The organism is Microbacterium sp. Y356 (assembly GCF_059445355.1).
This window is the reverse complement of the sequence record NZ_JCAIUE010000002.1, coordinates 113,475-168,510: the sequence shown is the minus strand read 5'-3', so window position 1 is coordinate 168,510 and position 55,036 is coordinate 113,475. Positions and strand designations below refer to the sequence as shown.

Below are 55,036 nucleotides of genomic sequence, written 5' to 3'. Positions count from 1 at the left end.
CGGCAAGCGCGCGCAGTCCGTCTTCAGCAATGTCCGTGGCGACCACCGTCGCCCCGGCCCGCGCGAGGATCTGCGTCGTGGCCCAGCCGATCCCTGATCCAGAGCCGGTAACGATGGCTGTAAGGCCGCCAAAGCGGGAAATGGTGTCGTTCATGATGCCCTCCTGAGGTGCGTAAATTCGTTTCTCGTACTGACGTAAACAGTATATGCATGTACTAGTAGTTGGGAACCTGAGAACGATCGACCCACGACCACAGGTGCCGCGCCGATGCATTTCTCGCGGCCGACCCGGGTAGCGTTGTCTCGTGGCGGGATATCGGGACCTTCTTCGCACCCCTGGCGTGGGGCGCATGATCGCAGCTCAACTGACGGCGCGTTTCCCCAGCGGCATGGCATCGCTGGCGATTCTGCTGCACGTCGAACAGCAGACCGGGTCGTACGGTGCCGCTGGCCTCGTGCTCGCAGCGACCTCGGTCGGACAGGCCGTGTCCGGCCCCGTCACGAGTCGCTGGATGGGCGTGTGGGGCATGCGCCGGGTGCTCACCCTCACTGCGGCCGTCTGCACTCTCGCCGTGCTGGCTCTCGGCCTGCTTCCGCTTAATCTGGCCGGCTACATGGCATTCGGCATGATGGTCGGGTTGTCGACTCCGCCTGTTCAGTCGGCGGTGCGCACGATCTACCCCAAGCTGGTCAACTCTTCGCAGCTGACACCACTGTTCTCTCTGGATGCCTCGCTGCAGGAGATCATCTGGATTCTCGCCCCCGTCGTCATCACACTGGTATCCACCCAGATCGGCACCACCGAGGGGCTGATGCTGGTCGCGATCATCCTGGTGCTGGGTTGCGGCTGGTTCATCCTCTCTCCAGAGGTCGGTCGCGTGCGCATCCCGCGCAGTCGTCGCGCCTTCGGCCGTGTGCTGCTCCGCCCTCCGGTGGCGCTTGCGACCGTGATCGGATTCCTCGTGATCGGCGCCTGTTCGGCCGTCGAGGTCGGTGTCGTCGCCACGTTTGAGCACGGCAGCCTCAAAGCCGGAGTCGTGCTCGCAGTCTTCGCTGCCGGCAGCCTCGTCGGCGGGTTGTCGTTCGGGCACATCCCGATCGGGCCGTGGGCGATGGCGCGGCGCCTGGTGCTCGTGACCGTTGGCCTCGCCCTGACCATGGTGATGCTCAATGCCTATTGGCTGGGCGGGGCACTGTTCATTGCCGGACTCGGCATCGCCCCAGCTCTCGCGGTGCTTTTCGCCATCACCACGGCCAGCGTGAAATTCAGCGAGACAGCCGAAGCCTTCGGCTGGGCAGGCACCGGCCAGCTCATCGGCGCGGCATCCGGCTCCGCCATCGCCGGGTTCCTCGTCGACGGCACCGGTGGACCGCAGGGCGCGTACTTGGCAGCCGTGCTGTTCGCTATCGTCGGTGTCATCGTCTCTGTGGTGTTCGTGCGGGCACTCCCCGACCTACGCCATCGAGACCCCAGCCCCTTCCCTGACACCGAACCCGTGGCGGTCACTCCCTCATGAACTCCTCTTCCACACCTGAGATCGTCTGCATCGGCGAGACGATGGCACTGGTGACGCCCACGGATGCTGCGCTCTCCGAGGCGCGCGAGGCATCGCTGGGACTCGCCGGTGCCGAGTCAAACGTCGCCGCGGGGCTTGCCGCTGCCGGGCGACGGACGGCATGGGCCTCGCGGCTCGGCGACGATCCTCTCGGCGTCCGCATCGCCTCTGAACTGCGCAGGCGCGGAGTGGAGCTGTGGGTAGAGCTCGATCCGGCAGCGCCGACCGGCGTCATGTTCAAGGACCCCGGTGCCGAGGGCTCTGCCGTGCACTACTACCGCCGCGGCTCCGCTGCTTCCCGCATGGATGCCAGATACCTCTCGGTCGAACAGCTCTCCGGCACCCGAATCGTGCACACCACCGGCATCACCCCCGCCCTCTCCGCCACCTGCCGCGAGATGGTCGATCAGCTCTTCTCGGATGCACGCGCCGCGGGCGCCCTGGTCTCGTTCGATGTGAATGACCGCCGTGCGCTCTGGTCGCTAGAGGATGCCGCGGCCACTCTCGCTCGTCTCGCCAACGCCGCCGACATTGCTTTCGTGGGGCGCGACGAGGCCGAACGGATCTGGGGCACGGCGACCGCAGAGGATATCCGCGCCTTCCTGCCGGACTGCGCGCTGCTGGTCGTGAAGGACGGCGACATCGGCGCCACCGCATTCGACGGCGACGCCGATCCGGTTTTCGTGGCTGCCCCGGTAGTGGACGTCGTCGAACCGGTCGGCGCCGGCGACGCATTCGCCGCCGGCTTCCTCGCCGCCACGCTGGACGATCTGCCGTTGGCCGAGCGACTGCAGGCGGGGCATGTCGCGGCCGAACGCGTGCTCACGATCGCCGCGGACATGCCACCCATCGGCTGAGCCCGCCGGCTCTAAGCCTCCTAGGCTGGTCCTATGCCTGCACCTGTTCAGCTGCCTCGCCTTTCCTGGGGCGACGTCGATTCGCCCCGGACCGCTCTGCTCGTGCACGGACTTGGATCCTCTGGAGCCCTGATGTGGCGCCTCGGCGATGCCCTCGCGAACGCCGGATGGCACGCGGTTGCCATCGACCTGCGTGGTCACGGGGATGCCCCACGAACCCTGGATTACACGATCGGCGCGTATGCCAGCGACCTCGCAGCGACCGGCCCCGCACGAGGTGGCCCCTGGGACGCCGTTATCGGGCATTCCCTTGGTGGTGCGTCGAGCACGGTGGCCGCAGCATCCGCTTCCTCCTGGACCGACCGGCTGATCCTGATCGATCCCGCGATCTTCGTCGAGGACCACGATGCGTCAATCATCCGGCGCAGCCAGGAGCGAGCCTTCGGGGACAATCGCATCACGGTCGTGCAGGAGGAGCATCCGCACTGGCATCCGCAGGATCATGAGCTCAAGGTCGATGCCGTTACGCGCGCGAGCCGTTGGGCGGTGGAGCAGACCAGCGCCCAGAACCAGCCATGGGATGTGCGAGCGGATGCCGCGCGGCTGACTATTCCCACACACATCATCGGCGCGGACCCGAAGGTCTACAGCCTGTTCACCGGCAGTGACGCCGAGGGTGTGCTCGCATCGAACGCGAACATCTCGATGTCCATCGTCGCCGGCGCCGGACACTCCCTACACCGGGACAAACCGGATGAGACCATCAGCCAGCTCTTGGAGGCACTGTCATGACGTTCGACCCCGTCGCATATCTGCCAGACGATCTACTTGAACGCATCCGTGACCGAGCGCCGATACACGACCGGGAAAACACGTTCCCCACGCAGGATCTCGACGAGCTTCGGGATGCCGGATATCTGAAGATTCTCGTGCCCGTCGAACGCGGCGGCGCTGGGCTCGGCTTGGAGCAGGCCGCGATTCTGCAGCAGCGACTTGCCATGGCTGCGCCAGCCACCGCGCTCGCGATCAATATGCACCAGGTCTGGACAGGCGTCGCCAAGGTGTTCAGCGACCGCGGCGTCACGGGGATGGAGTTCGTGCAAGATGGCGCTGCGCGCGGCGAGGTCTTCGCGTTCGGCATCAGCGAGGGCGGCAATGACCTCGTACTGTTCGGCAGTGACACCTCTGCCACGCCTCAGGACGACGGCTCCTACTCCTTCACCGGCACGAAGATCTTCACCTCACTTGCCCCGGTGTGGGACAAGCTCGGGCTGCACGGCTTGGACACTTCCGATGCGGATGCTCCGAAGCTCGTGTTCGCGTTCATCGACCGCACCGATGCGGTGACGACCAGCGACGATTGGGACACCCTCGGCATGCGTGCGACGCAAAGCCGCACCACCAAGCTCGACGGTGCGGTCGCCACCGCCGAACATGTCGTGCGCCGCATCGATCCTGGCCCGAGCGCTGACCCGATCATCTTCGGAATCTTCAGTGTGTTCGAGCTGCTGCTCGCCTCGGTCTACACCGGCATCGCTCGCCGGGCGCTTGACCTCGCAGCCGAGACCGTGCAGAAGAGGCGCTCCAAAAAGACCGGGCTGGCGTACAGCCAAGACCCGGACATCCGCTGGCGCATCGCCGATATGAGCCTCGCGTATGACGCGTTGCCCCCACAGATCGCTTCCCTCGCCCGTGATGTCGACGAGCAGGGCGATCACGGCGCACGCTGGTTCACACTGCTGTCCGGCACCAAACACCGGGCTGTGGTGATGGCCAAGCATGTGGTGGATCAGGCGATCCTCACGGCAGGCGGCAGTTCGTACTTCTCGTCCAATGAGCTCTCTCGCCTCTATCGCGACGTGATCGCGGGCATGTTCCACCCGTCCGACCCGGAATCGGCGCATGCCACCGCGGCGAGCGCGGTGCTCGGTCCGCTCGAATAGTCCTACTTCTTATCGAAGTCGAACGCCTTCAGTAGTTCACCGACGGCCTGTTCACGTTCGTCCCCACCCTGCTCGAACATGTGGGTGACGTGCGTGCGCAGGTGGTTCTCCAGCAGCAGGCGGTTGAGGGACTCGAGCGAGCGCTGGATGGCGCGGGACTGCGTGATGATGTCCATGCAGTACTCCTCGTTCTCGATCATCCTCGTAACGCCGCGCAGTTGACCCTCGAGGATGCTGGTGCGATGCAGAGCGCGCTTCTTGATGTCTTCGATCACGATCCGAGAGTACCCCGGCCCGCCGATAGCTGAGCGGTTCGAAGCTCCGCGCATGCGAGGATGACGTCATGCCGCGCACCCCGATGGCCCTTCTATCCCCCGCCGATCAAGAGCGCCTGCGCGCGCTTCGCCGCATGAAAGCGATCGCCGTCGGCGCGCTGATATTCATGGCGGTCGTGTTCGTCATCGCGTTCTGGCTGCAGCAGCGGTATCCGTGGCTCGGATACGTCCGTGCAGCGGCGGAAGGCGGAATGGTCGGTGCTCTCGCTGACTGGTTCGCTGTGACTGCACTGTTCCGCAGACCACTGGGGCTACCGATTCCGCACACCGCCATCATCCCGAACCGCAAAGACGAGATCGGACGCACCCTCGGTGAGTTCGTCGAAACGAACTTCCTCGCCGCCGACGTGGTGCGCGCGAAGCTCGCCAGCACAGCCATCGCCCACCGCGCAGGAGAATGGCTGCGTGAGGAGCCGCACGCTGCGCGCGTCGCGACCGAGGGCGCGACGATCGCAACCGCCATCCTCAACGCGCTCAGCGACGATGACGTCCGCGACCTCATCACCGACCTCGCGCGCGAACATCTGGTCGATCCGGAATGGGGCCCGCCCGCAGGCGCGTGGCTTGAGAAAATCGTCGAAGCGGATGCCCACCACGGCGCCGTCGACCTTGCCGCCGACAGCATTTCAACCTGGCTGGCCACCAACGGCGAGGCCTTCGCCGGCCTCATCTCGCGGCGGTTGCCGTCTTGGGTGCCCAAGCTCGCGCACCGCTTCGTCGACGAGACGGTTTATCACGAGGCCGTCAAGTTCGTTCATGCGGTGCAGGCCGATCCGCAGCATCCGGCTCGCCTCGCGATCGATGGCTATCTCGGACGGCTCGCCGACAATCTGCAGAATGATCCGGCGACCCGCGCGAAGTTGGAGAATGCGAAGGCCTCACTGTTCGACAGCCCCCGCGTGGGCGCGTTGGCAGCGGAAGCATGGAACACTGCGAAGGCTGGCCTACTGAAGGCTCTCGCTGACCCTGAGAGTGGTCTGCGCGCACGCGCGGCGCAAGCCGTACAGGAGGTCGGCGAGCGACTGACGACGGATGCCGCGCTGCAGAAGCGCGTGGACACCTGGGTGTCCGACGCCGCGGTGTTCCTCGTCGATCGGTATCGACACGACATCGCCTCGATCATCACCGACACCGTCGAGCGCTGGGATCCGGCCGAGACAACCGAGAAGATCGAGCTGATGGTCGGCCGTGACCTGCAGTACATCCGCCTGAACGGCACGGTGGTGGGTGCGCTGGCAGGCCTGGCGATCTTCACGATCGCACATGCCGTGATTCCGGGGGTCTGAGCCGCGGCGCCTGCCCGCTCAGCGCGCGGCGAGGCCGGCGAGCATTTCCAGCACACACAGCGCCGCAAGGCGCACGGTGCGGCCGTCGGCCGAGTCTGCGGTGGCGTCCACCTCGGCGATGTCTGCGCTGACGACACGGGCATCTGAGGTGAGTGCGCGCACCAGCGCACGCAGTTCGAAAGCGGCGAGCCCACCGGGCACGCTCGCCGGGCACCCGGGCACCGCCGCACGATCGGCCGCGTCGACATCGACATCGAGGTGGATGCGCGCCTCGGCATCCGCTCCGGCGATCTCATGTGCCTCGCTCACCACGTCAGCGAGACCGCGGCGGCGCAACTCGTCAAGCGTGATGACGCGGATGCCCCAGTCCGCTGCGCGCTGCGCATAGGCGGCGGAGTTCGCGTAGTCGGCGATCCCGATCTGCACGATCCGCGTCGGGTCGATGCGCTCCTCGGCCGGGGCATCCTCCACGAGACGGCGGACGGGTGAACCGTTTGAAACACCATCGCGCAGGTCGAAGTGCGCGTCGATCGTGATGAGTCCGGTGCCGGCAGCGCCGCGCGCAACCGGGTAGGTGAGTGAATTGTCGCCGCCGAGCGCGATGACGAGCTCTGCCGCTGCCGACAACTCGGCGACCCGGGCGATCGTGGCAGTGATGCCGGCGTCGCCGTCAGGTTCGGCGATGTCGCCAGCATCCACGATCCGCAACGCGGCGTTCAGATCTAGGACAGGCGGGCCCATCAGCGTGGCACTGTATCGAGGGAAAGCCTCGCGGATCGCGGCAGGTGTCGCGTGCGCTCCGGTCGGCGAGAGCGAAGTCCGCCATGTCGGAACGCCCAGCAGCACGGCATCCGCTCGGTCTCCAGGTTCGAAAGAAGGCCATCCGCCCGCCCTTGGCCAGAGTTCGTCATGCGAGAGAGTCATGCGATAACCTCCCCGTCTTTCCAGACCCGCCGAACCAGCGGCACACCGGGGCGATACGCCAGGTGCACGTACGTCGGGGCGTTCAGCAGCACGAGGTCGGCTCGGGCACCTGGAGCGATCATGCCGATGTCGTCGCGGCGCAGGGCTCGCGCTCCCCCGGCGGTCGCCGCCCACAACGCCTCGGCTGGCGTCATGCCCATGTCTCGCACGGCGATCGCGATGCAGAACGGCATGGACGACGTGAAACTCGACCCGGGGTTGGTGTCGCACGCAAGCGCGACAGTGACGCCGGCGTCGATGAGGCGACGCGCATCTGGGTAGGGCTGCCGTGTGGAGAACTCGACGCCGGGCAGCAGCGTGAGCACCGTGTCGGATGCCGCGAGTGCCGAGACATCGTCATCGGTCAGGTACGTGCCGTGATCGATGGATGCCGCGCCGAGCTCGACAGCGAGCTGCACTCCCCCGCCCGGCCCGAGTTGGCTGGCGTGCACCCGCGGCACAAGGCCACGCGCGATCCCCGCCTCCAGCACTCGACGGGACTGCTCGACCGTGAAGGCGCCCGTCTCGCAGAAGACGTCGATCCACTTCGCGTGCGCAGCGCAGGCATCCAGCATCTCCCCGACCACCAGGTCGACATACTCGTCGGAGCGGTTGGCGTACTCCGCGGGGACGACATGTGCCCCGAGGAACGTCACCTCCGAGGTGACCTCGGCCGCGAGCCGTACCAGTCGCTCCTCTGTCTCCACATCGAGGCCATAGCCGCTCTTGATCTCGACCGTGGTCGTGCCCTGCGCGAGCAGCTCGTGCACGAAGCCGTGCAGCCGCGTGCGCAGTTCGTCTTCTGTCGCTGCTCGCGTCGCCGCGACGGTGGATCGTATGCCGCCTGCGGCATACTTCTCCCCCGCCATGCGCGCCTCGAACTCCGCGGCGCGGTCGCCCGCGAAGACGAGGTGGCTGTGGCTGTCCACGAATCCGGGGATGACGGCGCGCCCTCCGGCATCCACCGTGTCGGCGATCGCAGGGGCTTCAGCGTCCGGACCCACCCATGCGATGCGGCCATCCTCAATGAGCACGGCCGCATCGTCCAGGATGCCGCCGTCAGTGTTCGTGCTCAACTCTCCAATGTTCCTGATCACCACCCGCGAAACTTCACTTGTGTCATCGTTTGGCGGCGAAAACCGTACATTCGTGAAGTCTCGCGGGGCGGGAGAGGGAGTCATAGCATCGGAACCTTCAGGCCGCGGGTGCGAGCGACTTCGCGGGCGTGCTCGTAACCGGCATCCACGTGGCGCATCACGCCGGTGCCTGGATCGTTGGTGAGGACGCGCTCCAGTTGCTCTGCGGCGAGCGCGGAGCCGTCGGCGACGGTGACCTGCCCGGCGTGGATGCTGCGGCCGATGCCGACGCCCCCGCCGTGGTGCAGCGACACCCAGGATGCGCCGGATGCCGTGTTCAGCAGCGCATTCAGCAGTGGCCAATCAGCGATCGCATCCGAGCCGTCCTTCATCGCCTCCGTCTCGCGGTACGGCGACGCGACGGATCCTGCGTCCAGGTGATCGCGGCCGATGACGATCGGCGCTTTCAACTCACCGGAAGCGACCATCTCGTTGAACTTCAGACCCGCGAGGTGACGCTCTTTGTAACCGAGCCAGCAGATGCGGGCAGGGAGTCCCTCGAAGTGCACCTTCTCGGCGGCCTGCTCGAGCCAGCGGTGAAGGGCCGCGTCTTCGGGGAAGAGTTCGGCGATCGCGCGGTCCGTGCGATAGATGTCCTCCGGGTCGCCCGATAGCGCCACCCAGCGGAACGGGCCGCGTCCCTCCTCGAACTGCGGGCGGATGTACGCCGGCACAAAGCCCGGGAAGTCGAACGCGCGGTCGAATCCGCCCAACTCCGCCTCGCGACGGATCGAGTTGCCGTAATCGAAGACGGTGGCTCCGGCGTCCTGGAACGCCACCATCGCCGCCACGTGGGTGGCCATCGATTCGCGGGCACGGCGGGTGAACTCCTCCGGGTCGCGCTCGGCCTGTGCTTTCCAGTCGTCGACGGAGATGCCGATCGGCAGGTAGGCGAGCGGGTCGTGTGCGCTGGTCTGGTCTGTGACGATATCGATGGGGATGCCACGACGCTGCAACTCCGGGAAGACCTCGGCGGCGTTGCCGACGACACCGACCGAGAGCGCCTCACCGGCATCCTTCGCGGCAACGACCCGCGCGACCGCACTATCCAGATCCGTCGTGTACTCGTCGAGGTAGCCGTGCTGGACGCGGCGAGCGAGGCGGGACTCGTCGACGTCGACGATGAGCACCGCTCCCCCGTTCATCGTGACGGCGAGGGGCTGCGCGCCGCCCATGCCGCCCGCCCCGCCGGTGAGCGTCAACGTGCCGGCGAGCGAGTCGCGATCGAGAGATCGGGCGACCGCGGCGAACGTTTCGTATGTGCCCTGCAAAATGCCCTGCGTGCCGATATAGATCCACGACCCTGCGGTCATCTGGCCGTACATGGTCAGCCCGAGTGCTTCCAGCCGGCGAAACTCCGGCCACGTCGCCCAGTCGCCCACGAGATTCGAGTTCGCGATGAGAACGCGCGGCGCCCACTCGTGTGTGCGGAAGACTCCGACCGGCTTTCCTGACTGCACCAGCAGGGTTTCATCCGGCTCGAGTTCATCGAGCGTGCGGACGATCGCGTCGTACGCTTCCCAACTGCGGGCCGCCTTTCCGGTGCCGCCGTACACGACGAGGTCCTCGGGATGCTCGGCCACCTCCGGATCGAGGTTGTTCATCAGCATGCGCTTGGCGGCCTCCGCGCCCCAGCTCTTCGCCGTGCGCTCAGGGCCGCGGGCGGCATGGATATCAGGACGGGACATTTGCGTTCTCCTTCGCAGTACGGGCAACAGCGCCCGAGCGCACAAGTTCGGTGACCGCTTCTATCTCGGGTGAGAGAAAACGATCGGGACCGGGTCCCTCAACCACAGTGCGGACGAGGTCGCGCACGGCTCCGGTGACGGGTCCTGCCTCGAGCGGCGCGCGCAGGTCGAGGGCGCGGGCTCCGGTGAGAACCTCGATCGCGAGGACGCGCGTGAGCCCATCGATCGCCCGTCGGAGCTTGCGCGCCGCAGACCACCCCATCGAGACATGGTCTTCCTGCATCGCGGATGACGGAATCGAATCGACGGATGCCGGAACGGCAAGGCGCTTCAGTTCAGAGACGATACCCGCTGCGGCATATTGCGCGATCATGAGGCCAGAGTCGACACCGACTTCATGCGCGAGAAATGGCGGCAGGCCACGGTTGCGGGCAGGGTCCAGTGCACGGTCGGTGCGACGTTCGGACACGCTCGCTACATCGGCCACCGAGATTGCCAAGAAGTCGAGTACGGCAGCGACCGGAGCCCCGTGGAAGTTGCCGTTCGATTCGATGCGACCGTCCATGGTGATGACCGGGTTGTCGATCACGCTTGCCAGTTCACACGAGGCGATGGTGGCGGCGTGCGCCATGGTGTCGCGCATGACCCCGTGCACCTGTGGTGAGCAGCGCAGCGAGTACGCATCCTGCACTCGACCGTCTTCCGGGCCCTTGTGGCTGGCGAGAATGGGCGACTCCGCCAGAAAGGCGCGCAGATTCGCTGCCGACTTCGCCTGCCCGACCTGCGGGCGCAGCGCCATCAGATCAGCGGCGAACACGGCATCCGTGCCTAGCTGGCTCTCGATCGACATGGACGCTGCGAGGTCTGCGGTGGTAATAAGGGTTTCAAGATCGTGCAGAGCGAGCAGCAACATCCCGAGCATGCCGTCGGTGCCGTTGATGAGGGCGAGTCCCTCCTTCTCTACGAGGACAAGGGGCTCGATCCCCGCGGCGGCAAGCGCCTCGGATGCAGGCAGGAGAATGCCCTCAACCCGTACCTCGCCCTCTCCCATCGCGGCCAGCGCGATGTGTGAGAGCGGCGCGAGGTCGCCGGAGCAGCCCAGCGAGCCGTACTCCCTGACGACGGGGGTGATACCTGCGTTCAGCATGGCGGCATACGTTTCGGCGACGACGGGGCGTACGCCGGTGCGGCCGGATGCCAGGGTCTGCAGCCGCAAAAGTTGCAGCGCCCGCACGACTTCGGTCTCGACCTCAGCACCTGTGCCCGCCGCGTGTGAGCGGATGAGGCTCGCCTGCAGCTGGTGGCGTCGCTCTGGTGCGATGAATGTTGTCGCGAGCGCGCCGAAACCGGTGGAGACGCCGTAGTGCGGGTCCGGGTCGGCCGCGAGGGCGTCAACGATGCCGCGGGTCTCGGCGATCCGGTCGAGGGCGGCGTCATCGAGCACGATTTGCGCACCGTGCCGAGCGATCGCGACGACGCCGGTCGGGCTCAGGACATCGGCGCCTACGCGCACTGCATCACTGAGACGCGCTGCACCGCCGACGAGGATAGGGGGAAACTCTGCCATGACTCGATTCCACACCTCAGCGGTGGCGGGGAACAGAGGCGCATGACATCCTTTGTCTGTGATCCCAGACAATTCAAGTGGTGCGCAGGTTCCCGCTGCCGATCAGACGCTGCGCATCCTGCGTTATCTGGCCGGGCGCCCTGCCTCCGTCGCGGCTTCAGCGATCGCTCGCGAGCTCGCGCTTCCGCGGTCGACCGTTCACCATCTGCTGAACACACTCGCCTCGCACGGGTTCGTGCTGCACCTGCGCGAGGAACGACGCTGGGTGCTGGGCACTGCAGCATCTGAACTCGCCGGCGGATTCGCCCGCCAGCAGCCGTTGGCCCGCCTCGGCCGCCCTCTGGTTGCGGCCCTCGCCGACCGTCTGGGCGAGAGCACGCATCTGGCGGTGCTCAGCGGCAGCGACGTCGTCTACATCGTCGAAGAGCGCGCTCCGCGGCGTCCGGCGCTGGTCACAGATGTGGGTGTGCGGCTGCCAGCGCATCTGACCGCAACCGGCCGCGCGATGCTGGCGACACTCCCCCGGGAGCAGGTGCGTGCGCTGTATCCGAGCGCCGGGGTGTTCTCCACCCGCACCGATCGTGGCCCGACCACACCCGGAGAGCTCCGTGAGCTGCTGCGCAGCATCCGTGCCGTCGGTTTCGCGTCGGAGGACAGCGAAGTGACCGAGGGTATGCGATCGGTGGGAGCGGCGGTGCAAGACGCCTCAGGATGGCCGCTCGCTGCTGTCGCCGTCACGTGGTCGAGTGACACCGGACCAGCCGAAGCGGATGCCGCGACCGCAGTGGCCCAGACGGCAGCAGAACTACAGCGGAGACTGCGTCACTGACGTGTCGCAGAACTGCGACATCGGCGCGACAAGACAGCGACATTGGTTCGATACTCTCAAGGCATGAACACGACCACACGCCGCGCAGTGGCCGCCCTGGGTGCAGCTCTCACCCTCATCACCGCAGCCGGATGCTCGGCTCAGATTCCGGCCGCATCGACCCCGACGGCACCGGCCGCAGCCACGTCTGAGTCTGCGTCTCCGCCTGCGACGAACACGCCTGAGCCCGCTGCAGCCACCGGCCTCCCCACCGTCGCGGGCTACTCGGAGGGTGAATTCCCTCCGGTACCACTGTTCCAACTGCCCGACCTCTCCCTCTTGGACACGAGTGTCTCCTCTTTCGCGATGGAGGTTCGCGATGACTTCGCGACGATTCCCGGCGTGACGATCTCTGCCGCGCAGTGCGATGCCGGTGGCAGCGTGATTGCGGGCAATGGCAGCGCGTATCTGTACGGCGATGGATCGGGCAACTACGCCGGCTCCGACGGCAGCATCCAGAATTATGGAGACGGGTCTGGATCCTTCACTCTCAACGGAGTCACGGTTGAGAACTACGGCGACGGCTCGGGCAACTACGACAATGGCAGCGTCAGTATCCAGAACTACGGTGACGGATCGGGCAACTACGTCGATGCCTCCATGAGTGTGCAGATCTACGGCGACGGCTCCGGCGACTATGCCGCGGGCGCCGTGGTGATCCACAACTACGGTGACGGATCGGGCAACTACGCAGACGGCACCGTCAGCATCGAGAACTACGGCGACGGATCAGGCCTCTACAGCGACGCTGACATCACGATCAACAACTACGGCGACGGCACCGGCGCGATTGATGGCGTGCCGATCGAGGTCGATCCGATCGGTGTCGTGCCGGTGCTCGGAGTCTTTCCGCCCTTGAGCGCACTGCAGCCGATCGAGTCGTGCGGCACCGTCCTCACCTTCCAGGACGGCGTGCTGTTCGACTTCGATCGCAGCGAGGTGCGCGACGATGCCACCGAAACGCTCCAGACTGTCGCCTCGGTGCTGACCGAGTACGACGTCCCCCAGGCGATCGTCTCCGGTCACACCGACGCGATCGGCGCGGATTCCTACAATCAGACGCTCTCTGAAGACCGCGCGGCATCCGTTGTCGCCGCCCTCGACAATGCCGACGTAACGACCGTTCTCACCGCCGAGGGGCTTGGCGAGGCCCGTCCGGTTGCCGCGAACGAGATCGACGGTCAGGACAACCCGGCAGGTCGCCAGCTCAACAGACGCGTTGAAATCTTCATCCCGGCGACCCTTTGAACCACCCTCGCCCACCAGCAACTCTGACCAGCAACGAGGAACACGTCATGCCATTCACACGCACGCTCCCCGTCACTCTCGCCGCGGTCGTCCTGCTCGCGAGCCTCTCCGGATGCGCCGTCGCACTCACCGACCCGGCAGACGCGAAGGCGCCCGCCGCCACCGAATCCGAAGAGACACCTTCCGAAAAGACCAATTCCGACGAGACACCGGACACGCAGGAATCAACGGAACCAGAAGAGACCGCTGAGGATGCCACCGTCACGACCTCGTGGAGCACGGAAGTCGCCGAAGTCCGCGATAACGCGATCGCTCTGACGACACAGACCGCGCGCTGCGACGGCGAGTTGCTTCTCGCCGACACCACCGGCAACGTCATCATGATCGACGGCCCGTGCGAGCACCTCGTGGTGGAGATGGACATCGGTGTCGTGGTCGCTGGCCCGGTCACGACCCTGGAGATAAGGGGGGCGGGGAACGTCGTCTTCGTCGATTCCGTGGCGACCGTGCAGCTTACTGGGACGATCAACGAGGTGTACTGGCTCGGCGCCACTCCGACCGTGGCAGACTCCGGAGCCGGCAACGTCGCAACGTCAGGATGATGTCATGAGCGCCAACCGACCCCTCCTCCTCCTTGTCGACGACGACGAGGCGATCACCGGTGCGCTGAGCGCGTTCCTGGAACGCAGCGGCTATGACGTCCGCATCGCCAGCGATGGCCGGGCAGGTTTGGATGCTGTGGCCGAGGAGGTTCCTGATCTCGTCGTCAGTGACGTCCTGATGCCGCATATGGACGGACGTGAGTTCGTGCGGCGACTCCGCGAGCGCGACCTGTGGCTGCCGGTGATCCTGCTCACACAGGTCGGCGAATCCTGGGAACGCAGCGCGGCGCTGGACGAGGGCGCCGATGACTATCTGAACAAGCCGTTCGATCCTCAGGAACTGCTCTCGCGCATCCGCGCGGTGTTGCGACGGGCCTCACAGGGCTCGGGCGGGCTGCCGGCTGCGACGAAGTTGCGCGCCGAAGAGCTACTCCTGGATCGGACGTCACGTCGAGTGTGGTTGCAGGACCGCGAGCTCACCCTGACACCCAAAGCACTGACCCTGTTGGAGTACATGATGACGCATCCGCAGGAGGCGCTGCCGAGAGAGCGGCTGCTCGCTGCACTGTGGGGCTTCGACTTCGCCACCTCGAGTCGCGCGGTCGATCACCGCATCGCCGAGCTGCGTCGGGTGCTCAGCGATGATCCTGCCGCACCGAGATACATCGACACCGCCCCGGGTCTCGGCTATCGCTTCATCGCCGCGGTGACCGCAGCATGAGCGCCGTGCGTTGGTCACGCGGGAGCGCCGCAAGTCGCTTCGGCTGGAGACCCGCTCACCGCGTCAGACTGGCAGCGGCGGTCATCACCCCGGTCATACTGGGCGCCGCAGCCGGTGGCATTTTGCTCCTGCTCGGCGAGCGCCGCAGCCTGACGATCGCGATGGCGCTTCCCGGTGTCTTCTTGGCCGCAGGCATCCTGATCAGCCTGATCGTGGGGATCGCCCTACTTGTGCGCTCGGGCCGTCGCCATAGCAGGGCGCGTGTCGCCGCCGCCTACACCGAGGGCGAGAAAGTGGGCCAGCGCACAGAGCGTGAGAGTCATCGCATGTTCCTGGCCCGACTCGACCATGAGCTGAAAAACCCGCTGACCGCGATTCTCGCGACGGCCGCAGGCCGGGAATCCGTCGAATGGCAGACGGTCGATGCGCAGGCCAGAAAGCTCGCCGGTCTCGTCCGAGATCTGCGCAAGCTTGCCGAGTTGGAGACGCGAGAACTGGAGCGAGAACAGGTCGACCTCGAGGTCGTGCTCGAGGAAGCCGTCGATGCGATCCGCCAGCGTGACGCCGCCTCGGCGGCCCGCATCCGTGTGGACGTCACGCGAATTCCGTGGACCGTGCCGCCAGTGCCCGCCGACATCGATCTGTTGTCCCTCGCGATCGACAACGTCCTCGGCAACGCGGTGAAGTACTCTGTCGCGGGCCCAATCGAGGTGCGGCTTCGCGAGGAGAGCGGATGGGCCATCATCGAGATTGCCGATGCGGGTCGTGGCATCCCCGCATCCGATCTTCCCATCGTCTTCGATGAGCTGGCGCGCGCACAGAATGCACGCGATGTCCAGGGATCAGGGCTCGGATTAACGCTCGTCTCGACAGTACTTGCCCGACACGGCGGACACGTCGCACTGCGTTCCGTTGAAGGATCCGGCAGCGTGTTCACGCTGAGCCTGCCGCTGCACTAAACCACACCCGACCCCGCGCCAAAAGGTGGAAGGGGCCGCAGGCTCACGCGCCTGCGACCCCCTCTCAGGAACCGGATCTATTCGTCAGATCAGCCAGCCGCGCCCTTGCGGGACTTGATGAAGCTCTCCGGTTCCTGCTTGGCACGCTTGACTGCTCGCTTCTCCTTCAGCGACAGCTTCGCGGTCTTCTTTCCAGTTCGTTCTGTGGGTGTCTTTCCAGACATCGAGACTCGCTTCCCTCTGATTCAGCTGGCGGGTGTAACCATTGACCATAGCCAGTTCCACAGCGAAGTCAAATTTCCCGGTGAGACGGAAAAACGTTCCTGCAGAACCGGCGAGAGCATCCGGAGCCACTACGCTCAGAACGTGCTCGATACACTCACCGGATTCGCCGTCGTCGGGCTCGCGATCGCCGTCGGATACATCATCGGACGCATCGATCTGCTCGGCCCGCACGCCCGCCATGTACTCGGACGCTTGACGTTCTTCGTGCTGTCACCTTTCCTGCTCTTCACCGTGCTCTCGCAGGCGGATGCATCGATGCTGTTCTCGTCGCTACTGCCGGTGTCGGCCATCGCTGCGGTTGCTGTGATCGGCGGCTACGCGCTGGTGGCCAAGTACGTCTGGAAGCGCAGCATCGGTGAAACCGTGATCGGTGCGCTGTCGGCCGGACAGGTCAACTCGAACAACATCGGCATTCCGCTCTCGCTGTATCTGCTGGGCAGCGCCGCCTACCCGGCGCCGGTGATCCTGTTGCAGTTGCTGGTGTTCACGCCGATCTCGCTGACGATCCTCGATGCCGTCACGAGCGGGCGCACCTCACCCTGGCGCACCTTCGTTCGTACGGCGACGAACCCGATCATCCTCGGCTCAGCCCTCGGAACTCTCGTCTCTGTACTCGATATCGAGCTGCCACCGATTGTGATGGAGCCGGCCGTTCTGCTGGCGAACGCCTGCGTGCCGGTGCTGCTGATCAGCTACGGCATCTCGCTCTACGGCCAGAAGGTGCTCGGCACGTCGGGGCACCGTCGGGATGTGTTGCTTGCGAGCACGCTGAAGCTGCTGGTCATGCCGCTCATCGCCTGGGCGGTCGCACAGTTCGTGTTCGGCCTCTCCGCGCATGAAGTCCTGATCGTCGTCGTTCTCGCGGCTCTACCGACCGCACAGAACGTCTTCAACTACTCACAGCGCTACGACATCGGCGAGTCCATCTCTCGCGATACGGTCTTCATCACGACGATTGGTTGCGTGCCCGTGCTGCTGATCGCGACCGTACTCCTGGGCTGAGCACCGCTGATCTGGAAGAGTGTCACCATGAGCGCTCTTCGCATCCTGCATCTCAGCGACACGCACTTCTCCGGAGACAACGGCCGGCACTACGGCGTCGTCGACACCGCCGAGCACCTGAGCAGAGCGTTGGCGCATGTGGAGCATCTCCCGTTCGACCTCGTCGTCGTATCCGGTGACGTCAGTGATGACGGCTCTGCCGAGTCGTACCGACAGGTCAGGGATGCCGTCGCACCCTGGGCACGTGAGCGCGGAGCACGTGTGGTGTTGGCGATGGGTAACCATGACCGCCGCGAAGCGTTCCGTGCATTGTTGGGCGGCGGACAACCGGATGCCGATGAGCAACAGCTACCCGGCATCGACCTGGACCGCCCTGTGGCCTCTGTCGTCGACCAGGACGGCTGGCGGGTCATCGTGCTCGACAGCTCAGTTCCAGGCTCCGGCCACGGCACCCTCGAGGCCGAGCAGAAGCAGTTCCTGCGGGAGGTTCTCAGGGCTCCGGCTGCGCACGGCACGGTCGTTATCGTGCATCATCCGCCGATCAGGGCGCAGACCGATCTGCTGCAGGCCCTGGCCCTCGACGAGCGTGACGGGCAGGAGTTGATCGACATCGTGCGCGGCACTGATGTGCGCGTCATCCTGGCGGGGCATTACCACCTGCCGATCACCGAGTTCGTCGGTGGCATCCCCGTGACCGTGGCTCCGGGCGTGACCAACGTCTCCCACGCTTTCGCCGACCCCGCCGAGGAATCGGCGATCGACGCTTTCGGTGGCTCAGTCGTCACGATCGATGGTCACAGCGTGCGCATCGTGCCATTCATCGAGCGGCTGACGCCCGATGACGTGGTCTTCCACTTCGATGCGGATGTCGTGGCGCAGATCGTTCAGGATGCCGGTCGGCCGGACTGATCGTCCGAGAAAACGAAGAAGCCCCGCCTGAGCGGGGCTTCTTCTTACTGTCTCAACACAGTGTGGACCTAAGGGGATTCGAACCCCTGACCTCCTCGATGCGAACGAGGCGCGCTACCAACTGCGCCATAGGCCCATGAACCTCAGCTAGATTATCACGCCAGAAAGGTTCGCTGCGCCGCGCAGAAACTCAACCGACAGCACGGCGCTGCAGCAGCTGACGCACGTGCTCTTCGATCTCCGCGTCATCCACGAAACCCATCTTCGCGTAGGGCGATGCGGGAGCCTTGGCTGCGGGCAAAGTGACCGGTGCAGGCAGCGCCATCTCCTCCGCACGCTCACGCAGTCGCGCGACACGCTCGGCGCGACGCAGTTCTTGCTTCGCGTCGATCTCTGCCCTGGCAGTTTGCGCCAGCGAACCGCTGACGGTTACCAGCGGTGCCGGCAGTGGCCGGGGAGTCCATGTCGCACGACCCTGATCGTGCAATGGCGGCGCAACCCGCACAGCAGCACTCTCGACGAACACCTCCGCCGGGCGACGAGCCGCACGAAGCGAGACAGACGCCATCTTCTGCAGCGTGACCACGGCGACGACGGCGAGCGCGCCGCCGATCCAAATCAGCAACTGCACACCACCGGTCATCATCTGCCAGATGCCCAGCCCCGCGGTCGCGAGGCCGGCGAACAGCAGCACCGTCGCCACCATGCGCACGTTGCGGCGTGCGCGCGCCTGCCGCATGACCGGATCGGCGCGGGTCGCGGCGAGCTCGGCTCGAAGTCGCACCAGCTCGGATGCTTCCTTCTCCGATTGCAGACGCTTCACAAGCTTCTGTTGCGCAAGCACGGTGCGCGCATTGAGTTCGAGATGCACCTCATCGGGTGTCTCGCTCGTTTCTGCCAGCACACGCAGCGTCTGGTTCAGACGCACGGCGTTGCGCTCCGCAGCGTTGTACTGATACCTACCTCGCCATGAGGGCAGCAGGTACAGCATCCACAGCAGCACCGAAACAAGGACGATGACGCCCCCACTCAGTACCGGCCCATTCATAGGGATAACGGTATGCGACCGTGGCCGACATCGGCCTCAGTCAGGGCGCGTGTCGCTCGCGCAAGATGAGAATCTTAGATCGAAAGTCGATCCGATGGAGGAATGGCGGCCGCATCCTGCGGAACGTTACCGTTCACCCAGCGCGCCAACACGCCATTCGGAACGTCCTCACGAGTGAGCGCGAAAGCGTAGTGATCGCGCCAGTCGCCGTCGATGTGGATGTAACGTCGGCGCAGCCCCTCGTAGCGGAAGCCGAGCTTCTGCACGACTCGCAGGCTTGCCACATTCTCCGGGCGGATGCAGATCTCCATCCGGTGCAACCCGAACTCGCCGAAGGCCGCGTCCGTGGCGAGCGCCACTGCCGTGGGTGTGATTCCCCGGCCGGCGAATCGCTCGCTCACCCAATAGCCGATGGTCGCTGAGCACAACGAACCGCGGGAGACTCCCCACACGTTCAGCTGACCGGCGACCTCACCGTCGTACTCCAGGACGAACGGGTATCCGCCGCCATCGCGGTACTGCTGCAGCAGGCGCCGAATACCGAGTCGCATGTCGAACGATGCAACACCGTTCGGGATGGTCGCTTCCCAGCGCTGCAACCAGGCACGGTTCTGAAGCAGCTCGTTCTGGAGCACACGTGCGTCACGGGTGCGAACAAGCCTCAGCTCGACCGGTCCATGACGGTGCCCCAGCACGAAATCCATCCGATCCTCAACCCCGAGCGCCTACAGGCTCTCGCCGAATTCCTTCAACCACGGGCGAAGCTCCGGGCCGAGGTCATCACGATCCGCAGCGAGCTGCACGATCGCCTTGATGTAATCGACGCGATCGCCGGTGTCATAGCGACGGCCACGGAAGATGACGCCGACGACGCCGGGGCCATCGGTATCTGCTGCGAGCTCCTGCAGCGCATCCGTGAGCTGAATCTCGCCGCCCTTGCCAGGAGCTGTGTGCTCAAGAACCGGGAACACAGACGCGGGCAGCACGTAGCGACCGATGATGGCGAGGTTGGACGGTGCGTCTTCCCTGGCCGGCTTCTCGACGAGGCCCGTGATGCGGACGACGTCGTCGGCATCCGTGGTCTCGATCGCGGCAGCGCCGTACATGTGAATGTTGGCAGGCTCGACCTCCATGAGAGCGACGACCGCCGCACCCGTGCGCTCGTGCTCCGCGATCATCGTCGTGATGAGTTCGTCACGCTCGTCGATGAGGTCGTCACCGAGCATGACGACGAAAGAGCTGTCGCCGACGTGAGTCTTGGCGCGCAACACCGCGTGCCCCAGCCCCTTCGGCTCACCCTGACGAAGGTAATGAATGTCGGCCAGATCACTGGACTTCATCACCCGCTCCAGGCGCTCGATGTCGCCCTTCTCAGTGAGCTTGACCTCAAGCTCCGGGACGGAGTCAAAGTGGTTGGAGATAGCGTTCTTGTTTCGGCCGATGATCACGAGAATGTCATCGATGCCCGCAGCAACAGCTTCTTCGACCACATACTGAATAGCCGGCTTGTCGACCACCGGAAGCATCTCTTTCGGCATGGCCTTGGTGGCTGGCAGGAAACGCGTACCCAGACCCGCTGCCGGAATTACTGCCTTCATTGACTGTTTTCCCATTGGGCTAGCTTAGCGGGGAGCGGCCTGCGGCCTGACATTGCGGCCTGACACGTAGACTCAAAGGATGTCGACTGACATCGAGCAGGAGAAGCGCGCACTGCGTGCGGAGTTGCGCGAGCGCCGACAGCTGCTCTCCGATGCACAGCGTGAAGCCGCAGCATCCGGTATCGGCGAGCAATTAGATGCACTCCTCGAGAACCACGGCGCACGGTCGATCTCCTGCTTCCTGTCCACGACCACAGAGCCCGGCACGCGCGACTTCGTCACCAGAGCAGTGCAGCGAGGCATCCGTGTGTTGCTGCCAATCACCCGGGCCGACGGCCTGCTGGACTGGGCCGTCGCCAACGACACCGACGATGTAGCCGAGGGGCTCTTCGGCCTTCCGGAGCCGACCGGTGAAGTCCTCGGCCCCATCGCCGTCAATGACGTCGACCTCATGATCATCCCCGCAGCCGCAATCGACGCCACGGGCATGCGCCTCGGCTGGGGTCGTGGCTACTTCGACAAGACCATCGGCTCAATGGAGAAATACCCTCCTGTATACGCCGTGATCTATGATTCCGAGGTACTTGATTCCCTTCCGCGAGAGGTGCACGACCAGCCGGTGACCGGCATCGTGACCCCCACGCGGACTCTCACCCTGTCGCCTGCGCGACACTGAACCAACTGAAACGAACATGCCCACCTACGCCTATGCCTGCACGTCGTGCGATCACCGCTTCGACGCCGTCCAGAGTTTCTCCGAGGATGCCCTCAGCATCTGCCCCGAATGCGGTGGCGCACTGCGCAAGCAGTATGGATCGATCGGCGTGACCTTCAACGGTTCTGGCTTCTATCGCACCGATTCTCGGAGTGGCGGTGGCGGAAAGTCGAATTCATCGGCATCATCGAAGTCAGATTCGTCGACGAGCGCCACTCCGGCGCCCGCGTCGTCTCCAGCCTCGACCTGAGGTTCGATTCAACGGGGGTTCCCATGATCCAGGGATTCAAGGAATTCATCACGAAGGGCAATGTCATCGACCTTGCCGTGGCCGTGGTCATCGGCGGTGCGTTCACGGCGATCGTGACCGCGGTGGTCGACAGCATCATCACTCCACTCGTCTCACTGTTCTACACAGCGGACGCGGCGGGGAACATCGGTCCGACGATCTTCGGAATCTATGGCCAGCCGGTCACGTTCCCGCTGGGCAACCTCATCACGGCGCTCATCAGTTTCCTGGCCGTCGCGCTCGTCGTGTACTTCGTGTTCGTCGTGCCGATGAACAGGTACAAGGAACGCCAGGCCCGACTGAACCCCGCGGTAGAGGAGGAGACCCTGCCGAACGAGCAGGAGCTGCTCATCGAGATTCGCGATCTGCTCCGCAAGAACAGCGTGAGCTGAAACTCAGCATCAGCACAAGCCCTCGTCTCCTTCGGGAGGCGGGGGCTTTCTTGATGCCGCGCTCAGTAGTGCGGGGGGACGTCGCCCAGCATCCGGTCGTCGTTCGGACCGCGCCCTTTGACCGATTCCTTCGCGGGTGGCTGGTTCGTCACCACGTCAGGTGACGTATCGGTGCCGGGCGCCGGCGTCAGGCGTGCGCGACGGCTGCCGGGGACCCGGACGACGCGTTGGCGCTCGGACTCCGAAGAGTGATCGTCACGCATCGTCAGAGAAATTGAGCGGCTGCGTGTCGTTGTCGGCCTTCACTGCGTCCGCTGCGATTCCGAGTACCGCGGCGATGCGGGACGCCGTGGTCACCGGGTCGCTGTAGAGGTCGAAAGCGTGCACGCGCACATAGTGCCAGCCGAGGCGACGCAGCACGTGCGGACGCAGTCGCAGAGTCTCACGCAGCGACTCTCCGCGCGTCTCGGGGTCAGACTCGATGATGACGGCCTTGCCCTTGTGCTGCGCGACCAGTGGCAGCAGGCCGCGATAGTCGACGTCGACGGATGCGCCGAGGCGTCGCAGTTCCCTGGCCAGGGCGAGGGTGAGCGGGTCGGCAAGGTCTTCCAGGCGCGATTCGCGGCTGCGTGTCGCCAACCCCCCGAGGATCGACATGAGCGTGGATGCCCCATGCGCAAGGCGTCCGTCATCGAATGACGAAGGACGGATAGAGGAGACCAGCACCATCGAGCGACGTGCCCTGGTCATGCTGACGGTGAGCAGCCGCTCGCCGTCAGGTGTGGACAGGTCGCCGAAATCACTGAGCACTCGGCCATGCTTGGTGAGTCCGTAGCCCAGCGAGAAGATCACTCGATCGCGGCTCTCCGCCACGGACTCTTCCAGCGTGAGCACGGCGAACGGCTCTGCGGTATAGCGACCGACGAAGTCTGCAACGTCTGAGCGTCCGGCGAAGGCCGTCGTCACCGCGGCACGAACACGCTCTGCGTGGCGGGCGCTCGCGGTGATCACCATGAGCGACTCGGTCGGACGGTGCACGGCGTGCTCGACCACCAGCGTCACAACACGCGAGACCTCGGCGTCAGGGCTCTCCACGGCGCCGGAGATCGGGTCGGGTGTGCCGACACCACCCTCGACGTAATCGACGGTGAGGCTGCCGCGCCCGAGGTAGGAACCGGCCCAGGGCAGCGAGATGATCTCGCCGCCATAGAAGGCATCGTTGATGAGCTCGGCGAGGTCTTCGCCACCGGCACGGTAGCTGCGGGTCAGCGTCATCACCGGCAGCAGCTCTGCAAGCCGCTCGAATACCGAGGTCTCATCGTATGGGACCTCAGCTTCCCATTCGGTGTCAGCATCCACTGCCATGGTGAACGGTGACGGTCGCTGCGTCACCGGGTCGCCAAAGGCAACTACCTGGCGTGCACGACGAATTGCGGGGGCTGCCTCGGCAAGGTTGATAGCCGCAGCATCCACCAGCAGAACCGTGTCGAACTCGACCGATTCCGGAATCTCGGGCACCTGATACGGAGAGGAGATCCAGGCTGGCGCCAGCACGTTCATCAGTGTGGGCGCTGCGGATACGATCTCTGCCGTTGATGGGGTGCCCTGGGTGAGCGCACGTCGCAGGTGCTGCGACTCAGTGGGCTCATCGACGATGCCGATCCGCCATTGATTTGCGAGTTGCCAGGCCAGCAGCGGCCCCGCCATCGCGGCGTGAGCCTCATCGACGAGGCGGAAGTCTCGCTCCAGACGGTCGACGACCGCGGTATTCGCTCCCAGCAGGGCACGGTTGTCCTGCAACGCTCGCTCCAGCAGCGACTGCCACCAGGCGAACTCGAGCTCTTCGGCGACCTGATCTTCCGCGACATGCCGCACCGAGAGCTCGGCGAGCAGCGGTTCCAGCCCGAGAGTCGCCAGCTTGTCGCGAATGGTGGCGCGTTCGACGAGGTTGTCGAACACGTCCGAGCGTGCGGCAAGCCCTGCCAGGGTGCGCACGAGTCGTTCGACGGGTAGCGCCTCGAGCGGCTCGCGACGGCCGAGAGCGGTGTCGAGCTCGGCCAGCTCAGCGCTCACCCGCTGCCAGGATCCGAGCACCTCGGACAGACCGAGCGGAACCTCAGGGGCGACACCTGCATCGACGAATCGTTGCCACTGCGTGCGCTGCTGCTGAATGCGCAACAGAGCTTCGTGCATCTCGGTGATGTGCACGCCGGGGCGCACATATTCCTTGGCAAGGCGACGCAGCCGGCGACGGTTCGCACCCGACAGCCCCGGAGCATCGCGTCGAGAGCCGTGCGCCTGAATCAGCTCGCCAAGCGGACGCTCGAAGACCGTCGGGCTGAAGCGGTCGAGCGAGTCACGGATGCCTTCGAGCAGGTGCAGGTACTCACCCAGCTCGTCGATCGTCGCGAAAGGCCGCATGTGTGTCTGAGAAATGAGCTCGTAGCCGCGCTCCATCAGAGCGGGCACGCTGGAAGCGTGCAGCCGGCCGGCGAGTTCGTGCGCCGAGCGCGCTGCTTCGGTGCTATTGAAGCTCACGCCGTACCAGGGAGAGTCATCTGGTCCGAAGCGGAACTCCCCCAGACGCGCAGCCTGCACGAGCGCAGCGGCGGCGTCGGCGCGATTGTCGGTGAGTCGGCGGAGCGTTTCTGTGCTCAGCCGCGCGGTCGTCGACGGCGGCACCGGCAGCGATGCCAGGCGGGTGAGCTGCCTGGTGGAATCCAGTACGGATGCGTTGATGCCGGCGACCGGAGCAGTCAGTGCCGTGCGGTAGTCGAGCAAGACGGCACGCAGGCGCACCAGCGCATCATCTACGTCGCTGACCTTGGGCGCGGTCGCCTTCTCGTTGCGTCCGATCGCGCGAACGAGGTCACGCCGGATGCTTGCAGGGGAAACCGCGAAGCTGTCCAGCCCGATACCTGTCAGACGATGACGAACGCCGTCGAGGGTGGAACGTCGTGCAGACACGACAAGCACACGCTTGCCTGCGCGCACGAGTTCACCAAGTGCGTTGATGACGGTCTGGGTGCCGCCGGTGCCTGGCAACGTGGAGACGACGAGCGAATGACCAGCGGAGATTCGAGCCAACACCGATTCCTGCTCAGCGTCAGCGTCGAGCAGGAGCGTGTCGGATGCCGGAGCACGGTCATCCGGACTGGTGATGTGCGGTTGCGGACGCGCAGAGGTCACCTGCTCACGGTCGGCGACGTGACCTGCCAGAGCGTTCAGCAGCTGATGATCGAGTGCGCGGCTGTCGCGTGCCATCGCGGAGGCGACGTCGGCGAAGGTCGACACGACCAGTCGCGGCAGCACAGTGAACGTGTCGATCGACTGGGTCGCAACGCGCAGGCTGTCGATGACCGGTTGTGGCTTGAAGATGCCACCGTCATACGCCAGCGATGCCAGTGTCTCCGCATCGATCGTGATCCCGAAGTGCTCGCGCGCAGCGCTCACCAGTTCGGGATTGACGACGAACGCACCCTGCAGCTTCAGCTCGAAGTCGGTGTGATGCCGGCGGATGGCAAGTGGACGCAGCAGCACGGGAGCAGCGAAGTCAGCTCCCCCGATGCGCCAGCTGGCGAGACCGACAGCCAGGTGAACGGCCTCGATGCCGCGAACCGTGCGCAGCTCAGTGTGCTTGGCGGTGATCCGCTCAGCGGCCAGGCGTGCAGTGCGCAGTCCAACCTCATCGCGGAAGAGGTTGGACAGCAGCGTGGATTTTCCGGTGATGAACTGCGGCAGGCTCCCCGGGTGAGCCTTGGAGATATCGATTCCACCCTCGACGGAGTCGCGGTAGTTGACAAGCGGCGATGGCCCACCGAGATCGGCGGCTTCAGCCCGCAGCCGGGTGCGTTCGGCGTCAGCGATGTGAGCGACCGCGATTACGGTCTGGTCGTCCTGTTGGCTGCCGAGCGTCATCGCAGATTCCGCAGCCTTCTCTTCACGTCGCCACACATAGGACACACTAGGCTCCGTAGGTGCTCGATCCCTGTATTCTGGCCGGGTTTCACCGGATTGGGCCACTTTTTCTGCACACCCGAGCACCTACGCCTGGTTCTCCCCCACCCATGTGATCAGCGCCTTCTGAAGTCCGCGACGCACGTCAGGATGGTGTCATGACATTCCGCTACGACTTCGCACCCACACCGTTCGGTGATGCGCTGGTGGTGTTCTCAGACGAGGGAATCGTACGTTTCGACCTTTCCGAGTCGGCAGATCCCTCGGTGCCATGGCTGCTCGAGAACATCTCTGCACGTCTCCACGACGTGCCCGCCCCCGATCCAGGCGCAGCCGACGAGCTTGCGCATCTGCTCGATGACTACTTCGCCGGCACCCCGGTGCGATTCCACGAGCACCTGCGCTTCGACTGGCGATTGGTCGATGGCTTCCACCGCGCGGCGCTTCAGACGATCAACACGATCGAATGGGGCGAGACCATGAGCTACGGCGAAGTCGCAGCTTCCGCTGGTAGCCCCGGCGCTGCCCGTGCAGTCGGTACCGCGTGCCGGCTGACTCCATTCTCGATCATCGTGCCGGTGCACCGTGTGGTGCGCTCCGATGGCAGTCCGGGTCAGTATGGCGCGCATCCTGAGCACAAGCGCTTCCTGCTCGATCTGGAGCAATAAACGTCAGGAACCCCCGACGTGTGGGCCGTCGGGGGTTCCTGTTCGATCAATGATTCTGTTGACGCAGGCGGCTAGTGATCCACCGCCTTCTCTGCGCCGAAGCCGGTCAACGATCGCACTTCCATCTCCGCAGCAAGCTGAGGAGATTCGATCGTGCGGCTCGTGACCGTGCCGAGCCAGCCCAGGAAGAACCCGAGCGGTATCGAGACGATGCCCGGGTTGTTGAGCGGCCAGATGGCGATGTCGATACTTGGAATCATCGCGGTCTCCGAACCGGAGAACACCGGCGAGAGGACGATCAAGATGATCGCAGACGCCAGACCGCCGTACATGCTCCACACCGCACCACGAGTGTTGAAGCGCCGCCAGAACAGCGAGTAAAGGATCGTCGGCAGGTTCGCGGACGCCGCAACAGCGAAGGCAAGGGCGACGAGGAAGGCAATGTTCTGCCCCTGTGCACCGATACCACCGAGGATCGCGAGGATGCCGATGACGATCACCGTGCGACGAGCAACCTTCACTTCCGCGTTCGGGTCAGCGTCGACCGGCGTTCCATCCGCCTTCTTGCGGCCCTTCTGGATGACGTTCGCATAGATGTCGTGTGCAAACGACGCAGCCGCCGTGATGGTGAGTCCTGCCACGACCGCAAGGATCGTCGCGAACGCGACGGCGGAGATGAAACCGAGCAGGAGTGGGCCACCGAGGTACTGCGCGAGCAACGGTGCTGCGGAGTTCACGCCGCCGGGGGCGGCCTTGATCACATCAGCGCCGACGAGCGCGCCTGCACCGTATCCGAGCACCAGCGTCAGCAGGTAGAACCCACCGATCAGCCAGATGGCCCACACGACTGAACGTCGCGCTTCCTTGGCCGTCGGAACGGTGTAGAAGCGCATCAGCACGTGTGGAAGCCCTGCGGTGCCCAGCACCAGGGCAAGTCCGAGCGAGATGAAGTCCAAGGGATTGGCGCCGTACTGAAGCCCCGGTGCAAGGATCGCATCGCCGTTCGGCGAGTTCGCGACTGCGGTTTCGAGCAGCGTGTTCAGGTTGAAGCCGTGCAGTGCGAGCACCCAGATGGTCATCGCCAAAGCGCCGGCGATGAGCAGCACAGCCTTGACGATCTGCACCCAGGTGGTGCCCTTCATACCGCCGATGAGGACGTAGACGATCATCAGAAGGCCGACGACGGCGATGACGATCGATTGGCCGACCTTGCCGTCGATGCCCATCAGTAGCGAGACCAGACCACCGGCACCGGCCATCTGGGCGAGCAGATAGAAGAAGCACACCACCAGCGTGGTGATCGCGGCTGCCATCCGCACTGGACGCTGCTTGAGGCGGAACGAGAGCACATCGGCCATCGTGAATTTACCGGTGTTGCGCATCATCTCGGCGACAAGCAGCAACGCCACCAGCCAAGCGACGAGGAATCCGATGGAATACAAGAATCCGTCATACCCATTTACGGCGATCGCGCCGCAGATGCCGAGGAAGGATGCGGCAGACAGATAATCACCGGCAATGGCGAAGCCATTCTGAGGTCCGGTGAAGGAACGGCCAGCCGCGTAGTAATCGGCGGCCGTTTTGTTGTTCTTACTGGCACGAATGACGATGAAAAGGGTCACCGCGACGAATGCGGCAAAGATGGAGATATTGAGGACGGGGTTATTCTCACCGGCGGGCGCGGCAGCCAAATGGACGATGTTCATGCCTGCGCCTCAACCTTCTCCAGCTCTTCACGGATTTCTTCCGCTTTCGGATCGAGCTTTCGGTTGGCGAAGGAGACGTATCCCATCGTGATGGCGAAAGTCGTGACGAACTGTGCGAGTCCGAGCAGCAGCCCGACGGTGATATCGCCCCACACCCGCTGTCCCATGAATTCCGTCGCATATGCACCCAACAGCACGTAGGTGAAGTACCAGATCAGAAAGAGCGCCGCCAACGGAAAGATGAAGGACCGTTGCGTTCTCTTCAGTGTTTGGAATCCTGGTGACTGCTGAACGGCGATGTAGTCGATTCCATCTACCCGTTCAGCGTCGGTTCGATCGGTCATGAGGCCTCCTTGCCACACGTATGGGAGCTCGCAAGGCGGTACCCTGCGAGTGGTAGGGTCGACGCTACGAAACGGGGAACAGCGTCGTCACCCCCGAAAGTAGGTACTCGATGAACACCATCACCCTGGACCCAGACACCGACATCGTCGCGCAGGCAGTGCGCGAGCTGGCTCAACGCACCCGCTTCCCCGTCGCTTTCGGCGGCCTGATCGAAGACGGCGTCGTTTCGGTCACCAGCATCGTCGGGACCCGCACCCACAGTCTCGAGGGGCTCAAGGTTCGTTCCGAGCGCGGCCTTGGCGGTCGCGCGATGATGGAACTCCGGCCCCGGATGACCAGCAATTACGGCTCCTCTCAGCACATAACCCACGACTACGACGGTTTCGTTCTCGGCGAAGGCCTGCGCACTCTCCTGGCACTTCCCATCGTCGTGAACGGGCGCTCACGCGGCGTTCTCTATGCCGGAGCGTGGGGTGAAACACCCATCGGCGGCATCACGACAGCGCCGGCGATGGCGGTCGCCGATTCTGTGGCATCCGAGCTGCGAGTGCGCGACGAGGTCGATCGGCGACTGCGCTCGTTGGCACCGCGTAGCCCCACCTTCACCGCCCTCCATCGCGAAGAATTGCGTGAGAGCTTTGCAGAGTTGCGCGGACTGTCTGGAAGTATCAGTGACCCCCTTCTGCGCGAAAGCCTCGCACGTCTCGAGCAGAGGCTGCTCACTGTCGCTGGCGATGAAGCTCCAGCCACGACCGGATCGATTCCCACAGTCCATCTGTCGCCGCGCGAGACTGATGTGCTCGCGTGCGCTGCACTCGGCTACACGAATGCCGAGATCGCCGCAGAGCTCGGACTACGCGAAGGAACTGTGAAGGCCTATCTCAGCACGGCGATGTCCAAATTGGATGCTTCAACTCGACATGCTGCCGTCGCGCGGGCGCGCCGGGCCGGTCTGCTCCCATAAACGTAAAGAATCATTCTCGAATCACGACAGAATCGTTGTAGCCGCCATTCTTTTCTGCGTACACTGAACAAATGGCCCGACGTATTGTGCACCAGCTAGTAGACGACATCGATGGAACGATCCTCGGAATCGGTGAGGGCGAGACTGTTCTTTTCTCGCTCAACAACACCGCTTATGAAATCGATCTGACCACCGAGAATGCGGATGCTTTGCGAGAAGCACTGGAACCATTTGTTTCGGCTGCACGGCGCTCTTCGGCATCCGCTTCCCGAGGCTCGACACGCACGCGCGCGGCGTCCTCTCCCGAGACCGCCGTAATCCGTGAATGGGCGAACGCCAACGGTCACCCGGTTTCCGAACGCGGCCGCATCCCCCAGACAGTGGTCGAGGCATACCGCGCCGCGCACTAGACACTGATCAATCTTCTGCGGAGGTTGCCCACGGTTCATCGTCGAGGGCAATCTCCGTTGTCATGTCCGTGAGGAATCGTGTGACGATCTCACGCTCCGTGTGCGACAGACGTGCGGCCGCAATGAATCTGCGGGCATGCAGACGTCCCACCGTCTCAACTGCCGATTTCCGTGTCTCCGGCGTGATGGCGATCGCCAAGGCACGGCGATCAGAGGGATGCGGCGAACGAGTGATGTGTTCGCCGCGCTCGAGTCGATCAAGCAGCTTGGTGGTGGATGCGGTCGAGATGCGCAGGTGCGCGGAGATTGCGCCGGGGGTCGCGACGACTCCACTGTTCTCGCAGGCGATCAAAAAATGCAGCGCACGCATATCGGTCTGGTTGAGCTTCATGTAGCGCAGCGAGGCCTCTGACAGTTTCTGCTCGGCGTCTCGGAGCCCACCCAGCGCACGCATGACTCCGCTGATCTGACGGATGTCGTCTTCGGACATTCCCGCACGATCGATCAGTTCTCCCTTTGGATCGCTGACTTCGACGTCATAGATCGCCGAGCCGAATGCGAAAGCACTCGACTCGGTGGGTTCGGGAGGGACGGGGGGCATCTCCTGATGCTAGCGCCTAGAATGTTTCATGCTAGGTTTTAATCTAGCCTGGCTAGCAAAGGGGATGACATGATCGACGACACCAACACCACCACGCGCGTTCGCGTGCGCCGTCGCTCATTGGCGCGAGTAGTCATCCCGGCGGTGCTGATTCTCGTCTGGCTTGTGGGAGCCGGACTCGGCGGCCCACTGTTTGGAAAGGTCAGCGAGGTCTCCTCTAACGATCAGACCAGCTACCTGCCTTCGAATGCTGACGCCACCAAGGTGCAAGCACTGCTCAGCGAGTTCAACGACTCCGATGCGATCCCCGCAATCGCGGTGTTCGTCGGCGACAGCGAACTTGACGAAGACCAGCTTGCTGCGATCAACGAAGCCATCGCGAGCGCGCCAGACATCGAGGGTGTGGCGGACGAGGTCTCCCCCGGCATTCCCTCCGAGGACGGCAAGGCTGTTCAGGCGTTCATCCCGATCTCCAGCGATGCCGAGCTCGGCGACGCAGTGTCAGCCCTGGGCGACGAGCTGCGTGCGGCGACGCCGGACGACGTGGCTGTTTACATCACCGGGCCTGCCGGCTTTTCCGCAGACCTCGTAGCCGGATTTGCGGGCATTGACGGACTGCTGCTGGGCGTCGCTTTGCTTGCCGTATTCCTGATCCTGATCCTCGTGTACCGCTCTGCGCTGCTGCCGATCGTCGTGCTCTCCACCAGCTTGTTCGGTCTGTGCGTGGCGCTGCTGGTGGTGTGGTGGCTCGCGAAGTGGGAGATCCTGCTGCTCAGCGGCCAGACGCAGGGCATCCTATTCATCCTGGTGATCGGTGCGGCGACCGACTACTCGTTGCTCTTCGTCGCGAGATTCCGTGAAGAACTGCGCCACACGAAAGACAAGGGCGCGGCGACCATCGCTGCGTGGAAGGGATCGCTTGAGCCGATAGCCGCCTCCGGTGGCACGGTGATCGCGGGGCTTCTCTGCCTGCTGCTGAGCGATCTGAAGTCCAACAGCACGCTCGGACCTGTCGCTGCCATCGGCATTGTGTTCGCCATGCTCTCCGCGCTCACGCTCCTGCCCGCGCTGCTGTTCACGTTCGGGCGGGCAGTGTTCTGGCCGCGTCGCCCGGCATTCGAACCTGAAGTCGTGGCAGCGGAGACAGGCATCGCCACCAAGGGCCTGTGGGCGTTTCTTGCCCGCGGCATCCAGAAGCGTCCGCGCCTGATCTGGATCGTGACGACGCTCGTGCTCATCGCTGGGGCGACCGGATTCACTCAGCTCAACGCTTCGGGGATTCCGCAGTCCGAACTGGTGCTGGGCGCATCGGAAGCCCGAGACGGCCAGGTCGCGCTCGGCGAGCACTTCCCCGGCGGCTCAGGGAGCCCTGCCTACGTGGTCGTCGCCGAAGATTCGCTGCAAGAGGTCGCAGATCTGCTGCTGGCGCACGAAGGCGTCGATGCGGTCTCCGTCAATGCATCCGATTCCCCCAGCGGCACAGCCAGCGTCACTGAGGACGGCATCACGGCGTTCGGTCCTCCCGGAACGCCTGCTCCGGAGCCGACCGTCGTCGACGGTGACGTGATGCTGCAGGCGACGCTGAGCGACGCTGCAGATTCGGATGCCGCGGCATCCACGGTCCGCGACCTCCGCACAGAACTTTCCGAGCACGACGCGATCGTGGGTGGGGTGACAGCCACGTCGATCGACACGAATGACACGTCGATTCACGATCGAAATCTGATCATCCCGCTGATCTTGATCGTGATCTTGATCATCCTGATGCTGCTGCTGCGTTCGATCCTGGCACCGGTGCTGCTGATCCTCACCACCGTGTTGTCGTTCGGCACCGCGATGGGTGTGGCGGCGTGGGTATTCAACGGGATCTTCGACTTCCCCGGTGCAGACCCAGCCGTGCCGCTCTATGGTTTCGTGTTCCTTGTGGCGCTCGGAATCGACTACAACATTTTCCTGATGACGCGGGTGCGCGAAGAATCCATCAAGCACGGCACCCGAGAGGGCGTCCTGCGCGGGCTGTCCGTCACCGGTGGCGTGATCACCTCGGCCGGTCTTGTGCTAGCGGCGACGTTCGCTGCGCTATCGGTGATTCCGATCCTGTTCCTGGTGCAGTTGGCGTTTATCGTCGCGTTCGGCGTGCTGCTGGACACCTTCATCGTGCGGTCGCTGCTGGTTCCGGCCCTGGCGTACGACATCGGGCGTTCGATCTGGTGGCCGTCGAAACTGCACCGCGGGAAGAAGTAGTCCGCATCCAACGCCGGCCGGCAGTCCTGTGCCGGCAACGTGCCGGAAACACATCCGACCCCGTCGCGCAAAGCTGACGACGCAGGATGTGATCATGCCTTCCCCGCGTCACCACGTCGCTGTCGTTCATATTAGGAACTCGCGCCCGTCCAATCCGCGCTACCAGGACGCGCTCGACATGTTGAACGCGTCGACGCTGCAGACGATCCAGGCGATGAACTGGACCGCGGAACTCATCGCCACCGCAGAGCAATCGACAACGGAAACGTTGATGGCTGCGAGGAAAGCCGACATGATCGTGCTCATGGGCGGAGAGGATGTCGCCCCATCGCTCTACAGCGACAACGAGCGCTATCCCGGCTCAGGGCAGCACGAGTCACGCGCGGACCGCGCGCAGATTGCGGTCGTCCTGGAGGCGATTCAGCAACGCACACCGCTGTTGGGCATCTGCCGCGGCATCCAACTCATCAACGTCGCTCTCGGCGGCACGCTCGTGCAACACCTCACCGCGGAGAAGCATCGCGCGCGAACGCCTTCCGCCGATACCTTCGTCCACACACGGCTGCGCCTGGACCCCGCTGTGGATCTGCACCTTGACATCGATGCGACTCGGGCCGTGCTCTGCACCCACCATCAGGCGCTCGACCAGCTGGGTAAAGAACTCCGTGTTGGCGCCCGCTCATCCGACGGTGTGATCGAGGCAGTCACCCACGAGTCGGCACCGATCACAGCCGTGCAATGGCATCCAGAGCATCCGCAGACGGCATCCACACAGCTGTCCGCACTGTTACGCCGCCTGGAGCGTCAGCGTTCGACGGCGCCTGCGCTGGCCTGATCTCAGACGAAGGCGGGGATGAACGAGACGATGAGTCCGATCGCGCCGATGGCGGTGAAGACCGTACCCAGCGTCAGGAAGAAGTGCCGCAGCATCGGCGGATGCGTCCGCACATGACTCGGGTTCCGCGCGCTCACAAATCCTCGATGCCAGTCGTCCTCCACGTGCTCGCGTGAGGTGAGTGGGCGTTCGTGAAACTCCCCACCGGCGAACCATCGCGCGATCAGGACGCCGTCGCGATCGATCACCGCCATGTCGACGCGTTCCCAGCGTCCTTCGGCGAGCGCGATCATTCCGGCGATCACGAGGAGCGGGATGCCGATACCGAGGCCGATCCACGACAGCACCTCACCAACTACGGCGAGGGTGTCGATTGGCTGCACATGTTCATATTAGGAGAGAAGTGGTGACGTGTAGATCCAGGCATGCACGCTGGTGACGGTAAACGACCGCCGCAGCTCATCGCGTCTTTCCTTGCCGCTCGGATTCACGACCCGTAGATTGGGCCGGATGAACGACGAGAAGAACCCGGCCGCATTGATCGAGCACCAGGCGGAGTGGGCACAGCGCGCGTCGCGACTGCTATCGGGCGTCTGGAACGCTGTAGGTGGGCTTGACGGCGCGGAGGCTGCAGAGCTAGATCACATCGGCTCGACATCGGTGCCGGGTCTCGCCGCAAAGCCGTTCGTAGACCTGCAACTGCGCATCTCTCCGCTCCCCTCGGAGGTCGAACTCATCACCAGGCTCGCACCGCTCGGCTACGTGCGAGCGCGCGGTTCGCGCCCCGATTCCCCCGGCGTTGATCGCGATCTACCGAGGGGGTCGATCGTGGCCGATCCCCTCGTTTGGGAGAAACGGCTGTTCTGGCACGAAGACGACCAAGCGATACTTCACGTCCGGCGCGCGGATTCACCGTGGGGTCTGTACACGGTCTGGTTCCGCAACTGGCTTCGAGCGAACGACGACGCCCGCCAGCGCTATGAGGACGTAAAACGAACGCTCAGCGCACAGCAGATCGGCAAAGCTGATTACGACGACTACACCCTGGCCAAGACGGCGTTCTTTGATCAGGTCCAGTCCGAGTTCGAGGCGTGGGCGGCGAGAGGCCGCTGAGGTTGCGGCGATCGGGCCGGAACCGCTTTCCTCGTATCGAACTGATTTCGTGGTGCCCCTGGAGGGAGTCGAACCCCCAACCCTTTCCTTAGGACGGAACTGCTCTTCCATTGAGCTACAGAGGCTGGCCCGACCAGTCTAGTCAATCAAGCGAGCTCGGTTCGCTCATCAGCAGCCTCGATCAGGTGCTGGTCATGGGATGCGACGAGCACGGCGATGCCGTCGTCGAGCAACCCGCGCAGCAGGGTGATGAGCTGATCAGCCGTGGCGCGATCGAGGCTCGCAGTCGGCTCATCCGCCATCACCACTGCAGGGCTCAGCAGCAGCGCCCGCGCGAAGGCCACACGTTGACGCTCGCCGCCGGACAGCCGCTCCGGGAAGTAGGTCGCCCGATCCCCCACGCCCAGCCGGTGCAGCAGATCTCGTGCACGACGCGAGAGTGCACGCGTACGCCGGTCGGGAACGGCGGGCAGCAGCACATTCTCGAGGGCGGTGAGTCCTGGCACCAGGCTCCCCCGCTGATCCAGGTACCCAACATGTCCGCGGCGGCGTTCCGTGACCACGTCATCAGCGAGGCCCGTCACTTCCAGACCCTCCCACAGCACGGCTCCGCTGGACGGAGGCACGAGCCCCGCCGCGACACGCAGGATGCTGGTCTTCCCCGATCCGCTGCGTCCGGCGAGGCAGTGCATACGCCCGCGTTCCAGCGTCAGATCGTAGTCGCGCACGATCGACAGCGGGTCATCGCCAGGGCGCTCGAACTGAATCGTGATGTCCCGCATCTCGATCGCCGGGCCACCGTAGTCTGTAGCCCCCGTCGATGCCGTCGCGGTGTCCTCGGAAATCGTCACAGCGCGGTTCCTCTCGTCCTCGTCGTGAAACTCAACAGTGCACTCAACACCCCGGCGGCGAGCGCAATTGTGACATGCAGCCACGGATCGGCGGCCCATCCGATCCACAGCGCGCCCACTCCAGCGGCCGCGGCGGTGAGAAGCAGCGCCGGTCCCACGATCGCCATACCCTCCGCACGCTGCGCGCGAGCGACCTGCCCACTTGTCCATCCCGCCGCCCGCAGCGTCGCCCATTGCTCCGAACGCCGCGCAAGATCCAGTCGGCGTACCAGCCGGGCCAGCAGCACCCCGCCGATCACGCCGACCGCGCCGAGAACAAGCTGAGGGATCAGCATCTGCGTCGCCACGAGCTGCGCGAGACTGCTCGCCCCCGCTGCTTCCCTGCTTTCCTGAATCGCCTGCGTCAGCGCTGCCGCTGCCAGCCCCACGATGATGATCGCCGCCGCATGCACAACGCTCGTCACCGGATGTATCAGCGCCTGTCGCAGGCCAAATGACGTCACCGAGCGCGCCCCTCGGCGCCGCGAGCGGTTGTCTCGCACTCGGGCCTGTTGTGTCTGAGACGACGAGAGAATCGTGAATGCGGATGCTGCGACCAGCGCAGCGACCGCGACTCCCGCAGCTACCGCCGCAACTGCGGTCTGCCCGGACAACAGCCACGCTGCCCCCGCGATCACGGTGACGATGACCAGCGACGGAATCTCCTCCGCGGCGAACCACCGCGCCCGGCGTGTTCGCGGAAAACCGAGCTCGCGCATCACGATGGCCTGTTGCCTCCGTTCAGGTATGGATGCCACTTGCGTGGCTCCAAGCAGCAGAACACCCGCGGCGAGCGCGACGGCCAGCATCACCCAGGTACCCGTCGAGACAGACAGATTCACCCGGGCCGCAGCGCCCAGCTCAGACCAGCGCTGCGTCACGGTGCCGAGCGGTCCAACCACCTGTGGGGTGGCGACATCGTCCGTCCCGAATGCATAGTCATTCACGCGGACATCGGCATCGGTGGGCGATGAGCCTGCGACGATTGCCGCATTGAATCCGAAGTCTTCAATCGACTGCGCAACCTGAATGACACGGTCACGCCCTCCGGCGGTATAGCCGTCAATGCCACTGACGCGCACCCGGATCGACGAGATCGGTCGATCTTCTCCCCAGATTCCCGCACTGTGGATCGAACCGATCGCGACCGTCCGCGAAGCAACGAGCCCGAGTCCGGTGAGGCTGGGTTCCATGGTCGTGCCGGCATACTCACCAGCGCTCACCGTCGTGCCAATGGGAGCATACGCGCCGAGCGGCACGTAGTTCGCAACATTTTCGTCAACTGCGATCTCGGCGGGATCGAACGTTCCGATCGGCACCGCCGCAGAGGATCCGAACTCACTGCGGGTCAAATCCTTCAGTATCCTCGGCGTGAGAAAGGCAGACTCCGCCCCCACAGCGGTTCCGTCTTTGATCAGCCGAATCCCTTCCATGGCGAAGTCATCGTTGATCGTCTCAGCGAAACCGTCCGCGTTCAGCTCAACCCCGTCATCCACTACCGAATATCCCATCGGCGACCCGGATGCCGCAGTCATGATCTGCTGCGCGAAATATGGGTTCGAACCAGCGCCTGCCGTCGCATCCGTTCCCGGCCACCCCACGCCCACGGTGCTGTCGTTGAACGGGTTAAGAATCTCGGAGACATCGCCGACCGCCGTGCCGATGTACTCGCCAGCGACTCCGTCCGTGATGGCTTGAGGCACTTCGTAGCCGAAGTCCTCCCGCTTCGAGGTTGACCCGAAAGACTCCACGTCCACCCGCATCGTCAACCCCGCGACGTCGACATCGCTGATGAGCAGCGGCATGGCACCAGATCCGGACAGCGCGGCTGCCACTCCGGCATCGAAGTCATCGCCATTCTCCGCGAAGAGGGCGCGCAGATCTGCCAGCACATCATCCGGGTAACCCGACAGCGACTCATCGGCGTACCTCAGCATCGCGTCGGCGATCTTCTCCGCTCGCGGTCCGTCAGCAGATTCGGCCCAGGCGCGCAGCTCCTCGATGCCTGTGTCCGCATCCGCGGCAATCGAGACCAGCGGATCAAGGAAGCTGCCGCGGTCGCCCAGCAGCGCGCGCTCGGATTCCGGATCCACAAGATCGATCCGCGTGACGGGGTTCGGTGCGGTGAAACCGGCCTCAATACTGGATTCGCCCGGATCCGCAGTCGAACCGCTCCAGCCATCCCCGATGGCCATGTTCACGCTGGCTCCACTCATACCCCGAGCCCCTGAGCAGACGTACCTCATGAGTGCCTGATGTCGTTCCGGATCGATCGTGTAGGCGGCACCCCCGCTGGAGCCGAAACTCGACACAGTGCTGCTCATGCACGCCTGCAGCTCTTCCTCGGTCGACCCAGGATTCCCCACTGGGTCGAAGATCAGCGGCGTGCTCTCCCGCTGCACGATCCGCTCCCCCAGACCGTCGTCGGTCGTGAACGTCGTCGTCACACGGAACGCCTGCGGCCCTTCCTCGGGGGATGTCAGATCGACCGGGAGCACCAACTGCGCGGTCGAGAACTTCAACCCCGGAACCAATACGTTTCCGAGCGGCGCCGCTACCCCGACACCGTCGACTGCCTGTACATCTTCCCAGTCCTCGAGGCTGAGCCCCTCGCCACCGCTGCCGAGCGCATTCGGCGGCAAGAGGCTCCCGATCGCACCGATCTCATCGCCCACCGTGACGAGAATGTCGTAGTCCCCGCGCCATTCATCGTCAATAGTCGCCTGCAACATCAACCCCGCTGAGGACTGCACCCCCGCGGCGGCCAGGCCGGTCATGCACAGCAGCACGACCGCCCCGAGCCGCTGTGGTTGCCTCAACAGCCGGGTGAACGGCCCTGGAACCCGCCGGCGTCCGCTTTTCACTGCCAGCCCTCCGCGCACTGCGCCTGCGACGCATTCCCATCGGCGACGAATACGACGACAGCACGCGACTCGGAGACGCAGGTGCGTACATCCGGCAACGGCATTGCAGAGACTGTGCCGAATGATGCCTCACTCACGCGCACCGCATCATCGCTGGGCGAGGTCTGCAGAATCCGTTCGGCGATTGACACGAGTTCTTCCGGGCTCGAGGAAGCGAGAACGCCGTCGTCCGCGGCAATCATCGCTCTCGCCTGTTCGCACACCATCGCCACGTCGAGCGTCGTTTCTGCCGAAAGTCGATAGTCGGCAGTGAAGAACCCAGTCTGCGCAGCATCGGTATCTTCCACACACCGCAGGTGGGCAGGCTCCGACATCGAGACCGGAACGCGATCTGCTTCCGACTCGGGAGCCCCGAACGCCCCCGTCACCGCGGCTGCCGCCAACGATCCACTGAGCACTGTCACCGCTGCCAGCGCAGACACTCCCATGCGAGTGCGCCGCCGACGCCGCCGGCCGATCTCATCAATGCGCTCAGCCACCTGCTCGCCGATCACTCCGAGCGCTGCGTCAAGGTAAATGCCTTCCTTTGGCCGCTCGTTCATGATTCACCCCGCAATGAAAGCCGCAGCACGGCCTTCGCCCGTTGCAACCGCTTGGCAAGCGCGGCGGTCGACACACCGAGATGCTCTGCAGCCTCGTCGTAGGAGTATCCCTCGACCAGACACAGGTGGATGATGCGCTGATCGATGCCACCGAGCTTCTCAATGGCCTGCCGCACCCAGCTGACCTCCTCGACCCGCTCTTGACGCGTCGCATCCGCAGGCAGCAGCGTCTCGTCCAAGGACAGCGCAGACCGACGGCGGCGCAACTGATTTCGTGACAGGTTCCTCGCCGTCACAAGCATCCATGGCAGTGCGGAGCTCTCCACGACGCGGATGTGTCGCAGACGCCGCCAGGCGACTACGAAGACATCCTGGGTGATGTCATCGGCGTCTGAATCATCGCGCAGCATGCTCCACGAGTAGAGGTACACCGCCTTCGCGTGACGCTCGAACAACGTCGCGAAGGCACCCCGGTCACCTCGTCGGGCGAGCCTGATCAGCTCGGCGTCGGCGTCTTCGATGTACATGGATCCTCGCGGGTCGGAAAACTTCTCTCACCCTGTAGTGTCTGGACCCAGCAAATCATGACATCCGATTTCCGGAGATATCACACCTACGCCGCCAGGGCGAGATACGGCTCCCAGCAGGGATCGCTGCGCTCAGTGCCTCGAACGGTCCAGGAAGTTCCTCGCGGTGGGCGCGGACTAAATCGCAGCTGCCACTGCATCTCCTGCGGCGTGCGGTCACTCTTGACGTTGTTGCACCGCAGACAGCAGGCGACGAGGTTCTCCCAGGAATCCGCTCCGCCGCGTGAGCGCGGAAGGACGTGATCGATCGTGGATGCTGACTTGCCGCAGTACCCACATCTATGGTCGTCCCGCCTCAACACACCACGTCTGGTCACGGGGACGCGCCGGCTTCTCGGTAAGCGGACGTATCTTGCTAGGACGATGACGGCGGGACGATCGTAGGCACCACCTGCCGCCCAGACAGGATCATCCTCCACACGTTCCACCACGGTGGCCTTCTGATTCATGACGAGCACCAGGGCTCGTTTGAAGGACACCACCGCAAGCGGTTCATACCCGGCGTTCAGAACAAGTGTGCGCATCGTCTTCCTCTCGATCCGCCGGGACGGCTTCCCGGCACTCTCGACTCACACGACGCCACTCGGACGACAGAGGAAAGTACGCAGGAACCAAAAAAGGCGCCGTCTTTACAGACAGCGCCTTTCGCACACGACAAGCTCAGTGCATCCCTGCGGGCAATGCCGAAGAACGTAACGACCGAGTGCATCCATGGTGCGGATGCTCGGTATTCGTTCCATCGGCTTTCTCCCATCCGTGCGACGACGGGTACAGGCTAACCCATCGTGCCGACAGATGACGAAACAGCAGGTGAACGCTCAGACGCGTGTTGCGCCGGAGCCCACTGGAAAAAGATCAGCCAGCGTTGGCTGCGAGCCAGGCATACGGCTCTACGAGTGAGCCTCCGTACCAGACTTCGAAGTGCAGGTGATTCGCCGTCGAGCGGCCCGTGCTACCGACGAATCCGATGAGCTGACCGGCAACGACGCTCTGTCCGGTCTGAACCTGACGGGAACCGTATGTCATGTGACCGTAAGTCGTGCCAACGCTCTGCCCACCGATGACGTGATCGATCATGATCGATACGCCGTAGCCGCCGATGCTCTCGGCCGAGGCGCGGACCACGCCGGCTGCCGCCGCGTAGATGGGCGTGCCCTGGGGCGCGAGCATGTCAACGCCGTTGTGCCCGCCGCCAACGCTGCGTCCCTGACTGTAGGAGCCCCCCGGAAGCGGGTAGCGCACCTCGCCTGAGCCCGGCGCAACGAGAGCGTAATCGCCCGGGTTGAAGTTGTTGTTCGGAATGGAAGCCACGGATGCGGCGGCTGCGGCTGCGGCACGAGCGGCAGCTGCTTCCTCTTCCTTCTTCGCCGTGATCTCCTCAGGAGTCGTGGCGGTGTATGTGCCCCGGTCAAGGGGCGCTGCGGTGGCTTGAGAGGCAACCACAAGCGACTGCGCATCGTCGAAAGCTACCTGCTGAAGAGTCGCGGTGGCGTCAACCGGATCTGCGGAAGACGCGAATGACGGAAGCGCGATTCCGGCAACCAATACACCGACGGCGCCGAAGATAGCGATCGAGCGCACCGGCTTGATCATCTTGCGTGCGGCGTCACGAGGGGCGACAGTCCGCTTTCGCTTCAGGGCTTTTTCGGGTGTATTCGTGATTGGTTCAATATCTAAGGCCAAAAGGTGATCCTCCTGCGCCTCGCGCTCGGGTAGCGCTGGCTCGTCGGCACTCTGCTTCTCGTGGCATCTGCTCGGGGCACTTTATGCGATCTGTCCGCAGAGATGACGAGCCGGTGAGGCAATCTTCACGGGTTTACCACCAGCGGGCTTTCGCTGGCGACTTGTCCGAGGTTACCGGATGATAACGATTCTGTCACCCTGAGCTGCTGATAATCGTCCGAGAGCGGATGCCGACGCACCCACCCGGCACGACTTATCAGGCTGGATCGCCCACCAGGAAGATGTGCGAAGCGAGCTCGACCGGAAGCTCAAGGCCCTCATCATTGCCATCCATCTGGATCAGCACGTAGCCCTCGTTGAAGCGATAGTTGCCGTGGGAGCCGGGCATGACACCAGCATCGCGCAGCTGCTCAAGCAGCTCGGGGTCAACCTGCGCCGGCTCAGCGAGACGGCGTACCGTTCCTTCGATCGGCCCCCCAGCAGCATTGAGTTTCTGCACGAGCCCGATGACGCCCTCATTGAAAGTGTGCGCGGAAATATCGCCCAGCTGGTCAAGGCCGGGAATCGGATTTCCATAAGGCGACTCGGTCGGGTGACCCAGCAGCTCTACGAGGCGGCGTTCGACCTGCTCACTCATCACGTGCTCCCAGCGGCACGCTTCCTCGTGCACGTAGGCCCAGTCCAAGCCGATCACATCCGCCAGCAACCGCTCTGCCAGGCGGTGCTTACGCATCACGTCGACAGACTTACGACGGCCAGACGCGGTCAATTCGAGGGTGCGGTCCTCGGAAACAACCACGAGTCCGTCCCGCTCCATGCGCCCCACCGTCTGCGAGACGGTCGGGCCAGAGTGTCCGAGCCGCTCAGAGATGCGTGCGCGCAGCGGCACGATGTTCTCTTCTTCGAGTTCGAGGATGGTGCGGAGATACATCTCCGTGGTATCGATCAAATCCGTCATCTGGCCCTCCGGGGTCTTGTTAGGCAAGCCTACCTTCCCGCGCGCACGTCAGAGTTGGACACAGTGAAAGTGGTCGCATCTTCGCGCGCCTAGAATCAACGCATGGCGATCGAGATTCCCAGTGACCTCCTGCCCGTTGACGGCCGCTTCGGCTGCGGACCCTCGAAGGTGCGCCCGGCGCAGCTGGAAGCGCTACTTGCATCCGGCGCCAGCATCCTGGGCACTTCACATCGCCAGGCACCAGTGAAGAATCTCGTCGGCAGCGTCCGCGAGCAGTTCGCGAGCCTCCTCCGCATTCCCGAGGGTTACGAGATCCTGCTCGGCAATGGCGGATCGACCGCGTTCTGGGATGCTGCGGCATTCGGCCTGATCGAGCGCCGCAGCCAGAACCTCACCTTCGGGGAGTTCGGCGGCAAGTTCGCCAAGGCCGCAGGCGCCCCGTGGCTGGAGTCACCCGATGTGCGCACAGCAGAGCCCGGTTCGCGTGTCGCGGCGGAGATCGTCGAAGGTGTCGACGTGTACGCGTGGCCGCACAACGAGACTTCGACCGGTGTGTCGGCGCCCATCGAGCGCGTGGCCGCAGACGGCGCCCTCACTGTTATTGACGCGACCAGCGCCGCGGGTGGCATCGATTTCGACGTGAGCCAGGCTGATGTCTACTACTTCGCACCGCAGAAGAACCTCGGCTCCGACGGTGGCCTGTGGTTCGCGGCGGTGTCGCCGGCCGCCATCGAGCGGATCGAGCAGATCGCAGCATCCGGTCGCTACATCCCTGAGTTCCTGAGCCTGAAGAACGCCGTCGATAATTCACGTCTGAACCAGACGCTGAACACGCCGGCACTCACGACCCTGCATCTGCTCGACAGCCAGCTGAAGTGGATCAACGACAACGGCGGACTCGCATGGGCAGGCGCGCGCACAGCAGAGTCGTCACAGGCGCTGTACGACTGGGCAGAGGCATCGGCCGTCGCAACACCCTTCGTGACGAATCCGGAGCACCGCTCCCCCGTCGTCGTCACTATTGACTTCGACGACAGCATCGACGCGGCAGCGATCGCAAAGACGTTGCGCGCCAACGGCATCGTCGACACTGAGCCGTACCGCAAGCTCGGCCGTAATCAACTGCGCGTCGCGACCTTCGTCTCAATCGAGCCGGACGACGTGCGCCAGCTCATCCGCTCGATCGACTACGTGCTCGCGAATACCGCCGGCTGACTCAAGCAACGAAAAAGGGCTGGCATCATGCCAGCCCTTTTTCGTATGCAAGTTGGGAGGATCACTCCTCTTCGTCGGACTCCGACTCGTCGTCGAAAGCGACTACGGACTCATCGTCGAAAGCAACTACAGATTCGTCGTCAGCATCCGGTTGGTCGATCGCCGACTCATCGAGTTCGTCAATGTCCACGCCGTCGAGGTCGCCGGCGTGGAGCACGCGCGATTCCGAAGCGTCAACCTCGTCATCATCGTCGTCGTCGTCGTCCTCGTCGTCCTCGTCGAGGACATCGTCGGACTCGTCGTCATCGGAATCCTCATCGGAATCCTCGGTCGACTCGCCCGCCTCAGCCGCAGCAACGGCTGCCTGCTCAGCAAGCTCCACCTGGTGCGCGCGATATTCAGCAAGCCGCTCGTCCCACGGCACCCACTCCGGCGCGAGCAACGCACCCTCGTTGGGCATCAGTTCGACTTCGAGCACGGTCGGCTCGGCGCCTTCAACGCGCGCCACAGTGACCGTCCAGTACCAGCCTGGGTATCCAGGCAGACGGTTCTCGAAGCGCAGCGATACAGAGCCATCGTCCTCGGCCAGGTAGCCCGCAGGCGGGCCAACCGTCGAGGCAGGGGTGATCTCGTGCAACGCTGCGAGCGCGACGTCGTGCGCACCGATCAGGTGCGCGTCGGGCTCAGGCATCGAGGTCATCAGCGACCTTTCGCAGGACTGCTGCAATCTTGTGACTCTGGGGGCCTGCCGGATAACGTCCGCGGCGCAGATCGCCGCCGATGCTGTCGAGAAGCTTCACGAGATCCTCAACGATGATCGCCATGTCGTCGGCGGGCTTGCGCTTGGCCTTCGAGAGGCTGACGGGAGCTTCGAGCACACGCACGGACAGTGCCTGCAGACCGCGCTTGCCGTCGGCGACGCCGAACTCCACTCGAGCGCCTGCCTTGACGGTGGCGTCGGTGGGCAGGGCGGAGGCGTGCAGGAAGACGTCCTGGCCATCATCGCTGGCGATGAAGCCGAACCCCTTCTCGTCGTCGTAGAACCTGACCTTGCCGGTGGGCATGGGAAAACCTCGCTGTGTGATGGTGCCGAAAAGAAACGTCGCGTCCATGCGCGACCACCCATCAGCCTACCGGTGTTCCAGGGACTAGGCTGAGACGGATGAGCACCCAGAATTCCGGACCGGAGGTTTCCGTCCGCAGATTGGATCGCACCCTCGCTTTTACAGCGCTGACGCTCGCCGCGCTCTCGGTCATCTGCTTCTTCGCCATCATCATCGGCAGCGCGGTCGGAATGGATCAAAATTCCTTCGGTAGCGGCCTCTGGCCTATCGTCGCGGGCATCCCGCTGTATGGCCTACCCATCGCGTTCGTGATGATCATCACGCTGCTCGTGATGAGTTTCATACGGAAAGGCCGCGCCGCCAAGCGCTCCTGACCATGAGCACGCATGCACGCCCGCTCGCTGTTTGGCTGGCTGCTGCGCGCGATTCACAGCTAGCCACACTCTTCGAAGCACGCGGGGTGCGCACCGATGTCGCATGGCTCGACTTCTTCGACGCAGCAGAAGCTCTGCTGGAACCCGCATCCATCGAGCGGATGCTCCCGCGCCTGACGCTCACGGAAGCCACAGCATTGCATCGCGCAGTCGGTGGCGAAGGCGCTGGCGCTGAGACCGAGACACTTCTGGCATTGGCACTGCTGCGCCCAGACGGCACGCCTGCTCCTCCCGTCGCCGACGCGGTGGGCTCTCGAGACCGTCCGCTCGCTGCCGAGACCGCTGCGACGCACCCTGCCTCCGAGGAAGCGAATGCCCATGCGGCCGAGCGTGCATTCACGAGCGTTGCGGCGCTTGCCGACGTGCTACTGCTGGCCAGGGAGTCGCCGCTCGCCCTGCTGACCAGCGGAATCCTCGCCGCCGGAGAAAAACGACGCATGGCGGATGCCGGTCTTCCCGTTGACGTTGTTGATGACCTCATAGCACTTGCCGAAGGTGCCGATCTGATCACGACGAGTGAGCGTCAGGTGCGCCTGACATCGGTCGGCGAGGCATGGCTGCGGCTCGCCGCCGCCGAGCGCTGGGCTCAGCTCGCAGATGCATTCCGGGCAAAGCTCCCCCGCGGGCTGCGCACGACGGGCGACGGTTGGCTGCCTGTGTCTCTGTGGGATCGTCAGCATCCATGGGATTCGTCCTGGGGCGAGCGCAGCTCAATTCTCAGCGAACGCGCGCGCCTGCTCGGGCTGATCGCCGATGGCGGGACCGAGCCTGTCTGGGCTTCGCCATTGCGCGAAGGCTCCCCAGCGGACGCCGCCGCACTGCAACGGATGCTGCCCACCGAAGTCGACCGCATCTTCTTGCAGAATGACCTGTCCGCGATCGCACCTGGCCCGCTCGCGTCGGGGCTGGATGTGCGACTTCGAAGCATCGCCGCCAGAGAATCCGCGGCCCAGGCCTCCTCGTATCGCTTCACAGCCGAGTCGGTCTCGCACGCCCTGGCCGCTGGCGAAACGGCATCATCCATCCTCGAGTTCCTCGGCGAGTTGTCCCTGACCGGCATCCCACAACCACTCGAGTACCTCGTCACCCAGACCGCGCAGCGGCACGGTCTCGTGCGCGTCTTCACGGATGCCGAGACTGGCCGCACCCGCGTCACCAGCGTCGATGCCACACTTCTTGATTCCGTAGGAGTCGACCAAGCGCTGCGTCCGCTGGGGCTTGCTCGGGATGCCGGTGGGCTCAGCTCTCGCGTCGGGCGCGACACCGTCTACTGGGCCCTGACCGATGCCCGCTATCCGGCGACCATTGTCGGCTCTGACGGTCGCCCACAGGTCGTTGACCGCAACCCGGCTCCGCCACAGGAGCCCGTTGCGGCAGCATCCTACGATTCGCTCATTGCACGACTGCGCGCGCAGCAGGGCCCCGATGCGGATGCCGCGTGGCTGGATCGCGAGCTGGAAGCGGCGGTGCGCGCCAAGGCTGTGCTGCTGATCGAGATCGCGATGCCCGATGGCTCCACACGCGAACTGCAGCTCGAGGCGAGCGGTCTGGGTGGCGGACGACTGCGCGGTCGTGACCGTGCAGCCGATGTGGAGCGCACTCTTCCGGTCAAGAGCATTCGTTCCGCGAAACTGGTCGGCCCTTCGACGGGCTCAGGGACCAGCAGGTGAATTTCAGGTGCCGCAGGTTGAGTCCTGTGTCGCCTCGGCGCGGTAGACTAGCCTGCTATGTCTGATGGCCCACTGATTGTCCAGAGCGACCGCACCGTCCTGCTCGAAGTCGCACACGCGGATGCCGAGAGCGCCCGCCACGAGCTGGCGATCTTCGCCGAGCTGGAGCGCGCCCCCGAGCACATCCACACCTACCGGATCACCCGTCTCGGACTGTGGAATGCGCGCGCCGCCGGCCACACCGCCGAAGACATGTTGGAGACGCTTGACCGCTGGTCACGTTTCCCGGTGCCGCCGTCGGTGTCCGTCGATCTCCGTGAGACGGTGAACCGCTACGGACGACTGGTGATCGAGCGCGACGACGAGGGCACTCTGATACTCCGCTCGAGCGAGCCGGCCGTGCTCACCCAGGTCGCGAACAACAAGCGCATCCAGCCGCTGCTGGTCGGGCATCCCTCCCCGGACACCTATGTCGTCGATGCGTGGGCGCGTGGCCAGATCAAGCAGGAACTGCTGAAGATCGGCTGGCCTGCCGAGGACCTCGCCGGGTATACCCCTGGAACTCCGCACGAGATCGATCTGGCCGAGGACGGCTGGCACATCCGGCCCTACCAGCAGGATGCTGTCAACGCCTTCTCCAAGGACGGCTCAGGTGTTGTGGTGCTCCCCTGTGGCGCAGGAAAGACGATCGTCGGAGCAGGCGCTATGGCTGCAACGAAAACGACAACGCTAATCCTCGTGACGAACACAGTCTCGGCGCGGCAATGGCGCGATGAGCTGCTCAAGCGCACATCGCTCACCGCCGAGGAGATCGGCGAATACTCCGGACAGGTCAAGGAGGTCAAGCCAGTCACGATCGCGACTTACCAGATCCTCACGGCGAAGCGGAAGGGCGAGTATGCCCATCTGTCGCTGCTCGATCAGATGGACTGGGGCCTCATCATCTATGACGAGGTGCACCTGCTGCCGGCACCGGTGTTCAAGCTGACCGCTGATCTGCAGGCCCGCCGTCGCATCGGCTTGACGGCCACTCTCGTGCGCGAAGACGGTCGCGAAGGCGATGTGTTCAGCCTCATCGGCCCCAAGCGCTTCGATGCCCCGTGGAAGCAGATCGAGGCGCAGGGGTTCATCTCCCCCGCGGCCTGCTACGAGGTTCGCGTGGATCTGCCGCCGGATGACCGGATGGAGTACGCCGCTGCGACGGATGAGGACCGCTATCGGCTCGCGGCATCGTCACCAGTCAAGATCGACGTCGTACGCGAGTTGATTGCAAAGCACCCCGGTGAACGCATCCTCGTGATCGGCCAGTATCTCGACCAGCTCGACACACTCTCCGACGCGCTGAACGCACCGCAGATCACCGGCGCCACACCGATCGACGATCGTGAGAAGTTGTACAACCAGTTCCGCGAGGGTGAGATCGAGCTGCTCGTCGTATCGAAGGTCGCGAACTTCTCAATCGATCTACCAGAGGCATCCGTCGCGATCCAGGTATCAGGGTCATTCGGCTCCCGTCAGGAAGAGGCCCAGCGTCTGGGGCGTCTGCTGCGCCCGAAGGAGTCCGGTCACACGGCGAGCTTCTACACGCTTATCGCTCGCGACACGGTCGACCAGGATTACGCGCAGAATCGCCAGCGTTTCCTCGCTGAGCAGGGCTACAGCTACACCATCCTTGACGCCGACGCGCTGGAAGCGGCGTAACCGGTCACTCTGAATCGTCAGCAGGGCTGGCGCCACAGCGCCAGCACGGGCTGACGCGATCGGCCAGCATTGCGCCACACTCAGGGCACACCTGGGCGAGCCAGCAGGCGGAATCTCCGCCTACTTCGTCATCGTTCATGCCGTCAGGCTACTCCGAGAATTCGGGCTCTCCGAAAGATAGTCAGCCTTCGCATCGCTGAAGTCACCATAATGGGGAGATGACTGATGCGCGCATCCTGGTCGTCGATGACGAGCCGAACATCCGTGACCTACTCTCCACAGGCCTGAGCTTCGCCGGATTTCAGGTGAAGACGGTCGCAAACGGTGCAGCCACGATCTCGGCTGTCCTCGAGGAAGAACCAGACCTCATCATCCTCGACGTCATGCTCCCCGACATGAACGGGTTCAGCGTGACCAAGCGTCTGCGTGGCGCGGGCTTCACAGCCCCGATCCTCTTCCTCACGGCGAAGGATGACACGCAGGACAAGATCGAGGGTCTGAACGCCGGCGGTGACGACTACGTCACCAAGCCGTTTGCCCTCGACGAGATCGTCGCTCGCGCCCAGGCGATCCTCCGCCGCACGATGCAGGCCGACGAAGAGTCGATCATTCGTGCCGGCGAGCTGTCGATGGATCAGGACACACATGACGTGTTCGTAGGCAAAGAGCCAATTGAGCTCAGCCCAACCGAATTCAAGCTGCTGCGCTACCTGATGCTCAACCCCAACCGTGTGCTGTCGAAGGCGCAGATCCTCGACCACGTGTGGGAGTACGATTTCAACGGCGATGCAGGCATCGTCGAGAGCTACATCTCGTATCTGCGCCGCAAGATCGATCCGCACACCGAAGAATCCGTCATCCAGACCAAGCGCGGTTTCGGCTACATGCTGAAGGTGGGAAAGTAGCCCACGAAGGGAAGCCGCATGGGGCCTCAGCCTGACGCCGTCACCGGCTGGTGGCGGCGCATCAGCCTTCGCGCGAAGGTCACCGGTGTCACCGTTGCAGTCCTCGCGCTCGGCCTCCTCGTCGCCGGCATCGGGACGGTGCCATTGCTGCGCAATTCCCTCGTCAACAACATCAGCGCGCAACTGCCGTCACTGGTCACAAGCGACCTCGCCAACCGCTGGTTCGACATTCAGGCGACCGACGGCAACCTGACGTTCATCGAGTCGGAAACTGCTCCACGTTCAGCCGAGTACTTCTTCGCGATCTATGCCGCCGATGGCACCTTCCTCGCACAGGCGGGAGGCACACCGGATGCGCAACCGCCAATGTTCCCAGAGACGTTCACTCTGGAGCAGGCGCACGCCCAGGAAGACAAGATTCTCGCCCTGGAGAGTGCAGACGGCAAAGCATTCACTGCGTCCGTCGCCGGTCGCAGTGGCCCAGCCGCCACCCTGTATGTGCAGTATGTGGCTTTGCCCCTGGAAGAGGCAGACCGCATCATCGGCCAGTACTTCGCCGTCTATACGACGGTCGCCCTTGTCACGACGCTGGTCGCGGCGCTCCTCATCCGCGGCCTCGTCACCCTCACGTTCCGTCGCCTCGGGCAGGTCGAATCCACTGCAATGCTGATCGCCTCCGGCGACTTCAGCCAACGACTCACCGACATTGAGCCCAGCACCGAGGTGGGCAGGCTAAATCTCGCGATCAACACGATGCTTGAACGCATCGATGAGTCAATCGCGCAGCGTGACCGGACAGTGCGGCATATGCGTCGCTTTATCGGCGATGCCAGCCACGAGCTGCGCACTCCGCTGGTGAGCGTGCGCGGTTATGCGGAGCTTTACCGGATGGGGGCGATTCGCGGCGAAGAGGACACCGCCAGGGCGATGGAGCGCATCGAGAAGGAAGCGATCCGGATGGGGGTGCTCGTCGAGGATCTGCTCGCTCTCGCGCGGCTTGATGAAGAGCCTGAACTGCAGATCGTGCCACTTGATCTGCGGCCGATCGCCCGTGACGCCGCGCTCGATCTACGTGCCACTGCCCCGCGGCGAACGATCACCGTCGTCGATAAGACCGTGGATGCTGTGCCCACCGCTTCGGTGCGGACACACCCGCCGCTGCCGGAGACAAGCAGCACACCCACCACCCGAGCACGCGCGGGTGCGCTCGCCCGGCTGCGCCGCAAGCCTCGCAACACCGGGCCGGCGATGCCAGAGATCGACTTCACCGAAGCGGAAGACACTCCGGTGCGCACTCCGCCGATCATCCTCGGCGAAGAGAACAAGGTGCGCCAGGTGGTGGCGAACCTGCTGGGCAACGCGCGTCGATTCTCTGCGGAGGACAGCCCGATCGAACTCGTCGTCGATACGGATCGAGCGGCCGGCACCGGCAGCATCTCGATCGTCGATCATGGTGAAGGCATCCCGCCGCAGATCCGCGAGCAGATCTTCGAGCGCTTCTGGCGCGCTGACACGTCCAGGGCCCGAGAGACCGGCGGTTCCGGCCTCGGCCTCGCTATCGTTTCTTCGATCGTGTCTGCGCTGCACGGCAGCGTGCGCGTCGACGAGACGCCGAACGGAGGGGCCACATTCACCGTGACCTTCCCGCTCGCGCCAGCTCAGGCGACTCCCGCGCACCTGCTGGAAGACACCCAACCGCTGGAGCGACTGGACCTTGAGAACCTCTGAGACACGCACAGCTGACTCGTTCTGCACGCATTTGTGAGGGTGTCCGGCATCCACGGAACGTGGCTTCTCCCGCCACGCGCAGATCGGCGTTCTCGTAACGTATGAGCTCCGACGAGAGGAGTTCCCATGTCCGTATATACCGTCGACACCGAGGCAGTCTTTGCAGCCAACGGTGCCGCGAGAGCCACGATGGAACGGCTGCGCAGCGAGTCGCTTGCGCTGAAAGCACAGCTCACCCAGTTGCAGTCCTCATGGACAGGCGCCGCATCCGTGGCGTTCCAGGGCTGCAGCGATCAGTGGAGTGCCGCCCAGATGCATGTCGAGCAGGTGCTGGATTCGATCGGCGTTGCGCTGGGGTCTGCGGCGACGCAGTACTCCGACGCCGATCAGTATTCGGCGAGCCTGTTCCGCTGACCCCGGTTGGCCCGACACCGGCGAAATGCAGAAACGCCCCGGCCGAGGCCGGGGCGTTTCTGTCTAAGCGTGTGGACTTAGAAGTCCATGCCACCCGTGGGGTCGCCAGCCGGAGCTGCGGCCCGCTCAGGCTTGTCGGCGACAACAACCTCAGTGGTGAGGAAGAGGCCGGCGATCGAGGCTGCGTTCTGCAGCGCCGAGCGCGTCACCTTGGCGGGGTCGATGATGCCAGCGGCGAACATCTCCACGTACTCACCGGTTGCGGCGTTGAGGCCGTGACCGCTGGGAAGCTCGGAGACCTTGTGAGCGACAACACCGGGCTCGAGACCGGCGTTGAGCGCGATCTGCTTGAGCGGAGCGGAGATGGCGACGCGAACGATGTTCGCACCCGTTGCCTCGTCACCCGTGAGCTCGAGAGCATCGAGAGCCTTCGTACCGGCCTGGATGAGCGCGACGCCACCGCCGGGGACGATGCCCTCTTCGACGGCTGCCTTCGCGTTGCGAACGGCGTCCTCGATGCGGTGCTTGCGCTCCTTGAGCTCGACCTCGGTTGCAGCTCCTGCCTTGATGACCGCGACGCCACCAGCGAGCTTGGCGAGACGCTCCTGGAGCTTCTCACGGTCGTAGTCGCTGTCGGTGTTCTCGATCTCGCGGCGGATCTGGGTCACGCGACCCTCGATCTGCTCGGTCTCGCCAGCACCCTCGACGATGGTGGTCTCGTCCTTGGTGATGATGACCTTGCGCGCACGGCCCAGCAGGTCGAGGGTCGTGTTCTCGAGCTTGAGACCGACCTCTTCGCTGATGACCTGAGCACCCGTGAGGATCGCGATGTCCTGCAGCTGAGCCTTGCGACGGTCGCCGAAGCCGGGAGCCTTGACGGCAGCCGACTTGAAGATGCCGCGGATCTTGTTCAGCACCAGAGTCGCAAGAGCTTCGCCCTCGACGTCCTCGGCGATGATGACGAGTTCCTTGCCGTCCTGGATCACCTTGTCGACGACCGGGAGAAGATCCTTGATGTTCGAGATCTTCGAGTTCACGATGAGGATGTAAGGCTCCTCGAACACGGCCTCCTGGCGGTCTGCATCCGTCACGAAGTACGGGTTCAGGTAGCCCTTGTCGAAGCGCATGCCCTCGGTGAGCTCAAGCTCGGTACCGAAGGTCTGCGACTCCTCGACGGTGACGACGCCTTCCTTGCCGACCTTGTCGATCGCCTCGGCGATGAGCTCGCCGATCTCGGTGTCGGCGGCGGAGATGGATGCCGTGGCGGCAATCTGCTCCTTGGAGTCGATCTCCTTCGCGCTGGCAAGCAGCTCAGCGGTGATCGCTGCAACGGCCTTCTCGATGCCGCGCTTGAGCGAGATCGGGTCGGCGCCGGCTGCGACGTTGCGCAGGCCTTCACGGACGAGTGCCTGAGCGAGGACGGTCGCGGTGGTGGTTCCATCACCTGCGACGTCGTCGGTCTTCTTGGCGACCTCCTTGACGAGCTCCGCACCGATCTTCTCGTACGGGTCGTCCAGCTCGATCTCCTTGGCGATCGACACACCGTCGTTAGTGATCGTGGGAGCGCCCCACTTCTTCTCAAGCACGACGTTGCGGCCGCGCGGGCCGAGGGTCACCTTGACAGCGTCGGCGAGGATGTTGAGGCCGCGCTCGAGACCGCGACGGGCCTCCTCATCGAAAGCGATGATCTTTGCCATGAGTTTTGTCGTCCCTCCTGGACGTAGACGTTCTGGTTAGCACTCACAGTACGAGAGTGCTAACGCCCATTCTGGCACTCGACCCCATCGAGTGCAAGCTACGGAGGCGACTATTCCGCGGGAGTCTCCGCAGACTCGGGAGCGGCGGCCGTACGGTCGAGGCCGATGACGACAACGAGTTGCTTCTGCTCCGGGTCATTCGGGTTCGCGTAGAAATCGCTCTGCTCGACCTGAGCCCCACCGATCACATCGGCAAGTCCGATCGCTGCGAGCTGATCAGCGTCTGCCACGTAGTAGACGGTGGTGTCAGCGAAGTCCTGCGAATCGGCCGGTCCGTTACTCACAGCTTCTGCGGGCCAGCCGGCATTGATGATGGCGTCCCGCATCAGCACGTCCAGACTCTCTTCCGGCGTGGCGTTGTACACAAGTACCGAGTAGGACGTGTCAATGATGCCCTCGACATCGGGCGCGGGCGCTCCGGAGGAATCCGCACCGGGGAACAGAGTGATGCGTCCCATCAGCATCAACGCGACGAAGATGCCGACGACGACGATCACGAGTGCGGCAACAAAAGACCACAGCAGCACGACCCAGCCGTTCATTCCAGGGGCTTCGGCTCGATGCGCTCCTACGCGTCCAGAGGAACGGGGAACATCATCGAAGCGATCTTTGACGGGCTGAGGCACTCGTCGATGTTATCTGGCGGGGCCTTGGAATCCACACATAGTGCGCAGTCGGCGTCGCTCAGCCCGCGAATCCACGCATTCGCGCCACGCGCTTATCCGTTCTACTCTCGCGCAGCCGACGCAATCGTCGCACCAGCAGAGGGTCATGATCGAGCGCCTGCTCTGTGTCGATCAGCCGTCCGAGCAGTTGGTAGTAGCGCGCAGGACTCATGCCGAGCTTCGTGCGGATCGCCTCTTCCTTCGCGCCGCCGTGCCGCGGCCATGCGGCTTCCAGCGCGAGGATCGCGCGGTCGCGATCCGTGAGGTCTCCGAGCATGCGTCCAGGCTAAGGGCGATTCCCCGGCGAACCAGCGCGCCACTCCCACCAGCGCCCCAATGGGTCGGCGGCCGCACGCACTTCCCCGTCGACTGCGACGACGAATCCCGGCCAGGTGCTGGCATCCACCGGCGGATGCCAGGCGTCATGAAGTTTCGGCGCATCAATGGTGATCCAGCGCGCTGGCAGGTGCTGCAGTTGCGTGATCAGCGACTGCCGCCGCGCCCAGGGAATATGGGCGAGAACGCCGGGCGTTGTGATCACGAGCGTCGCGCCTGGTGGAGCGGATGCAGCGAGCGCCACCACCTGTTCCCCGGCGTCACCGCGCACCATCGTGGGAGGATCTGCCGCAACGATGTCGAGCGCGGCCGTGATCCGCGCCTCCCGACCTGTCTCCCCCGGCCAGACGAGTCCCTGCAGCCAGGCACGATCTCGCGGGTCGCTGGCATCGAGCGGATCAAGGTCGATACCTGCACGCCAGACGATCTGAGGCATCCGCAGCGGCGGGATCTCCCCACGCACCTCGCTGGTGAGCACGACTTCAGAGGGTCCGTCATCCGGATCGAGAGCCGCACGCAGTCTGCCGTCGGCGCCAACGAAGCGATAGGAGTAGCGATCTGGGTAGAGGCAGAGGCCTCCGGACGCGCCGATCTCGAGCAGCGCGATCGGCCCGTCGATCTCGGAGAGCACCGGCAGCAGGGGCGCGAGGCGCAGTGGCTCGTTTGTCTGCACCCGGCGCGCAGAGCATTCCGCGACGATCTCGTCCGCGTGAGCGAGAAGAAACGCCCGCCACGTCTCGAAACCCGCCAGCG

The 55,036-nt window shown here is 64.4% G+C and carries 56 protein-coding genes and 2 tRNA genes (2 of these 58 only partly in view); 28 read left to right on the top strand and 30 right to left on the bottom strand.

The window, feature by feature from the left end; genetic code table 11:
* A protein-coding gene (locus AC1C2Q_RS14485) for an SDR family NAD(P)-dependent oxidoreductase (protein ID WP_495450685.1) crosses the window boundary here: on the bottom strand, window positions 1-154 show its 5' end (the start). It extends 602 nt beyond the left edge of the window; only the first 154 of its 756 coding nucleotides appear in the window; it begins with the start codon at window positions 152-154; its stop codon lies beyond the left edge, outside the window.
* Between the two features lie 151 nt (window positions 155-305).
* Here AC1C2Q_RS14485 and AC1C2Q_RS14480 point away from each other — a divergent pair, with 151 nt between their 5' ends.
* From AC1C2Q_RS14480 to AC1C2Q_RS14465, 4 genes are read left to right on the top strand one after another with little or no spacing between them, the layout of a single operon-like run.
* The gene (locus AC1C2Q_RS14480; RefSeq protein WP_495431934.1) at window positions 306-1,517 is read left to right on the top strand and encodes an MFS transporter; all 1,212 of its coding nucleotides are present in this window, start codon (window positions 306-308) and stop codon (window positions 1,515-1,517) included.
* On the top strand, window positions 1,514-2,413 hold the full coding sequence (locus AC1C2Q_RS14475; protein WP_495450684.1) for a sugar kinase: 900 nt from the start codon (window positions 1,514-1,516) through the stop codon (window positions 2,411-2,413). Before AC1C2Q_RS14480 ends, AC1C2Q_RS14475 begins: the two co-directional genes overlap by 4 nt.
* A 33-nt stretch (window positions 2,414-2,446) precedes the next feature.
* Entirely contained in the window at window positions 2,447-3,205 is a 759-nt protein-coding gene (locus AC1C2Q_RS14470) for an alpha/beta fold hydrolase (RefSeq protein ID WP_495450683.1), read from the top strand.
* Complete coding sequence (locus AC1C2Q_RS14465) at window positions 3,202-4,356, top strand: acyl-CoA dehydrogenase family protein (protein ID WP_495450682.1); 1,155 nt, start codon at window positions 3,202-3,204, stop codon at window positions 4,354-4,356. The genes AC1C2Q_RS14470 and AC1C2Q_RS14465 overlap by 4 nt, the downstream gene beginning before the upstream one ends.
* 2 nt (window positions 4,357-4,358) lie before the next feature.
* Here the strand turns inward: AC1C2Q_RS14465 and AC1C2Q_RS14460 are convergent, their stop codons facing one another.
* Window positions 4,359-4,631: a metal-sensitive transcriptional regulator gene (locus AC1C2Q_RS14460; protein ID WP_495431924.1), complete on the bottom strand. Its 273-nt coding sequence runs from the start codon at window positions 4,629-4,631 to the stop codon at window positions 4,359-4,361.
* A 68-nt stretch (window positions 4,632-4,699) separates the two neighbouring features.
* Here AC1C2Q_RS14460 and AC1C2Q_RS14455 point away from each other — a divergent pair, with 68 nt between their 5' ends.
* Window positions 4,700-5,977 (top strand): DUF445 domain-containing protein, encoded by a 1,278-nt coding sequence (locus tag AC1C2Q_RS14455; protein ID WP_495450681.1) that lies wholly within the window; start codon window positions 4,700-4,702, stop codon window positions 5,975-5,977.
* A gap of 18 nt (window positions 5,978-5,995) precedes the next feature.
* Here AC1C2Q_RS14455 and AC1C2Q_RS14450 read toward each other — a convergent pair whose 3' ends face one another.
* From AC1C2Q_RS14450 to hutH, 4 genes are all read right to left on the bottom strand, one after another.
* Window positions 5,996-6,901, bottom strand: coding sequence for an arginase family protein (locus AC1C2Q_RS14450; protein ID WP_495431922.1), 906 nt, complete (start codon window positions 6,899-6,901; stop codon window positions 5,996-5,998).
* On the bottom strand, window positions 6,898-8,016 hold the full coding sequence (gene hutI, locus AC1C2Q_RS14445; RefSeq protein ID WP_495450680.1) for an imidazolonepropionase: 1,119 nt from the start codon (window positions 8,014-8,016) through the stop codon (window positions 6,898-6,900). The genes AC1C2Q_RS14450 and hutI overlap by 4 nt, the downstream gene beginning before the upstream one ends.
* A gap of 101 nt (window positions 8,017-8,117) precedes the next feature.
* The gene (gene hutU, locus AC1C2Q_RS14440; RefSeq protein ID WP_495450679.1) at window positions 8,118-9,764 is read right to left on the bottom strand and encodes a urocanate hydratase; all 1,647 of its coding nucleotides are present in this window, start codon (window positions 9,762-9,764) and stop codon (window positions 8,118-8,120) included.
* On the bottom strand, window positions 9,751-11,331 hold the full coding sequence (hutH, locus tag AC1C2Q_RS14435) for a histidine ammonia-lyase (protein WP_495450678.1): 1,581 nt from the start codon (window positions 11,329-11,331) through the stop codon (window positions 9,751-9,753). The genes hutU and hutH overlap by 14 nt, the downstream gene beginning before the upstream one ends.
* 52 nt (window positions 11,332-11,383) lie before the next feature.
* Between hutH and AC1C2Q_RS14430 the strand changes: the two genes are divergently transcribed.
* The 5 genes from AC1C2Q_RS14430 (at window position 11,384) to AC1C2Q_RS14410 (ending at window position 15,729) form a co-directional block, all read left to right on the top strand.
* Entirely contained in the window at window positions 11,384-12,160 is a 777-nt protein-coding gene (locus AC1C2Q_RS14430) for an IclR family transcriptional regulator (RefSeq protein ID WP_495450677.1), read from the top strand.
* A gap of 63 nt (window positions 12,161-12,223) precedes the next feature.
* Entirely contained in the window at window positions 12,224-13,447 is a 1,224-nt protein-coding gene (locus AC1C2Q_RS14425; RefSeq protein WP_495450676.1) for an OmpA family protein, read from the top strand.
* 47 nt (window positions 13,448-13,494) lie between these two features.
* Window positions 13,495-14,049 (top strand): DUF3060 domain-containing protein, encoded by a 555-nt coding sequence (locus AC1C2Q_RS14420; protein ID WP_495450675.1) that lies wholly within the window; start codon window positions 13,495-13,497, stop codon window positions 14,047-14,049.
* A gap of 4 nt (window positions 14,050-14,053) precedes the next feature.
* Window positions 14,054-14,770 carry a response regulator transcription factor gene (locus tag AC1C2Q_RS14415; protein ID WP_495450674.1) on the top strand — a complete coding sequence of 239 codons (717 nt, stop codon included), beginning with the start codon at window positions 14,054-14,056 and terminating at the stop codon, window positions 14,768-14,770.
* Window positions 14,767-15,729: a sensor histidine kinase gene (locus AC1C2Q_RS14410; protein ID WP_495450673.1), complete on the top strand. Its 963-nt coding sequence runs from the start codon at window positions 14,767-14,769 to the stop codon at window positions 15,727-15,729. The genes AC1C2Q_RS14415 and AC1C2Q_RS14410 overlap by 4 nt, the downstream gene beginning before the upstream one ends.
* An 89-nt stretch (window positions 15,730-15,818) precedes the next feature.
* On the opposite strand, the gene AC1C2Q_RS14405 is transcribed toward AC1C2Q_RS14410, so the two are convergent.
* Window positions 15,819-15,953: a hypothetical protein gene (locus tag AC1C2Q_RS14405; protein WP_495431914.1), complete on the bottom strand. Its 135-nt coding sequence runs from the start codon at window positions 15,951-15,953 to the stop codon at window positions 15,819-15,821.
* Window positions 15,954-16,095: 142 nt separating this feature from the next.
* Here AC1C2Q_RS14405 and AC1C2Q_RS14400 point away from each other — a divergent pair, with 142 nt between their 5' ends.
* The gene (locus AC1C2Q_RS14400) at window positions 16,096-17,016 is read left to right on the top strand and encodes an AEC family transporter (protein ID WP_495431913.1); all 921 of its coding nucleotides are present in this window, start codon (window positions 16,096-16,098) and stop codon (window positions 17,014-17,016) included.
* Window positions 17,017-17,043: 27 nt separating this feature from the next.
* On the top strand, window positions 17,044-17,925 hold the full coding sequence (locus tag AC1C2Q_RS14395) for a metallophosphoesterase (protein ID WP_495450672.1): 882 nt from the start codon (window positions 17,044-17,046) through the stop codon (window positions 17,923-17,925).
* A 63-nt stretch (window positions 17,926-17,988) separates the two neighbouring features.
* Here the strand turns inward: AC1C2Q_RS14395 and AC1C2Q_RS14390 are convergent.
* From AC1C2Q_RS14390 to galU, 4 genes are all read right to left on the bottom strand, one after another.
* A tRNA-Ala gene (locus tag AC1C2Q_RS14390) sits at window positions 17,989-18,061 on the bottom strand.
* 54 nt (window positions 18,062-18,115) lie between these two features.
* Window positions 18,116-18,973 carry a hypothetical protein gene (locus tag AC1C2Q_RS14385; RefSeq protein WP_495450671.1) on the bottom strand — a complete coding sequence of 286 codons (858 nt, stop codon included), beginning with the start codon at window positions 18,971-18,973 and terminating at the stop codon, window positions 18,116-18,118.
* 74 nt (window positions 18,974-19,047) lie between these two features.
* Window positions 19,048-19,677, bottom strand: a complete 630-nt coding sequence (locus AC1C2Q_RS14380) for a GNAT family N-acetyltransferase (RefSeq protein WP_495450670.1) — start codon at window positions 19,675-19,677, stop codon at window positions 19,048-19,050.
* A gap of 21 nt (window positions 19,678-19,698) precedes the next feature.
* Window positions 19,699-20,586 (bottom strand): UTP--glucose-1-phosphate uridylyltransferase GalU, encoded by an 888-nt coding sequence (gene galU, locus AC1C2Q_RS14375; RefSeq protein WP_495431909.1) that lies wholly within the window; start codon window positions 20,584-20,586, stop codon window positions 19,699-19,701.
* A gap of 64 nt (window positions 20,587-20,650) precedes the next feature.
* Between galU and AC1C2Q_RS14370 the strand changes: the two genes are divergently transcribed.
* The 3 genes from AC1C2Q_RS14370 to mscL are packed head-to-tail and all read left to right on the top strand — an operon-like array spanning window position 20,651 to window position 21,967.
* Window positions 20,651-21,247 (top strand): 5-formyltetrahydrofolate cyclo-ligase, encoded by a 597-nt coding sequence (locus AC1C2Q_RS14370; RefSeq protein WP_495450669.1) that lies wholly within the window; start codon window positions 20,651-20,653, stop codon window positions 21,245-21,247.
* A 16-nt stretch (window positions 21,248-21,263) separates the two neighbouring features.
* On the top strand, window positions 21,264-21,536 hold the full coding sequence (locus tag AC1C2Q_RS14365) for an FmdB family zinc ribbon protein (protein ID WP_495431907.1): 273 nt from the start codon (window positions 21,264-21,266) through the stop codon (window positions 21,534-21,536).
* A gap of 23 nt (window positions 21,537-21,559) precedes the next feature.
* Window positions 21,560-21,967, top strand: coding sequence for a large conductance mechanosensitive channel protein MscL (gene mscL, locus AC1C2Q_RS14360; protein ID WP_495431906.1), 408 nt, complete (start codon window positions 21,560-21,562; stop codon window positions 21,965-21,967).
* Window positions 21,968-22,222: 255 nt separating this feature from the next.
* On the opposite strand, the gene AC1C2Q_RS14355 is transcribed toward mscL, so the two are convergent.
* Window positions 22,223-25,885, bottom strand: a complete 3,663-nt coding sequence (locus AC1C2Q_RS14355; RefSeq protein WP_495450851.1) for an AAA family ATPase — start codon at window positions 25,883-25,885, stop codon at window positions 22,223-22,225.
* A gap of 197 nt (window positions 25,886-26,082) precedes the next feature.
* Here AC1C2Q_RS14355 and AC1C2Q_RS14350 point away from each other — a divergent pair, with 197 nt between their 5' ends.
* Entirely contained in the window at window positions 26,083-26,592 is a 510-nt protein-coding gene (locus AC1C2Q_RS14350) for a methylated-DNA--[protein]-cysteine S-methyltransferase (protein WP_495450668.1), read from the top strand.
* A 71-nt stretch (window positions 26,593-26,663) separates the two neighbouring features.
* Here AC1C2Q_RS14350 and AC1C2Q_RS14345 read toward each other — a convergent pair whose 3' ends face one another.
* Window positions 26,664-28,298: a monocarboxylic acid transporter gene (locus tag AC1C2Q_RS14345; protein ID WP_495431904.1), complete on the bottom strand. Its 1,635-nt coding sequence runs from the start codon at window positions 28,296-28,298 to the stop codon at window positions 26,664-26,666.
* Window positions 28,295-28,642 carry a DUF485 domain-containing protein gene (locus AC1C2Q_RS14340; protein WP_495431903.1) on the bottom strand — a complete coding sequence of 116 codons (348 nt, stop codon included), beginning with the start codon at window positions 28,640-28,642 and terminating at the stop codon, window positions 28,295-28,297. Before AC1C2Q_RS14340 ends, AC1C2Q_RS14345 begins: the two co-directional genes overlap by 4 nt.
* 110 nt (window positions 28,643-28,752) lie before the next feature.
* Here AC1C2Q_RS14340 and AC1C2Q_RS14335 point away from each other — a divergent pair, with 110 nt between their 5' ends.
* Window positions 28,753-29,607, top strand: a complete 855-nt coding sequence (locus tag AC1C2Q_RS14335; RefSeq protein WP_495450667.1) for a LuxR C-terminal-related transcriptional regulator — start codon at window positions 28,753-28,755, stop codon at window positions 29,605-29,607.
* A 71-nt stretch (window positions 29,608-29,678) separates the two neighbouring features.
* Window positions 29,679-30,017 carry a histone-like nucleoid-structuring protein Lsr2 gene (locus AC1C2Q_RS14330; protein ID WP_495450666.1) on the top strand — a complete coding sequence of 113 codons (339 nt, stop codon included), beginning with the start codon at window positions 29,679-29,681 and terminating at the stop codon, window positions 30,015-30,017.
* A gap of 7 nt (window positions 30,018-30,024) precedes the next feature.
* On the opposite strand, the gene AC1C2Q_RS14325 is transcribed toward AC1C2Q_RS14330, so the two are convergent.
* Window positions 30,025-30,618 (bottom strand): MarR family winged helix-turn-helix transcriptional regulator, encoded by a 594-nt coding sequence (locus AC1C2Q_RS14325; RefSeq protein ID WP_495450665.1) that lies wholly within the window; start codon window positions 30,616-30,618, stop codon window positions 30,025-30,027.
* 69 nt (window positions 30,619-30,687) lie between these two features.
* On the opposite strand from AC1C2Q_RS14325, the gene AC1C2Q_RS14320 reads away from it, so the two are divergent.
* Window positions 30,688-32,862 (top strand): MMPL family transporter, encoded by a 2,175-nt coding sequence (locus AC1C2Q_RS14320; protein ID WP_495450664.1) that lies wholly within the window; start codon window positions 30,688-30,690, stop codon window positions 32,860-32,862.
* Between the two features lie 94 nt (window positions 32,863-32,956).
* Window positions 32,957-33,697 (top strand): gamma-glutamyl-gamma-aminobutyrate hydrolase family protein, encoded by a 741-nt coding sequence (locus AC1C2Q_RS14315; RefSeq protein ID WP_495450663.1) that lies wholly within the window; start codon window positions 32,957-32,959, stop codon window positions 33,695-33,697.
* Window positions 33,698-33,699: 2 nt separating this feature from the next.
* Here the strand turns inward: AC1C2Q_RS14315 and AC1C2Q_RS14310 are convergent, their stop codons facing one another.
* Complete coding sequence (locus AC1C2Q_RS14310) at window positions 33,700-34,080, bottom strand: hypothetical protein (protein WP_495431897.1); 381 nt, start codon at window positions 34,078-34,080, stop codon at window positions 33,700-33,702.
* A 127-nt stretch (window positions 34,081-34,207) separates the two neighbouring features.
* On the opposite strand from AC1C2Q_RS14310, the gene AC1C2Q_RS14305 reads away from it, so the two are divergent.
* Entirely contained in the window at window positions 34,208-34,810 is a 603-nt protein-coding gene (locus AC1C2Q_RS14305) for a GrpB family protein (RefSeq protein ID WP_495450662.1), read from the top strand.
* Between the two features lie 50 nt (window positions 34,811-34,860).
* Here AC1C2Q_RS14305 and AC1C2Q_RS14300 read toward each other — a convergent pair.
* From AC1C2Q_RS14300 to AC1C2Q_RS14265, 8 genes are all read right to left on the bottom strand, one after another.
* Window positions 34,861-34,935 (bottom strand) — tRNA-Arg (locus AC1C2Q_RS14300).
* Window positions 34,936-34,956: 21 nt separating this feature from the next.
* The gene (locus tag AC1C2Q_RS14295) at window positions 34,957-35,661 is read right to left on the bottom strand and encodes an ABC transporter ATP-binding protein (protein ID WP_495450661.1); all 705 of its coding nucleotides are present in this window, start codon (window positions 35,659-35,661) and stop codon (window positions 34,957-34,959) included.
* Window positions 35,658-38,519 (bottom strand): hypothetical protein, encoded by a 2,862-nt coding sequence (locus AC1C2Q_RS14290; protein WP_495450660.1) that lies wholly within the window; start codon window positions 38,517-38,519, stop codon window positions 35,658-35,660. The genes AC1C2Q_RS14295 and AC1C2Q_RS14290 overlap by 4 nt, the downstream gene beginning before the upstream one ends.
* Window positions 38,520-38,560: 41 nt before the next feature.
* Entirely contained in the window at window positions 38,561-39,166 is a 606-nt protein-coding gene (locus AC1C2Q_RS14285) for a hypothetical protein (RefSeq protein WP_495450659.1), read from the bottom strand.
* A complete protein-coding gene (locus tag AC1C2Q_RS14280) occupies window positions 39,163-39,693 on the bottom strand; it encodes an RNA polymerase sigma factor (RefSeq protein ID WP_495450658.1) in 531 nt (176 codons plus the stop codon). Before AC1C2Q_RS14280 ends, AC1C2Q_RS14285 begins: the two co-directional genes overlap by 4 nt.
* Window positions 39,694-39,779: 86 nt before the next feature.
* Window positions 39,780-40,277: an HNH endonuclease gene (locus tag AC1C2Q_RS14275; RefSeq protein ID WP_495431880.1), complete on the bottom strand. Its 498-nt coding sequence runs from the start codon at window positions 40,275-40,277 to the stop codon at window positions 39,780-39,782.
* A 331-nt stretch (window positions 40,278-40,608) separates the two neighbouring features.
* Entirely contained in the window at window positions 40,609-41,334 is a 726-nt protein-coding gene (locus tag AC1C2Q_RS14270) for a M23 family metallopeptidase (RefSeq protein ID WP_495431879.1), read from the bottom strand.
* Window positions 41,335-41,692: 358 nt separating this feature from the next.
* The gene (locus AC1C2Q_RS14265; protein WP_495431878.1) at window positions 41,693-42,394 is read right to left on the bottom strand and encodes an iron-dependent transcriptional repressor DtxR; all 702 of its coding nucleotides are present in this window, start codon (window positions 42,392-42,394) and stop codon (window positions 41,693-41,695) included.
* Between the two features lie 102 nt (window positions 42,395-42,496).
* Here AC1C2Q_RS14265 and serC point away from each other — a divergent pair, with 102 nt between their 5' ends.
* A complete protein-coding gene (gene serC, locus AC1C2Q_RS14260) occupies window positions 42,497-43,609 on the top strand; it encodes a phosphoserine transaminase (protein WP_495450657.1) in 1,113 nt (370 codons plus the stop codon).
* A gap of 61 nt (window positions 43,610-43,670) precedes the next feature.
* On the opposite strand, the gene AC1C2Q_RS14255 is transcribed toward serC, so the two are convergent.
* Window positions 43,671-44,309: a DUF3027 domain-containing protein gene (locus AC1C2Q_RS14255; RefSeq protein ID WP_495450656.1), complete on the bottom strand. Its 639-nt coding sequence runs from the start codon at window positions 44,307-44,309 to the stop codon at window positions 43,671-43,673.
* On the bottom strand, window positions 44,293-44,673 hold the full coding sequence (locus AC1C2Q_RS14250; protein ID WP_495431875.1) for a cold-shock protein: 381 nt from the start codon (window positions 44,671-44,673) through the stop codon (window positions 44,293-44,295). Before AC1C2Q_RS14250 ends, AC1C2Q_RS14255 begins: the two co-directional genes overlap by 17 nt.
* A gap of 98 nt (window positions 44,674-44,771) precedes the next feature.
* Here AC1C2Q_RS14250 and AC1C2Q_RS14245 point away from each other — a divergent pair, with 98 nt between their 5' ends.
* The 6 genes from AC1C2Q_RS14245 to AC1C2Q_RS14220 all read left to right on the top strand — a co-directional run bounded on the left by AC1C2Q_RS14245 (window position 44,772) and on the right by AC1C2Q_RS14220 (window position 51,525).
* Window positions 44,772-45,047: a multidrug ABC transporter ATPase gene (locus tag AC1C2Q_RS14245; protein WP_495431874.1), complete on the top strand. Its 276-nt coding sequence runs from the start codon at window positions 44,772-44,774 to the stop codon at window positions 45,045-45,047.
* Between the two features lie 2 nt (window positions 45,048-45,049).
* Window positions 45,050-46,777 carry a helicase-associated domain-containing protein gene (locus AC1C2Q_RS14240; RefSeq protein WP_495450655.1) on the top strand — a complete coding sequence of 576 codons (1,728 nt, stop codon included), beginning with the start codon at window positions 45,050-45,052 and terminating at the stop codon, window positions 46,775-46,777.
* A gap of 57 nt (window positions 46,778-46,834) precedes the next feature.
* Window positions 46,835-48,478, top strand: a complete 1,644-nt coding sequence (locus tag AC1C2Q_RS14235) for a DNA repair helicase XPB (RefSeq protein WP_495431872.1) — start codon at window positions 46,835-46,837, stop codon at window positions 48,476-48,478.
* A gap of 218 nt (window positions 48,479-48,696) precedes the next feature.
* Window positions 48,697-49,383 (top strand): response regulator transcription factor, encoded by a 687-nt coding sequence (locus AC1C2Q_RS14230; RefSeq protein WP_033106665.1) that lies wholly within the window; start codon window positions 48,697-48,699, stop codon window positions 49,381-49,383.
* A gap of 18 nt (window positions 49,384-49,401) precedes the next feature.
* Window positions 49,402-51,111, top strand: coding sequence for a sensor histidine kinase (locus AC1C2Q_RS14225; RefSeq protein ID WP_495431871.1), 1,710 nt, complete (start codon window positions 49,402-49,404; stop codon window positions 51,109-51,111).
* Between the two features lie 126 nt (window positions 51,112-51,237).
* A complete protein-coding gene (locus tag AC1C2Q_RS14220) occupies window positions 51,238-51,525 on the top strand; it encodes a WXG100 family type VII secretion target (RefSeq protein ID WP_439280766.1) in 288 nt (95 codons plus the stop codon).
* Window positions 51,526-51,602: 77 nt separating this feature from the next.
* Here AC1C2Q_RS14220 and groL read toward each other — a convergent pair whose 3' ends face one another.
* From groL to AC1C2Q_RS14200, 4 genes are all read right to left on the bottom strand, one after another.
* A complete protein-coding gene (gene groL, locus AC1C2Q_RS14215; protein ID WP_495431869.1) occupies window positions 51,603-53,222 on the bottom strand; it encodes a chaperonin GroEL in 1,620 nt (539 codons plus the stop codon).
* 110 nt (window positions 53,223-53,332) lie between these two features.
* Window positions 53,333-53,908, bottom strand: a complete 576-nt coding sequence (locus AC1C2Q_RS14210) for a LytR C-terminal domain-containing protein (RefSeq protein ID WP_495450654.1) — start codon at window positions 53,906-53,908, stop codon at window positions 53,333-53,335.
* A 58-nt stretch (window positions 53,909-53,966) separates the two neighbouring features.
* Entirely contained in the window at window positions 53,967-54,224 is a 258-nt protein-coding gene (locus AC1C2Q_RS14205; protein WP_495431867.1) for a DUF3263 domain-containing protein, read from the bottom strand.
* Between the two features lie 9 nt (window positions 54,225-54,233).
* Window positions 54,234-55,036, bottom strand: partial view of a DUF2332 family protein gene (locus tag AC1C2Q_RS14200; protein WP_495450653.1) — the 3' portion only. Its footprint extends 190 nt past the window's final position; the window shows 803 of its 993 coding nt (coding positions 191-993); its start codon lies off the right edge, out of view — the gene reads right to left on this strand; it ends in the stop codon at window positions 54,234-54,236.

What these genes read in the sequence shown, in the direction of transcription:
- AC1C2Q_RS14475 (WP_495450684.1), top strand. Translation starts at nt 1,514, where the DNA reads ATGAACTCCTCTTCCACACCTGAGATCGTCTGCATCGGCGAGACGATG.
- AC1C2Q_RS14470 (WP_495450683.1), top strand. Translation starts at nt 2,447, where the DNA reads ATGCCTGCACCTGTTCAGCTGCCTCGCCTTTCCTGGGGCGACGTCGAT.
- AC1C2Q_RS14465 (WP_495450682.1), top strand. Translation starts at nt 3,202, where the DNA reads ATGACGTTCGACCCCGTCGCATATCTGCCAGACGATCTACTTGAACGC.
- AC1C2Q_RS14455 (WP_495450681.1), top strand. Translation starts at nt 4,700, where the DNA reads ATGCCGCGCACCCCGATGGCCCTTCTATCCCCCGCCGATCAAGAGCGC.
- AC1C2Q_RS14450 (WP_495431922.1), bottom strand. Translation starts at nt 6,901, where the DNA reads ATGACTCTCTCGCATGACGAACTCTGGCCAAGGGCGGGCGGATGGCCT.
- hutU (WP_495450679.1), bottom strand. Translation starts at nt 9,764, where the DNA reads ATGTCCCGTCCTGATATCCATGCCGCCCGCGGCCCTGAGCGCACGGCG.
- hutH (WP_495450678.1), bottom strand. Translation starts at nt 11,331, where the DNA reads ATGGCAGAGTTTCCCCCTATCCTCGTCGGCGGTGCAGCGCGTCTCAGT.
- AC1C2Q_RS14425 (WP_495450676.1), top strand. Translation starts at nt 12,224, where the DNA reads ATGAACACGACCACACGCCGCGCAGTGGCCGCCCTGGGTGCAGCTCTC.
- AC1C2Q_RS14420 (WP_495450675.1), top strand. Translation starts at nt 13,495, where the DNA reads ATGCCATTCACACGCACGCTCCCCGTCACTCTCGCCGCGGTCGTCCTG.
- AC1C2Q_RS14415 (WP_495450674.1), top strand. Translation starts at nt 14,054, where the DNA reads ATGAGCGCCAACCGACCCCTCCTCCTCCTTGTCGACGACGACGAGGCG.
- AC1C2Q_RS14410 (WP_495450673.1), top strand. Translation starts at nt 14,767, where the DNA reads ATGAGCGCCGTGCGTTGGTCACGCGGGAGCGCCGCAAGTCGCTTCGGC.
- AC1C2Q_RS14405 (WP_495431914.1), bottom strand. Translation starts at nt 15,953, where the DNA reads ATGTCTGGAAAGACACCCACAGAACGAACTGGAAAGAAGACCGCGAAG.
- AC1C2Q_RS14395 (WP_495450672.1), top strand. Translation starts at nt 17,044, where the DNA reads ATGAGCGCTCTTCGCATCCTGCATCTCAGCGACACGCACTTCTCCGGA.
- AC1C2Q_RS14385 (WP_495450671.1), bottom strand. Translation starts at nt 18,973, where the DNA reads ATGAATGGGCCGGTACTGAGTGGGGGCGTCATCGTCCTTGTTTCGGTG.
- AC1C2Q_RS14380 (WP_495450670.1), bottom strand. Translation starts at nt 19,677, where the DNA reads ATGGATTTCGTGCTGGGGCACCGTCATGGACCGGTCGAGCTGAGGCTT.
- galU (WP_495431909.1), bottom strand. Translation starts at nt 20,586, where the DNA reads ATGGGAAAACAGTCAATGAAGGCAGTAATTCCGGCAGCGGGTCTGGGT.
- AC1C2Q_RS14370 (WP_495450669.1), top strand. Translation starts at nt 20,651, where the DNA reads ATGTCGACTGACATCGAGCAGGAGAAGCGCGCACTGCGTGCGGAGTTG.
- AC1C2Q_RS14365 (WP_495431907.1), top strand. Translation starts at nt 21,264, where the DNA reads ATGCCCACCTACGCCTATGCCTGCACGTCGTGCGATCACCGCTTCGAC.
- mscL (WP_495431906.1), top strand. Translation starts at nt 21,560, where the DNA reads ATGATCCAGGGATTCAAGGAATTCATCACGAAGGGCAATGTCATCGAC.
- AC1C2Q_RS14355 (WP_495450851.1), bottom strand. Translation starts at nt 25,885, where the DNA reads ATGACGCTCGGCAGCCAACAGGACGACCAGACCGTAATCGCGGTCGCT.
- AC1C2Q_RS14350 (WP_495450668.1), top strand. Translation starts at nt 26,083, where the DNA reads ATGACATTCCGCTACGACTTCGCACCCACACCGTTCGGTGATGCGCTG.
- AC1C2Q_RS14345 (WP_495431904.1), bottom strand. Translation starts at nt 28,298, where the DNA reads ATGAACATCGTCCATTTGGCTGCCGCGCCCGCCGGTGAGAATAACCCC.
- AC1C2Q_RS14340 (WP_495431903.1), bottom strand. Translation starts at nt 28,642, where the DNA reads ATGACCGATCGAACCGACGCTGAACGGGTAGATGGAATCGACTACATC.
- AC1C2Q_RS14335 (WP_495450667.1), top strand. Translation starts at nt 28,753, where the DNA reads ATGAACACCATCACCCTGGACCCAGACACCGACATCGTCGCGCAGGCA.
- AC1C2Q_RS14330 (WP_495450666.1), top strand. Translation starts at nt 29,679, where the DNA reads ATGGCCCGACGTATTGTGCACCAGCTAGTAGACGACATCGATGGAACG.
- AC1C2Q_RS14325 (WP_495450665.1), bottom strand. Translation starts at nt 30,618, where the DNA reads ATGCCCCCCGTCCCTCCCGAACCCACCGAGTCGAGTGCTTTCGCATTC.
- AC1C2Q_RS14320 (WP_495450664.1), top strand. Translation starts at nt 30,688, where the DNA reads ATGATCGACGACACCAACACCACCACGCGCGTTCGCGTGCGCCGTCGC.
- AC1C2Q_RS14315 (WP_495450663.1), top strand. Translation starts at nt 32,957, where the DNA reads ATGCCTTCCCCGCGTCACCACGTCGCTGTCGTTCATATTAGGAACTCG.
- AC1C2Q_RS14305 (WP_495450662.1), top strand. Translation starts at nt 34,208, where the DNA reads ATGAACGACGAGAAGAACCCGGCCGCATTGATCGAGCACCAGGCGGAG.
- AC1C2Q_RS14285 (WP_495450659.1), bottom strand. Translation starts at nt 39,166, where the DNA reads ATGAACGAGCGGCCAAAGGAAGGCATTTACCTTGACGCAGCGCTCGGA.
- AC1C2Q_RS14280 (WP_495450658.1), bottom strand. Translation starts at nt 39,693, where the DNA reads ATGTACATCGAAGACGCCGACGCCGAGCTGATCAGGCTCGCCCGACGA.
- AC1C2Q_RS14275 (WP_495431880.1), bottom strand. Translation starts at nt 40,277, where the DNA reads ATGCGCACACTTGTTCTGAACGCCGGGTATGAACCGCTTGCGGTGGTG.
- AC1C2Q_RS14265 (WP_495431878.1), bottom strand. Translation starts at nt 42,394, where the DNA reads ATGACGGATTTGATCGATACCACGGAGATGTATCTCCGCACCATCCTC.
- serC (WP_495450657.1), top strand. Translation starts at nt 42,497, where the DNA reads ATGGCGATCGAGATTCCCAGTGACCTCCTGCCCGTTGACGGCCGCTTC.
- AC1C2Q_RS14255 (WP_495450656.1), bottom strand. Translation starts at nt 44,309, where the DNA reads ATGACCTCGATGCCTGAGCCCGACGCGCACCTGATCGGTGCGCACGAC.
- AC1C2Q_RS14250 (WP_495431875.1), bottom strand. Translation starts at nt 44,673, where the DNA reads ATGCCCACCGGCAAGGTCAGGTTCTACGACGACGAGAAGGGGTTCGGC.
- AC1C2Q_RS14245 (WP_495431874.1), top strand. Translation starts at nt 44,772, where the DNA reads ATGAGCACCCAGAATTCCGGACCGGAGGTTTCCGTCCGCAGATTGGAT.
- AC1C2Q_RS14240 (WP_495450655.1), top strand. Translation starts at nt 45,050, where the DNA reads ATGAGCACGCATGCACGCCCGCTCGCTGTTTGGCTGGCTGCTGCGCGC.
- AC1C2Q_RS14235 (WP_495431872.1), top strand. Translation starts at nt 46,835, where the DNA reads ATGTCTGATGGCCCACTGATTGTCCAGAGCGACCGCACCGTCCTGCTC.
- AC1C2Q_RS14230 (WP_033106665.1), top strand. Translation starts at nt 48,697, where the DNA reads ATGACTGATGCGCGCATCCTGGTCGTCGATGACGAGCCGAACATCCGT.
- AC1C2Q_RS14225 (WP_495431871.1), top strand. Translation starts at nt 49,402, where the DNA reads ATGGGGCCTCAGCCTGACGCCGTCACCGGCTGGTGGCGGCGCATCAGC.
- AC1C2Q_RS14220 (WP_439280766.1), top strand. Translation starts at nt 51,238, where the DNA reads ATGTCCGTATATACCGTCGACACCGAGGCAGTCTTTGCAGCCAACGGT.
- groL (WP_495431869.1), bottom strand. Translation starts at nt 53,222, where the DNA reads ATGGCAAAGATCATCGCTTTCGATGAGGAGGCCCGTCGCGGTCTCGAG.
- AC1C2Q_RS14205 (WP_495431867.1), bottom strand. Translation starts at nt 54,224, where the DNA reads ATGCTCGGAGACCTCACGGATCGCGACCGCGCGATCCTCGCGCTGGAA.